We start from the raw sequence: 57,671 nt of genomic DNA on the forward strand, positions 1-57,671 counted from the left end.
GTGAACGCACCTGTACCCGATAGTCGAGGATCTTGGCGATCCGCTCGACGATGGCCAGGCCCAGGCCAACGCCCTTGCGATCGGCAGCGCGGCCGACATCGAGCTGGTTGAACTCCAGGAAAATCGACTCCAGGCAGTCCTCGGCAATGCCGCGGCCGGTGTCCCAGACTTCCAGTCGCAGGCAGTCGCCACGGCGTCTGGCCCCCAGCAATATGCTGCCCTGGGCGGTATAGCGGCAGGCGTTGCTGAGGAAGTTACGCAAGATCCGCGTGATCAAGCGCAGGTCGGTACGCAGGGCAAAATCGCCGATGCGCACCCGCAGGTTCAACCCCGCCGCCTCCGCCACCGTCTGGAACTCCGAGACCAGCGGGGCCAGTAACTCGTCGAGCCGGTACAGCGCCACGTCAGGCTTGATCGCGGCCTGGTCCAGTTTCGAGATATCGAGCAGATCGGCCAGCAGGTCTTCAGCGCCCTCCAGGGCCTGATGCGTGCGTTCCACCAGGACTTGCTCGGCATCGGGCAAGTCCCGCTCGCGCAGGGTGGATATCAGCAAGCGTGCGGCATTGAGGGGTTGCAGCAGGTCATGGCTGGCCGCTGCCAGGTATTTGTCCTTGCTGCGATTGGCGGCCTGGGCGGCATCGCGGGCATCGCGCAGGGCCTGCTCGACCTGTTCGCGCTGGGCTATCTGCTGCTGCAGGTTGCGGTTGGCTTCCAGCAATTCGTCGGTGCGGGCCATCACCCGTTGCTCGAGTTCGTCATTGAGCTGTTGCAGACGTAACTGGGCCAGCTTGCGCTCGGTGATATCCGAGACGAAGCCTTCGACCAACCCGTCCTGGTCGGGCTTGAGCAGCAGGTTCATCAGCACATCGAGGTGGCTGCCATCCTTGCGCCGCAGCCGGGTTTCGTAGCCGAGCAAGCTGCGTTCACGCTGCAGCACCTCACCAATGGCCTGCAACTCGACAGCGCCGCCGACGAACAGATTGCCGGCCAGGTCCGTCAGGGAAAACAACACGTCCTGAGGATCGTCGTAGCCGAGCATGCGCGCCAGCGCCGGGTTGGCTGCACGCAAACCCTCTTGCAGGTTGGCCTGGAAAATACCGTGAACGGCGTTTTCGAACAGCCATTTGTAGCGGTTGCGTTCTGTTTCCAGGTCGTCGAGACGAGCCGCCAGCTCCGGGTAGTGGCTCTTGCGCGCCGAATGGCTGCCCAGCCCCAGCAGCCCGGCCAGGGCTCGCTGCTGTTCTTCAGAGGGCTTCGCCATAGACGACCTCGACATCCCGCTGGCTCGACGCCCGCGGGTTGGTGAGAATGCACGGATCGTCCATCGCATGCTGCGAAAGGAAGGGAATATCCGCCGTGCTGACACCGTGCAGGCCGAGGGTTTCATGAAAGCCGATGGAGTGCTTGAGCGCGATCAGATGCTCCACCAGACGCCCGCAGATCTGCCGGTGGTTGAGGCCACGACAATCGATGCCGAAGGTCTCGGCAATCACCTTGAAGCGGTCGGGCGCCGAGTTGTAGTTGAACGCGACCACATGCTCGACCAACACCGCATTGCACAACCCGTGGGGCAAATCGAGGAACCCGCCCAGGCTGTGGGACATGGCGTGCACCGCGCCGAGAATCGCATTGGAGAACGCCAGCCCGGCCTGCATGCTGCCGAGCATGATCTTTTCGCGCAGCGCGATGTCGCCAGGGGTGGCGATCATCTGCACCAGGTTGCCATTGATCAGGCGCATCGCCTCCAGGGCATGGGGGTCGGTCAACGGGCCGTGACCGGTGGACACGAATGCTTCGATGGCGTGAACCAACGCATCGATACCGGTGCAGGCCGAGAGGAAGGGGTCCATGCTCAGGGTCGTTTCCGGGTCGATCAGCGAGACGTCCGGGACGACTGCCTTGCTGACGATGGAAAACTTCATCCGCTCCTGCTGGTTGGAAATGATCACGAACTGGGAAACGTCGGCCGAGGTACCGGCCGTGGTCGGGATCAGGATCAGCGGCGGGCTCGGCACCCGAATGGTGTCGACCCCCTCGAATTCAAGAATGCTGCGCCCGTGGGCGACGACTATGCCGATGCCTTTGCCGCAATCCATCGGGCTGCCGCCGCCGACGGCAACGATCACATCGCAATGGTTTTCTCTATAGATCTCGGCGCCGAGCATCACCTCTTCGACCCGAGGGTTGGGCGATACCCCGCTGTAGAGGCAGTAATCGATGTCCAGGGCCTGCAGGCTGGCCTCGACATCGGCGACCCAACCGGCGGCAATCACGCCGGGGTCGCTGACGACCAGGACCTTGCGCGCGCCGAAGGTCTTTGCGTAGTTGCCAACGTTATGCCGGCAACCGGCGCCGAAGATGATTTCCGGGGAAACGAATTTACGCAGCTGGCTGAGATTCTGGCTCATGGAAAGCCTGTTTTTATTGTTTTGAAAGATAAGACCAGCCTAAAGCATCCTGTTACAAATGCAATCAGACCAAAAGCGCAGAGACGGTATGAAGGCTCTGGCCAGTGCGTGGACTGGCCAGAGCCGGAACGATCAGCGGCTGGCGAAGTACATGGTCACTTCGAAGCCGATGCGCAGGTCGGTAAACGCGGGTTTAGTCCACATGGGTCAATCCTCTTATTGTGCCGGTCAATTCCGGTAGAGGCATTAATACACGGGGGCTGCGGCTGTCGAATGCTACTTTCGAAGGAAGTTGCGCGGTGCCTTGGTAGGGGGTGGTGCAGACCGTAGCGCTGCCGCGCCAGCGCTACGGTCATACGCGTCAGGCCTTAAAAGAAGCCCAGTGGGTTGGTGTCATAGCTGACCAACAGGTTTTTGGTCTGCTGGTAGTGGTCGAGCATCATCTTGTGGGTTTCACGACCCACGCCGGATTTCTTGTAACCGCCGAACGCGGCATGCGCCGGGTACAGGTGGTAGCAGTTGGTCCAGACGCGGCCGGCCTTGATCGCGCGGCCCATGCGATAGGCACGGTTGATGTCGCGGGTCCAGAGGCCGGCGCCGAGGCCGAACTCGGTGTCGTTGGCGATTGCCAGGGCTTCGGCTTCGTCCTTGAAGGTGGTGACGCCCACCACCGGGCCGAAGATCTCTTCCTGGAACACGCGCATCCTGTTGTGGCCCTTGAGCAGGGTCGGCTGGATGTAATAACCGCTGGACAGGTCGCCTTCGAGCCGCTCGGCCGCGCCACCGGCGAGCAGCTGGGCGCCCTCCTCCTGGGCGATGGTCAAGTAGGAAAGAATCTTGTCGTATTGCTGCTCGCTGGCCTGGGCACCGACCATGGTCTCGGTGTCCAGCGGGTTGCCACGCTTGATATTGGCGATCTTCTTCAGCACCTGGGCCATGAAGGGTTCGTAGATCGATTCCTGCACCAGCGCGCGCGACGGGCAGGTGCAGACTTCGCCCTGGTTGAAAAACGCCAGCACCAGCCCTTCGGCGGCCTTTTCGATGAACTGCGGCTCGGCCTGCATGATGTCTTCGAAGAATATGTTCGGCGATTTGCCGCCCAGCTCCACGGTGCTTGGAATGATGTTCTCGGCCGCGCAATGCATGATGTGCGCGCCCACCGGGGTGGAACCGGTGAAAGCGATCTTGGCGATGCGCTTGCTGGTGGCCAGGGCTTCACCGGCTTCGCGGCCGAAACCCTGGACGACGTTCAATACGCCGGCGGGCAACAGGTCGCCGACCAGCTCAACGAACAGCGTGATCGACAACGGCGTCTGCTCGGCTGGCTTGAGCACGATGCAGTTACCGGCAGCCAGCGCCGGCGCCAGTTTCCAGGCGGCCATCAGCAACGGGAAGTTCCAGGGGATGATCTGCCCGACCACGCCCAGTGGCTCGTGGAAATGGTAAGCGGTGGTCAGTTCGTTGATTTCGGCGGCGCCGCCTTCCTGGGCGCGTATGCACCCGGCGAAGTAGCGAAAATGGTCGGCCGCCAGCGGCACGTCGGCGTTCAGGGTTTCGCGGATGGCCTTGCCATTGTCCCAGGTCTCGGCGACCGCCAGCTGCTCCAGGTGTTGCTCGATGCGATCGGCGATTTTCAGCAGCACCCGCGAGCGCTCCTGGACCGAGGTCTTGCCCCAGGCATCGGCGGCGGCATGGGCCGCGTCCAGGGCTTTTTCGATGTCGGCCGCCGTGGAGCGTGGGAACTCGGCAATCACTTCGCCGTTGACCGGCGAGGTATTGCTGAAATACTGGCCTTCGACGGGAGCGACGAATTCACCGCCGATGAAGTTGCCATAACGCGGCTTGAACGAAACAACGGAACCGGGTGTACCGGGTTGTGCATAGATCATGGTGGGCCTCTGTCTGGGTCGATGCCTGTCGGGTGGACAGGCGATGGACCGATGGTAGAGAGCCCCGCGCGCCAGACGAATGCGCCGTTGGCAGGAGGGCTCTCGTCATTTGGTCGTAAGTGACGCAAGGATTACCGGCAGGTCACCGGCCTCAATGCTTGGCCACCAGGTCTTTAGGCAGCTTGAAAGTCCACAGCATGCCACCCTGGTTGAAGTCCTTCACCCGCTTGGCCACTTCCCCGCCCCACAGCGGCACCGCACCGCCCCAGCCGGACACCACCGAGACGTATTGCTCGCCATCCATTTCCCAGGTGACCGGTGAGCCCAATACGCCGGAGCCGGTCTGGAACTCCCAGACTTTCTCCCCGGTCCTGGCGTTGAAGGCCTGCAGGAAGCCTTCAGGCGTGCCGGTGAACACCAGGTTGCCGCGGGTGGTAAGCACCCCACCCCACAGCGGTGCGAAGTTCTTGTGGCGCCAGACTTCCTTGCCGGTTTTCGGATCGATCGCACGCAAGACGCCGATATAGTCTTCGTTCAACGGTTTGATGGTGAAGCCGGCGCCCAGGAAGGCCGCGCCTTTCTTGTAGGCAATGCCTTCATTCCAGATGTCCATGCCCCACTCGTTGGACGGGACATAGAACAGGCCGGTGTCCTGGTTGTAGGCCATGGGCATCCAGTTTTTCGCACCGAGGAAGGCGGGTGCGACAAACACCGAACTGCCCTTGGCTTCACTGCCCGGCGCGCCCGGGCGGCTGGCTTCGTCATAGATCGGCCGGCCGTTGGCGTCCAGGCCGGTGGCCCAGGTGATCTTGTCGACGAACGGGAAGCCACGGATGAACTTGCCGTTGGTACGGTCGAGCACATAGAAGAAGCCGTTACGGTCGGCGGTTGCCGCCGCCTTGATCTCCTTGCCGCCCTCCTTGTAGTTGAAGGACACCAGTTCGTTGACACCGTCATAATCCCAGCCATCGTGGGGCGTGCTCTGGAAGTGCCATTTGATCGTGCCGTCGTCCGGGTTCAGGGCCAGGCGCGAAGACGAGTAGAGGTTGTCGCCGGGACGCAGGTGCGAGTTCCACGGTGCCGGGTTGCCGGTGCCGAACAGCAGCAGGTTGGTTTCCGGGTCGTAGTAGCCACCCAGCCAGGGCGCCGCGCCGCCGGTTTTCCAGAGATCGCCCGGCCAGGTCTTGCCGGCTTCGCCACCGGAAATACCGTTCTCGATCGCCTTGCCGTCCTTGTAGACGTAGCCCATGTGACCTTCCACGGTCGGCCGCGACCAGAGCAGTTCACCATTTTTCGGGTCGTAAGCCTGGATTTTGCCGACAACGCCGAACTCGCCACCCGCGACGCCGGTAATCAGTTTGCCGTTGACCACCAGCGGCGCGGCGCTGATGGAATAGCCTTCCTTGTGATCGGCAACCTTCTTGCTCCAGACCACCTTGCCGGTGTCCTTGTTTAGCGCTACCAGCTTGGCATCGAGGGTGCCGAAGTAGACCAGGTCGCCATACAGCGCGACGCCGCGGTTGATCACGTCGCAGCACGGGCGAATGTCATCGGGCAGGCGCGCATCGTATTGCCAGAGCTTGCGGCCGGTGCGCGCATCCACGGCGAACACCCGCGAGTAAGACCCGGTCATGTACATCACGCCGTCCTTGACCAGCGGCTGGGCCTGCTGGCCGCGCTGCTTCTCACCACCGAAGGAAAACGCCCAGACCGGCCGCAGTTCCTTGACGTTATCAACATTGAGAATATCCAGCGGGCTGTAGCGCTGGCCCTGGACGCCCAGGCCGTTGGTCACGACCTGCTGCGGGTTCTTCGGGTCCTGGAGGATTTCCTGATCGGTGACGGCGGCCAGCGCCGCGCCGGACAGCAGCATGGCGCTGAACAGCAGGCTCACGGCGAAGGGTTGGCGACGAATGCGCAATGCGGGGTGGGTCATGGCGGCTACCTCTGCGTTTTTTGTTGTGTCCGGGAAATTTTCCCGGTCTGACGCAGATTCTTGGTCGCGGGCCCTCTGGCAACAATTGGCCGCAGTGGGGAGATTGCTAGTTCCTTAGTACAAGGTCGATTTTTTTTGGTTGACTGTGAGTGCCCTATCGCTGGCAAGCCAGCTCCCACAAGGTTTTGTGCCAGGCCAATTATCTAATGTGCACTGGTAATCCTTTGTGGGAGCTGGCTTGCCAGCGATAGGGCACTCACAAACGACAAACAATCAATTGCCATCCACCCGTTTCACCGCTCGCCCCTATTGGTACATCGGCGGGACTTCATAGCGCAGGCCATAGGCTGCGTAGATTCCTGCCAGCGTGCCGTCGCGTATCAGCCCTTCCAGTGCCTCTTCCAGGGCATAGGCCAACTGACGGTTGCTTTCGTGCACCGCCATGCCGATCTCCCAGCGTTGCCTGCCCATGTTCGGGTACGCGTTTTCTGCCAGTGCCCACTCGGGATCGCCGGCTTCGTGCAATTGCCAGTCGATCTCGCCGCGCATGGCCATCACCGCATCCACTTCGCCCGCTTTCATCCCGGCAAATGCCTGCTGCACGTTGGGGTAATGACGGGTTTTGCCACTGAGCATGCCGTTGAACACCGACGTCAGGTAAAACGACGGCACACTGTCCACTTCGACGCCGATCGGGTGCTGCTGGAACACCGCGACACTGGCGACCGACTCCAGGCGACGGCGGTCATGGGCAACCTGCCAGCATTCGAGCTGGTACGGGCCGAACATCACCACCCGTTCGTTTTGCAACTCGCCCAACTCGTTGCGCCGCTGCGCGTAGGCCTGGTCGTAGGGCACGCGCAGCATCAGGTCGGCCAATTGCTGGTTACGCAGCGGGTTGCTTCGCCAGATGTAATCGCGCAGGTCGTCGTCGAGCTTCTCCCCCGGCGGCGCCCAGATCAGTTCCAGGCGCACACCGAGGGCCTTGGCCAGGGCGCGGGCGAGCTCGACATCGACGCCCTTTTGCTGGCCATCGACTTCGAAGCTGTAAGGGGCGAAGTCTTTGTAGACGGCCACTTTCAGTTCGCCCGCGGCGATCATCTCATCGTAATTGCGCACCTCTGCGTGCACCTGACAGCACAGCAGCAAGCCGGTGAACAGCGCAATGAGCAGGCGCATGGCGGTCACTCCTCGACATGCACGCTGTCCAGATAGGTGCGCACCGCCCAGAGGGCTTCCTGGCTCAAATAGTCGGCCATTTTCGGCATGTACACCCGACCGTCGCGCACCGCGCCATTGCGCACCCGTTCGACAAACCACTCGTCTCCGGCCTCGCCGGCATCGAGCATGCGCAGATCCGGGGCGATGCCGCCGGATTTGGCTTCCAGCCCATGGCAGGCCGCGCAGTTCTGGTTGTACGCCGAGGCGCCGATTTCTACCGCCTTGTCGTGCTCGGGCGAGGTGCGATAAGGGTTCACGGCGGCCCAGCCATCGCCGTCGACAGTCACGCCGGCATCCTTGATCGGGGTCAGGCCCTGGGTTGTCACAGCCTGGGGAACCACGTTGCCGTGGGCCCATACCGAACCGCAGCCGATCAAACCGGCCAACAGCCCCATGGTGAGTACGACGTTGCGTTTTGTTGTCATTGTTCTGCCCTCGAGATTGCACGCAAGACCTCACTACAGAGGCTACGTCGCCATCTTAAGAAGCGCCCTGCAGGCACCCAATGCTGCTTTGGTGGCCGCCGGTTACTCCCTTGGTACTGGCCCACCGGTACTTTCTGCATATTTCCCCGGGCCCCGTCGCTTCCTATGCTGGCGCTACTGCAGTGGAGGGACTTATGCGCCAGCTTTTCGGTTACGCCCTGTTCTACCTGCTGGCCATTGCCAGCGCTGCGTTGCTGGCCACCCAGAGCCAGGCGGCGGAGCCGGCGTTGCAGGTGCGCATCGGTTATCTGGCCTATCGTCCCGATCCAGGGCCGCTGTTGTCCAATGTCATCCCCGAGCCAGTCGACGCCGGGTTGCGCGGTGCCGAACTGGCGATTGCCGACAGCAACAGTACCGGGCGCTTTCTCAACCACGGCTACAGCCTGCAAAGCGCCGGCGCCCAGAGCCCCCAAGCCTTGCTCGAAGCCGCCAAGGCTCAGCATGACCAGGGCGTGCGCCTGTTCGTGGTGAACGCGCCGGGCGAGAGCTTGCGCCAGCTCAGCGCCGCCCTGCCCGACAGCCTGTTGTTCAATGCCGGCAGTGCCGATGACACCCTGCGCAGCAGCGATTGCCTGGCCAATGTGCTGCACACGCTGCCGAGCCGGGCGATGCTCGCCGATGCCCTGGCGCAGTTTCTGGCCGTACGCAAATGGCAGCGCTGGCTGCTGATCGTCGGCCAGACTGCCGATGACCAGGCCTACGCGGCCGCCCTGCACCGCGCGGCGAAACGCTTCGGCCTGAAGATCGTCGCGGAAAAACCCTGGACGTTCGACAACGACCAGCGCCGCAGCGCCCAGGCCGACATGCCGCTGTTCACCCAGACCGCCGAATACGACGTGGTGCTGGTGGCCGACGAACGCGGTGATTTCGGTGAGTACGTGCCCTACCAGACCTGGTACCCGCGCCCAGTCGCCGGTACCCAGGGCCTTACCCCGGTGGGTTGGCACAAGACCGTGGAAACCTATGGCGCGGCGCAGTTGCAAAAACGCTTCGAAAGCCTGGCCGGGCGCTGGATGAGCGACCGCGATTTCGCCGCCTGGATCGCCGTGCGCAGTATCGCCAGCGCCGTCGGCAAACTGCGCCAGAGCGCGCCACAGGCGATCCGCCGGCTGGCACTGAGCGATCAATTGCCGCTGGATGGCTTCAAGGGCCGCAAGCTCAGCTATCGCCCCTGGAACGGCCAACTGCGCCAGCCGATTGCGCTCGTGCAACCGCGTGCGCTGGTCAGCACCTCGCCCCAGGATGGCTTTCTGCACCCTTCCAACGAAATGGACAGCCTTGGCTTCGACAAACCGGAAGTCACCTGCCGATTCCCTGACACACTGGAACAATAAGGAACCTGCCATGCGCCGCACCCTGTTTGCATCCGCATTACTGCTCGCCGCCGGGCCCGTATTGGCCAGCACCGCCTGGGTCTCCAACGAAAAGGACAACAGCCTGAGCCTGATCGACCTGCAGACCCTGGAAGTCACCGACACCTTGCCGGTAGGCCAGCGCCCTCGCGGGCTGCTGCTGTCCCATGACAATACGCTGCTGTACATCTGCGCCAGCGATTCGGACCGGGTCCAGGTAATGGACATCGCCACCCGTAAAATCATCAAGGAACTGCCCTCGGGCAAAGACCCCGAACAATTCGCCCTGCACCCCAACAATCGCTGGCTGTATGTGTCCAACGAAGACGATGCGCTGGTCACGGTGATCGACACCGAAACCTCCGAAGTGCTGGGCCAGATCAACGTCGGTGTCGAACCCGAAGGCATGGCGGTCAGCCCCGACGGCAAGTGGGCGGTCAATACCAGCGAAACCACCAACATGCTGCACTGGATCGACACCCGCACCCAGACCCTGGTCGACAATACCCTGGTGGATCAGCGCCCCCGCTTCGTCGAGTTCAACCGCGACAGTACACAACTCTGGGCCTCGGCCGAGATCGGCGGGACGGTGACGATCCTCGACGTGGCGACCCGCACGGTCCTGAAGACGCTGAACTTCCAGATCAAGGGCGTCCACCCCGACAAGGTGCAGCCGGTCGGCGTCAAGCTCAGTGCCGACGGCAAATACGCCTTCGTCGCGCTGGGCCCGGCCAACCATGTCGCGGTGATCGATGCCAAGACCTTCGAGGTGCTGGACTACCTGCTGGTCGGGCGCCGGGTCTGGCAGATGGCATTCACCCCTGACCAACGCCAACTGCTGGCCACCAATGGCGTCAGTGGCGATGTTTCGGTGATCGATGTGGACAGCCTCAAGGTGCTCAAGTCGGTGAAAGTCGGCCGCTACCCCTGGGGCGTGGTGGTGACGCCATGAATGCCCTGGAGGTCAATGCACTGAGCTTTGCCTATGGCCCGCGCGAGGCGTTGCGCCAGGTGACGTTCAGCCTTGCGCCGGGACGTTTCGCCGCGCTGCTGGGGCCCAACGGTGCCGGAAAATCGACGTTGATTGCCCTGCTGACGCGTCTCTATGACCTGCAGAACGGTGACATCAGGGTCGGCGGCCATTCGCTGCGCAGTGACCCGCGCCCGGCCTTGCGGCAACTGGGCGTGGTGTTTCAGCAAAGTACACTGGACCTGGACTTGAGCATCGAGCAGAACCTGCGCTATCACGCCGCCTTGCACGGGCTTGGCCGGCGCCAGGCCAATGCCCGGGTCGAGCAGGAGCTGGCGCGCCAGGCGCTGACCGAACGTCGCGGCGAACGGGTCCGCGAACTCAATGGTGGCCATCGGCGGCGCGTGGAAATTGCCCGCGCGTTGCTGCATGAACCCCGCCTGCTGCTGTTGGACGAAGCCAGCGTCGGCCTCGACCCGGCCAGCCGCCTGGGGCTCAACCAGCATATTCGCCGCCTGTGCCAGGACCACGGCATCAGCGTGCTCTGGACTACCCACCTGCTCGATGAAGTGCAAGGTTGCGATGACCTGCTGATCCTTCATCAGGGGCGGTTGGTCGCCAGTGGGGCGGCCGCTGCGCTAAGCCTGGAACACGGCGGCGACCTGACCTCGGTGTTCCAGCGCCTGACCACCTACCCGACCGCGGGAGCAATCGATCGATGAACGCCTATTGGCAGTGTTTGCGCGGCATTGTCCTGCGCGAATGGTTGCGCTTCATTTTGCAACGCACGCGTTTTCTCAGCGCCCTGGTGCGTCCGCTGCTGTGGCTGCTGGTGTTTGCCGCAGGCTTTCGTGCAGCGCTCGGCATCGCGATCATCGAGCCGTACGACACCTATATTCCGTACGAGGTCTACATCATCCCCGGCCTTGCCTGCATGATCCTGCTGTTCAATGGCATGCAAGGGTCGCTGTCGATGGTCTATGACCGGGAAATGGGCAGCATGCGGGTGTTGCTGACCAGCCCCCTGCCCCGGGCCTTCCTGCTCGGCAGCAAGCTGCTGGCGACCTCGTTGATTTCCCTGCTGCAGGTCTATGCCTTCCTCGCTGTCGCCTGGCTGTACGGCGTACAGCCACCGGCCTTCGGCCTGCTCGTCGCGTTGCCGGCGCTGCTGCTGGTGGCCCTGATGCTCAGCGCCCTGGGCCTGTTACTGTCCAATGCGATTCGCCAACTGGAGAATTTCGCCGGGGTAATGAATTTCGTGATCTTCCCGCTGTTTTTTCTGTCGTCGGCACTGTACCCCCTGTGGAAAATGCGCGAGGCCAGCGAGTGGCTGTATTGGTTGTGCGCCCTGAGCCCGTTCACCCATGCCGTCGAGTTGGTGCGCTTTGCCCTGTATGAGCGCTTCAACCCCATGGCGCTGGCAGTGTGCCTGGGCTTGACGCTGGTGTTTGCGCTATTGGCGGTACTGACGTTCAATCCGCAACATGCGGCGGGCCGGCGATCTCTGTAGGCGATTCGGCGGCCTCATCGCTGGCAGGCCAGCGATGGGGCCATCACAGCCCCCCACCTCTCGAAATCTACTACTTTCGTACTGGTTTCCCTGTCTATCGTCGCATTCACAAAGCACCGGCACTGGCATCTAATGCCCTATGGAAAGAAGGATCAACCCTATGCCGCGTGCCCCGTGCTGGCTTGCGTGCGCTAGCCACACCATAATTAAAACAACGAGGTGAAAGGCCATGTACAAAATTCTGATTGCCGACGATCACCCACTGTTTCGCGAAGCCATTCATAACGTCATCAGCGATGGCTTTCCCGGCAGTGAGGTCATGGAAACCGCCGACCTGGACAGCGCGCTGGAGCTCACACAGCAGCACGACGACCTGGACCTGATTCTGCTGGACCTGAACATGCCCGGCATGCACGGCCTCAATGGCCTGATCAACCTGCGCAACGAGGCGCCGACCATTCCGGTGGTGATCGTCTCCGCCGAACAGGACAAGCAGATCGTGCTGCAAGCCATCACCTACGGCGCGGTCGGTTTCATCACCAAATCGTCACCGCGCTCGCAGATGACCGACGCCATCGAGCAGATCCTCAACGGCAATGTCTACCTGCCCTCGGACATCATCCGCACGCAAAAGGCCGGCAGCGGGCGGCGCATGCATGAAGCGCCGAGCTTCCCGCCGGAGCTGTTGCAGGCCCTGACCCGCAAGCAACTGCTGGTGCTCGAACGCATGACCAAGGGCGAATCGAACAAGCAGATCGCCTACGCCCTGGAAATCGCCGAAACCACGGTCAAGGCGCATGTGTCGGCGATCCTGCGCAAACTCAATGTGCATAATCGCGTGCAGGCGATTCTCAGCGCCGGGGATATCGATTTCGCCGCGTACCTGCGTCGTTGAACCGGGCCCTAAGGCCGGCCCAGCAGATGACTGATGGCGGTTTTAAGCTTCATGGGCCGCACCGGCTTGTGCATCAAGGTATGGCCCAGGTCGCGCATCTGCAGCTTCAATTCGTTGCTGTAGTTGGCGGTGATCATCAGTGCCGGCAAGGCTGACCCGCGGCGGGCATTGATCGCGGCCACGGCATCGACACCATTTCTATCATCGTCCAGGTGATAGTCGGCGATCAGCAAGTCGGCCTCGGCATGAAAGTTGTCGACCTGGCGCGCCAGGTCTTCTTGCGACAACGCAGTTACTACCGCGCAGCCCCAACTTTCCAGGAGGGTGCGCATTCCGGCGCAAATCGCCGCATCATTGTCCAATACCCAGATCCGCGCCCCGCGCAGACGTTCGAGCATCGGCTCGCTGATGGACGGCGGTGCCAGCGCCTTGGGGGCACTGGTCGCCAGTGGCACTTCGATAGCAAACACCGAGCCACGCCCGGGCCAAGAGCGCACGCTGATGCGATGGCCGAGAATGCCGGCGATTTTTTCCACGATCGCCAGGCCCAGGCCAAGGCCGCGGTCCTGATGTGGGCGCTGTACATCGCCACGCTTGAATTCCTGAAAAATCTCCTCGAGCTTGTTCTCGGCGATACCCATGCCGGTGTCCCACACCTCGATAGACAGCCGCTGGCGCAAGCGCCGACAGCCGAGCACCACGCGGCCCCGGGAGGTATAGCGAATAGCGTTGCTCAGCAGGTTGCGCAGGATCCGCGCCAATAACTGGATATCGCTGCGCACCAGCGCCGAACACGGCACGAAGTGCAGGGCCAGGCCCTCGCTGCCGGCAACCTGGGCATATTCGGTGGCCAGGTTGTCGAGCAGTTCGCTCAAGGCAAAGGGTGCGATATCGGCCTTGATCACCCCGGCGTCGAGCTTGGAGATATCCACCAGCGTACCCAACAGATTTTCCACGTCCTCCAGGGAGTTGCTGACATTACGTACCAGCAGCGCATTGGCCGAGGGTTCGCAGCGCTCCAGCAATGCGCTGGTAAACAGCCGGGCAGCATTGAGCGGCTGCAGCAGGTCATGGCTGACGGCGGCGAGAAACTTGGTTTTTGACAGATTGGCCTGTTCGGCTTCCAGCTTGGCCTCGCGCAAACGCGATTCGACGCGACTGCGCTCGTCGATTTCGCGCAACAATTGGTGGTTGAGGTTGGTCAGTTCAGTGGTGCGTTCGCGTACGCGCAGTTCCAGGTGCTGATAGGCCTGGTGCAAGGCCTCGGCCGTGCGCCGGCGCTCGGTGATATCGCGAATCAGCACGAAAATCCCGACCACCTCGCCATTGGCCAGGCGGTTCGGCACATAGGAACGCAGCATATAGCGTTCCTGATCCTGGGTATTGGTTTCGGCAAACTCGAACGTCACGCTTTCCCCGGACAGGGCCCGTTGCACATAGGGCTCCAGGCGCTGGTAATGCTCTTCGCTGTGCACCTGGCGCAGGCTCTGCCCGAGCATCACGCCCCTGGGCCAGCTGTACCACTGCTCATAAACCTTGTTGGTGAATTCATAGACCAGGTCGGCGTTCAAGTAGGCAATCAGTGCCGGTACATGGTCAGTGATCAGGCGAATCCAGCGTTCGCTTTCGCTCAGGGCCTCGGCATAGCGATAACGTTCGGTGATGTCGGTAAAGGTGTTGACGAAGCCCCCGGTGGGCAATGGATGGGTACGAATTTCCAGCACCCGCCCATCGTACAGGCGCTGTTCGCACTCATGGATGTGTCGCCCGTTGCCATCGCGGCTGGCGGGTGTCAGCAAGTTCAACTCACTGTCGCCGATCACCTCGGCAAACAACCGGTGTGCCGCAATCGGCGCCAGGCCGCTCAGTTCCAGGAATCGACGATTCCACAGTTCCAGGATGCCGTCGGCGTTCACCATCGCTACCCCTTGGGAGAGGTTATCGACCGCCCGTTGCAACAGGTGCGACTTCTGCGCCACCGCCTGCTCGCGACGTGCTGTTTCGCTGAGTTTGACGTCGGTAATGTCGGTGAACAGGAACACCCGCCCACCTTCCTCGGTGGGCCGTTCGCTCACTTGCAGCCAGTGCCCGCTTTGCAGGCGATAGAGCAGATGCTCATCGGCGTGCCCTCTGGGCTCTTCGCAGAACAAACCGATAGCCGTCAGCAGGCGCTTGACCTCGGCCAGGCGCATGCCGGCACTGATGCGCACCCGGGTGTTGGCCCAGAACGCCTTGAAGCGGCTGTTGCACAGCACCATGCGCAAGTCCCTGTCGAACAACACAAAGGCATCGGAAATGCTCTCGATGGCATCGATCAGGTGTTGGTGAGCGGTTTCGGCGCGCAGGCGGGCATCGCCGAGTAAATGATTGCTGGCCTTGAGCTCGGCCATGGTCTGGTTCAGGGCATCGGTGCGCTCGCGAACCTGCTCGGCCAATACCACCGAATGCTCGAATGCCGCATAGGGGTCATTGCCCCGGGTAACGCCGGACTCGATCCGCTCGATCAGGGCCGCATTGATCCGCAGCAGTTTTTGATTCTCGCGCTGCACTCCGACGAGCTGCTCAAGCAACTCAGCGCTGGACGGCGGCACGGCTTCGGGCAATGGCAACGCCGGTGAAGGTCTGGTTGATGTGCATGCCATTGAACTGTTCTCCGTAGGTGTTGAAACCCATCACCCGATGCTCGCGCAGGAACGCGCCGATCTGCCCGACACTGCCGTTGGCGTCCAGCTCCAGGCGCCTGAGAAAACAGTCGCAGCCAATGGTCAGCAGCAAGGGGCCCAGGCGTGCGTGCAGCCCTTCGAACAAGGCTTGCAGATTTGGCAGCAGCGCCCCCGGCGCCATCGCCGTGAGCACGATGCCGTTCTCCACGGCGCAATAGAAGCTCAGGCTCAGGTCCGGATGAACCTGCTGAATGGCCCTGACGTAATACTGCTGGTTGATGCGCACGGCCAGCGGGTGGGCAGCGAATACCCTGTGATCAAGATCGGCCACCGGTACGCCGATCACCCGGGCATATTCCAGGGCGGCGGGCTCGGCATTGAGTTCGTGAACCCGGCGCAAGGTGCTGTCGGCGCGCGTAACCACCAGTTTCTCGGCCCGGGGCAATAGATGGTGGGTGGTGAACACCTCGAAATCGAGCCAGGTATTGACCAGCACTACCACGGCCGCACTGCCATGGAACTGGCCGTCGAAATAGACGTGGGTGTGGGTCAGGTGATTGTCATCGGCGGCCGAACCGCCGAAGTGCGGGATATCGCCCAATGCCGCGCTCAATGCGGTGAGGACCATTTCCTCACGGCTGGACAGACCGTCAAGCAGGGTCAACGCAAAACTGTGGCCTTTGATCGGGGCCAGGGTATTGCTGCGGCAATCGCCTGCCAGGCGTTCGACCATTTGCTGGGCATCGATGAGGCTGAACTGCTCCATCTCATCGATCAGCTCCATGGCGATGGAAAAGTGTCGATGGTCGAAACCCACCGCCGTCACGCCACCACGGCCATAGCCGTTGGGGGTGATCTCCCCGGCGCTGGTGCAGCCCACCAGGCGAATGCCGCCGAAGCTCTGTTGCAACGCCGTGCCCAGGGCCTGAAGATCATATTCGGCCGAACAGAAAAACAGGACGAAGCCCAGGTGCGGGTGCAACAGTTGGCTCGCCAACACTTGCGCGGCATCCTGGGGGGCGGTTGCCAGGGTCATGGCACTGACGACGCCATCGGTCTGCATCTCGTGCATTTTCGTCTCCGGCCAATGCGCTGTCTGATGACATGCCCTAGAGTGTACGAAGCCCGGCCTCGCCGCAGTATCCTACTTGGGTAGCGGGTAGCTGCTGCAATGGGATGAGTGGCGGCTACGCCCTTGCCGCGATGCGCACGGCAATGGCATGGCCGGCTCCGGGGTGTCCTGCCTACCAGGTCAGTACAGCGCCGACCGCGAAGGTATCGGTGTCTTCATTCTGGGCGACGGTGTCATGCCCGTTGATTTCAAACTGGTTGTACTCGGCCACCAGCTTGAGGTTGTCGTTGACGTCATGAAACAGCGCAACGCCCCGCGTCTCGTAATCCGCACCGCTGCCCACCACCCCGTTGCCATCGTCCTTGGTCTTGCCATAAGACAACGCCAGCCGGTTCTTGCCGACCTTGTAGGAGCCCTGCAGCAGATAGCCATCGCTGTCGACATCGCGCAGGGTCGGCTCACCGGCGTTGTTGGTGAAGAACGGATTGATACCCTTGGCCTGGAACCCCGAGCCGGTCAGGGACAGGCCGCCCATCTTCGCCTGCACCCCATAGCCGACACCTTTGGAGGTGACGGAATCGACCGTCGAATCGGTATTGTCCGAGGTCTGGTAGGTGCCGTTGACCCAGCTGTAAATCTGCGCCCCGGCCAGATCGAACTGGTAGGTGATCTCGCTCTCGGTGCGCGGGTTTTCCTGGTACGCCTTGCCCAGGGGGCTGCTGTCGTTGGTGTCGACCGGGTCCATGATCCCGACCGCCACCCGCAACCCGTCGATCACTGGCGTGCGATAGGTAATCTGCGACGTGGGGAACGGGTATGGATAGCCGGTGCCGATGTTGCCGAACGAGACCCCACCGCCATCCACCAGCCCCAGGGTGTCGCTGACCTGGCCGTACCCTGCCAGCAACTCGTCCAGCAATATGTTGGAGCGGGCAAACAGACCGAAATCCTTGCCGATCAGCACTTCGCCCCAGCCAGGGTTGGCAACGGTGCCGTAGAACTGGCGGACATCGATGGCCGTGTCAGTACCGTTGGTTTCACTGTCATTGATCGTCACCCAGAACGACGCCCGCGCGCCCAACTTCAGATCGTCAACCTGCTTGCCCATGTTGAAGCCGATATAGTTGGGCAAGAAGCCCATTTTCACCCGCGACTGACGACGGTCGAACTGCTCCCCCTCCCGGTCGACATCACTGTTGACGTAGAACGCGTTGATATAGCCATCGGTGGAAAACGTGGTCTGATCCTTGTCGTACAGCATGATCTCGGCCTGGGCCAAAGGGCTCAGCCCGAGGGCCGTCAGGCTGGCGACAAAAGCTGGCAAGAAAGGGTGTTGATGATTCTTATTGTTGTGCATGGCGCGCTCCGCAACCGGGGGACGAGATGTCGGAGGCGATTATCGAAAGTGGCGGCAGGCACTCATACGCTGCATTGGGGGGTATTGCCCGGTGCTTTGGATTGGCCACTACGGCGCGGCCAGGTCGGTGTAAGACCGTGCCGGGAAAGGTGCAGGACTTAGGGCGTAAGGCGGGAGGTACTCGAGGGTGCATCGGCAACCCTTGCCATGACATCTTCGGACATCATGGCAAGGGTCTTCACAGGCGCTTTCACACTTGCCTGGGTCTCAGTCGGCGGCAAAGCAGTACAGCAAGCCCGCCCCACCCGAGGCGGCCAGCGCTTCGGTGCTACAGCCACGCGAAGGGTGCGAGGAGTTCCACGAGCGAGACGGGGCATCGTCACGCAGCCCTATCCGGTCGGAATGACCGACCTGGGCCATGCCTTTGTCGCCGCTGGTCCAGTTGCTGCAGGTATGATCATCGCTGCCGGGAAACGCCGTTCCATCCTCCTGCGAGCCGGTGAGGATGTCGTGCATGTTCGGCGTGTCGCCGCGCCCTTTGACCACTGCGCCGCGCTCGTCCAGGGCGGTTTCCTTGGTCAGCTTATTGTCGCCATGCAGCTGCGCGACATCCTGAGCGATCACGACGCCCTTGGCGTTTTGCCAGGGGCCCTTGCCAATGCGATCACGCGCATTGACCGCCGGCAGACCGGCCGTGGCGTCGGCGCTCAGGTAAGCCTGCCAGGTGTGCTTGTCCGCCCCGACCGCAGCGGCCAGCGTCTGGCAGTGCTTGTCGGCCCCGGTCAGGCCGCCCAGATCGGCGCCCTTGCCCAGGCCGACGCTGGTGACGAAGAAGGTCATGCCCGTTTCCTGTGCGTGACTTGCGAAACTGCAGGTTACTGCCAAAAGGGCAGCCGGTAGGGCTAGAGTGAACGTGCTCTTGCGCATGTGCAGTCCTCCGTTGAAAACAGTCCTCGATGGAATGTGCCTGACAATCGAACCGGGACGCCACCTGCCCCTCACGCACAGCCCTGACCACGATTGATCGTGTATGAACCATAGCTGCCAGACTCTGGCGATGCCGACGCGGGTATCAATCCCGATGACCGTTCGGCGGATGCCGGGAACAGTCAGCCTACGGCTTCTTGCTTACTCGCGTAACCGCGACCCGCCCCTGGGCGGCGATTTAAGCCACGGATAGCCTTTCGCGCTGAGATCATAGGCGTAATCGAACAGACGCCTCATGTACTCGCCATCGAACTTCTGACCATGAGAACAGCTAAAGTCAGGACCGATGCAGGCAAGATTGAAATCCGCCCCATCCTGCAGCGCGATACGGTAAATGCGATCCAGGTCGCTGATCCCCTGGATCTGGATCACTGCACTGATGGCTCGACCGCCGATGCTCAACGTACGGCGCTTCGTTCCACACCATTCCGGCTCCAGTCTGACCCCAGATACGCGAACGGGGCGACCAGGGCGCCTGCGCTGATGCCCGTGACGAGCTTGAAGATGGGGCGAGTTCCATGGGCGGTCCATCCGGCAATGAGCCCCGCGGCGAATGTACCGGCGTCGCCGCCACCAGAAATGGCCAGCATCGGTGCCAGCGGCAGGATATCGTTCGGCTTCCCGGCCCTGGCCAGAAGCTCGCTCTCGCGTTTGTTGGCCTGAATGACATCCTCAACGAGCGGAGTCGGTTCGAGGTCCAACCAGTAACGAGCATTGGGGATGCCTGGAATGACCGCTTTTTCCGTCAAGGTTGGCGGCACGGCGTCACGGCGCGGCAGGTACCCGTGAAGTAATATGTCCAGCGTTGAGGCGCCAGGCCTGAGCGTGAATGGCTTCAAAACGCCCTCCTGCGGCTTCTTCAGTCGATCGTGATCGCGAACTCAGTAGCTCATCTTGCGCTCCTTCAGGCGATAAAAAAACTCGTTGGCGCACCCCCCTGATACACGTAGGTGAAATCACAGACCGCTTCGCCAATCGGCATTTTGCTTGGCTTCGATCTTGACCTTGCAGTTGCTGCTCCAGAATCCCCTGAGCGCCAAGGATGACTCCAGGCTGCTGACCAGCGTAGTAAAAATGGCAATTTCCACCATACTGGTTCGATACCGCAGCTAGGCTTGTCCAACGGCGCATCCGCTTCATTTACTTGCTTCAAAGGAGTTCACATGGCAGGTTGGTTTGAGTTGAGCTATAGCACCGATGGTCATGTAAGGTTTGTTCTCAAGGCTGGTAATGCCGAGACCGTCCTTACCAGCGAGCTGTACAAGTCCAAGAGCTCCGCCGAGAATGGAATCGCCTCCGTTCAAGCGAACTGCTCTTCAGATGATCGCTTCGAGAAGAAGGAGTCTTCCAACGGCAAGTTCTACTTCAACCTGAAGGCGACTAACCATCAGGTGATCGGCACAAGTCAGATGTATTCATCCTCGCAGTCTCGAGACGCAGGAATTTCCTCGGTCAAAGCGAATGGAACATCCAAGACAGTGAAGGACAACGTCTAATCAATTTGTCTAGCGGACGGCGAGCCCCACTCGTTGTCCGCTGGCACCCATCTCAAGTTATGTGGCTGACCGCCCACGCACCTTTTCACTTCTGAGAAGTCGCTGTTGGAATCGACTCGACCTCGTCGATTGCTCGCGATTTTCCCGCGGTCACGCTGCCGGCGCTGATCAGCATCGCGGCGACCGCGTGACCGCGGGAAACCCGCCAGCGCTCATCCTTGCCGGCACGCAATGTGAGGTCTGATCCCTCGGAGGCTCGAGGGGCGATAACGCCCCACTTGCGGCCAGGGCTAGTTGGGAGCAACTATGAAACCTGGCCCACTGGTGAGCTTGTACCTGAGGCTAGAGGACAGAAAGCCGAACATCTCTTGCTTGCAGGCATCAAGCGGAATGGCTTCGAGCGATAGAAGCCAAAGATCAAATCCTTGCCCCGTAATGAATCCTGGAAGCTGAACAAGTCCTGGGTCAGGCTCGGCAAATGCTTGCCACATCAGCGCGACACTATTGCCCGCTTGAGTCGCGGCCTTGAGTGCTGCCCAGGAATCTACCCAGCTACTGGTCCGGGCATCCTCCTTGAGGTTGCTGGTCATCCAGCTTGCCAGCATGCAGCCGCTCATGTCCTCAGACCATCCAACCCAGGCTGGGTGCTCTGAGCCCACACTGGGGCGATAGGTGCTCGCGGCACCATAAACCGCGAGTGACAATCTACCCAGGCAAAGCCCCGTCAAATACTCAGGCCTTGCCCTCAAGACGCCTAAGGCAATGTCGGCTTTACGCTGGGTCAGGGTGATTCCAGGGTCACGCACGCTTAAGACCTCAACGGTCACTTCGGCATGCTTATGTTGAAACCGCATGATCTCGGGGAGCAGGTCGCTGCCTAGTTCTGCTGCGACGGCAACGCGAACATGTCCTTCCAGTGCGTCTTGATGCTTAACGAGTGTCGTAGACAGCCGAGTGACATGCTTTTCGAGTTGCTTTGCACACTTTAAGACTTCAAGTCCTACTTCGGTTGGGTGGTATCCGGATGCCGATTGTTTGAAAAGTGGGCTACCGATGCGTTTTTCAAGTGCTTCGACCCGACGGCCTACGGTTGTTCGATTAACCCCTAAAACTTTTGCGGCCCCCAGGTAGGAGCCAGCTTCAACGGCGGCGAGAAAATAACGTAGATCATCCCAGTCCAGCATTATCGATTCTCCTTCCTTGTTCTAATGATTTTGGATCGTGCAGGGCTGCCATTGGCCTGGATAGCCTAAATCATTGATTGTATTTGTACTCTATCAGTATCTATTTTTTTGGGGGGGCTGAGACCGTGCATAAAAACACGTATGAGTGCACGGATCAACCACCTAGACAACCCAGAAATTCAGTGGATTCATGGAACGCAATCAGCACGGCGTGCGGTTGCGTTTAAGCAACATGGTTGCAGAGTGCAGGATTGCACTGTTGTGTGCAAATTTAAACCTTTACAACAACTTCGTGCCCTACTAGTTTTTCTTCAGATTGATCTGTGTAACACCCGGCTTGGGAAATGGATAGGTTTTAACAGGGGAAGTAAAAAATGGTGGATTTTGCACGAATAATCTCGAAACTACCTAGTCGTTATGCGCGTGGCTGGCACTGTTTTGGACTTGAACGAAATATCAAACGGGGGGAAGTAACCTCTCTTGAGGCCTTCGGGACAGAACTTGTGGCGTTCCGCGGCGAAGACGGGCAGATTCGGGTTTTCGATGCTTACTGCCCACATATGGGGGCAAACCTGGCAAACGGAACAGTCAAGGGGAATACGCTGGAGTGTCCGTTTCACTCATGGCAGTGGGGCGATGCTGGTTACTGTGAAAAGATTCCTTACTGCGACAAGATCCCACCTAAAGCAAGGATTCGGCAATGGGAAAGTATGGTCGAAAATGAGCTTCTGTTTATTTGGCACGATCATGAAGGAAAGAGGCCGATTGCCGAGCAGAAAATTCCGGCACACAGATGCTGCAGCGAAGATGGCTGGTCGGATTGGGCTGTAATCAGCAAGCCAGCCAATACCAACTGCCGGGAATTGATCGATAATCTTGCCGACGTGTATCACTTTGAGCCGGTACACGGTTCGCCGGTTAGTAGTTACCTTAATGTTTCAGAGGGGCATACGTACTGTCAGATGCTGACGGGCGGCAATCAGTTAATTGGTACGGGTGACTCACTGCGTAGTATTGCCTATTATTATGGGCCGTCCTACGTAATAGCGGACATGGAAGCCGAGATGTGGGGCTATAAGCTCGAATGCATAATGATGATTGGTAACGTACCGATTAATCATGATAGGTTCATGATGCACTTTGGGAATGAAAGTGAGGGCGCTGGAGTGCTTGTCTTTTTCGGAGAATCAAAAGCTCATTGCTGAATACATTGCCAACGGGCAGGAAACGTTCTTTCAGGATCTTCGTATCTGGGACAACAAAAAGCGCGTAGATAATCCAATTCTCTGTGGTGGGGATGGGCCGGTCTATCAGTTACGCGAGTGGTATGACCAATTTTATTTGGACCGTGAACAAGTGCCGGCCCAGTCCGTCGAAAAAAGAGTGTTTGTTTCTCGCGAAAGAGCGGATACGGCGCAATGGCTTTCGGATGTTCGGTTGTATCTCCTGGCTTTTCTTGTTTTTCAGCGAGCTACCCTATGCATCAGAATGGCGATTCCCCAAGGGATGGTTTGGTGTGCTCTTTTCAAGTGAGCTTGCCGTTGGGGAAATAAAGTCGTTCAAATACTTCAATCGAGATTACGTGGCCTTTCGTGGTGAAAACGAGGAAGTAGCAATACTTGATGCGCATTGCCCTCACCTTGGCGCCCACCTTGGGGGCGGCAGCTGCGTAGGAAATACCATTCGTTGCCCCTTTCACGGGTGGCAGTTCGATCAGGAGGGTAAGTGCACTTCCATACCTTACTCGGAACGTATTCCACCTAAGGCGAAGGAAGGTGCTCTAAAATGGCATCATGTACGAGAGCTCAACCAGATGATTCACCTGTGGTTTGACCCTGAGGGGGGCGAGCCGGAGTGGGAGGTTCCGCGGTCAGCCGAAATGAGCGCAGAGGAGGGCTGGACGCGTTGGTACTTCAAACGCTGGAGGATTAAAACCCAGGGGAAGGAGATCATAGAAAACCTGGTAGATACTCCGCACTTCGCCATTGTTCACCAGTCGCCGATAGATAAAATCACCGTTGAGTACGATAAGCATATCGCTCGGCAGATCTCCTTGATTGGTCAACACCCCACGCTCGGCAAACAACTCGAGACTGTTGCAACCTACTATGGGCCTGGCGTCATGCACGTTGAAATGCAGGGTACCCATGAAAGCCGGCAGGTTAACTTCCACACGCCGGTCGATCACGAAAGTCTCGACCTGTGCTATGGATTGAAGCTGCGTCATGATTCCGCGCTTGCAGATATCGATGCAATCGCTGAGGAGTACGCCGGGTTTGCCCATAAGGCGTTCTACGAGGACGTTGAAATCTGGGAGAATAAGGTCTATCGCGAGGCTCCACTGTTGTGTCAGGCTGACGGTCAGCTGTTCGAGTTGAGAAAGTGGTATCGACAGTTTTTCGTTGATGCACCACTTCAAACCAATATTGCTTGATAGCTGAGACGGCTCATAGGAAAAACCTGCCTTCTACGTCCCTAACAGCAACAGGGTGTGCGGGTCGCCCTGGCCGTCATAAAAGTTGGCGAGACCCTGCTGAAAAACCTGACGCTCAGGGGCGACGTGTAGTGGTCTAATGAAACCGGACACCCACTTAGGCGAGAATGCTCGCCAGATAAAGGTGTCTGATGACCAAGCAACGTCGCTCCTTTTCCGCTGAGTTCAAACGCGAGGCCGCACTCTTCAATCAATTACTGCTGACAGCTTGGCCTTGGGGTCACTCACCGCCTGGAACCTCTCAAGTTGCATGTAGCGCCGTTGCAGGCTCCACTCGTCGTTCTGTTCCAACAGCATCGCACCGACCAGGCGCACGGCGGCGTCGTTCGGGAGATGGAGGGTAATTGAAGTTCCGTGCCGAAAGTCTTAGAGATATTTATCCGTGACGGCGCCTTCCGAGGCACTGGACACGGTCTTGGCGTATTTGGCCAGTACGCCGCGCTTGTATTTGGACTCCGGCCGTACCCAGCGGAGCTTGCGTTCGGCCAGGACGGCGTCGGAGACATCGACCGTAATCTGACGGGTTTCGGCATCGATGGTGATCGTGTCGCCGTTTTCAACAAGCGCGATGGGGCCGCCTTCAAAGGCTTCGGGCGTGATATGCCCCACCACAAAACCGTGGGAGCCGCCGGAGAAGCGGCCGTCGGTGATGAGTGCGACGTCCTTGCCCAGCCCCTTGCCCATGACGGCAGAAGTCGGTGAGAGCATTTCGCGCATGCCCGGGCCGCCCTTGGGGCCCTCGTAGCGGATCACGATGACGTCGCCGGCTTTGACTTCGCCGTTGAGGATGCCTGCAAGTGCGTCTTCTTCGCCGTGGTAGACACGGGCCTTGCCTTCAAAGCGCAGACCTTCCTTGCCGGTGATCTTGGCCACGGCGCCCTTGGGCGAGAGGTTACCATTGAGCACCACCAGGTGGGAGTCCTTCTTGATGGGCTGGTCGAAGGGCAGGATCACGTCCTGGTCTGCGGGGTAGTCGATTACGCTTTCCAGATTTTCGGCCAGGGTCTTGCCGGTGACCGTGAGCACGTCGCCGTGCAACATGCCGGCGTCCAGCATGCGCTTCATAAGCGGCTGGATGCCGCCGATGGCGACCAGCTCGCTCATCATGTATTTGCCGCTGGGGCGCAGGTCGGCCACCACCGGAGTAACCTTGCCCAGGCGCACGAAATCGTCCAGCGTCAGTTCAACATCGACGGCATTGGCCATCGCCAGGAGATGCAGTACGGCATTGGTGGAGCCGGCCAGGGCGATCACGACCCGAATGGCATTTTCAAAGGCCTTTTTGGTCATGATGTCGCGTGGCTTGATGTCACGCTTGAGCAACTCCATGACCTGCTCCCCTGCACGGAAACAGTCCGAAGCCTTGTCGCTGCTGATGGCGTCTTGGGCGCTGGAGCCGGGCAGGCTCATACCCAGGGCCTCAATGGCCGAGGCCATGGTATTGGCCGTGTACATACCGCCGCAGGAGCCGGGGCCGGGAATGGCCACTTCCTCGATCTGCTTGACCTGGATCTCGCTGATATCACCGCGCGCGTGCTGGCCCACGGCCTCGAACACGGAAATGATGTCGGTGCGGCCGGCGCCCGGCTTGATGGTGCCGCCATAAACGAAGATGGAGGGGCGATTCAGGCGGGCCATGCCGATGAGGCAACCCGGCATATTCTTGTCGCAGCCGCCCACGGCCACGAGGCCGTCAAAGCCTTCGCAGCCTACGACCACTTCAATGGAGTCGGCGATGACTTCACGCGACACCAACGAATACTTCATGCCTTCGGTACCGTTGGCGATGCCGTCGGAAATGGTAATGGTGTTGAAAATGACGCCCTTGGCGCCGGCGGCATTGGCGCCTTTTTCGGCTTCGACAGCCAGCTTGTCGATATGCATGTTGCAGGGCGTGACCATGGCCCAGGTGGAGGCGATGCCGATTTGCGGCTTCTTGAAATCTTCATCCGTGAAGCCCACGGCGCGGAGCATGGCGCGGGCGGGTGCGGCCTCCACACCGTCCACCACTTGCGAGGAATATTTACGCAGATCGTCATTGTCGCTCATGACTTTTTCCTCTCCTCCAGACCATCGGCAGACCGTTTGTGGACCGCGCTTCCAGACGCAGGCGTTGCTCCATTTCTTCCAGGATGTCGGGGCCCCGCAGGGCTGATCTGGTTGAGTATAGCGGTGCTCGACTCCCCCCCTTTCAGGCTGACGTGTGGTAGATGACCGGTACGAGCATTATTCGTCAGGCCTTTGGGGTGAGCGTTGCAGTGTTCTTTCAATAGCCTCGTCCAGATAATCCACCAGTATTCCTTTGTAGACTGCATGTTGAATTCGGGCGTGCTGGGCCACGTGTATGTCGTCGGACCTGATGCTGGTGCGCCATTCTTCATGAATGCGGTCCAGCAGGTACAGTAGTTCTCGGGTGATTTCCAATGAGGCCATCGTTAAGCTCCATGATTGGCTTTGTGCAAAGCGTTTCTGCAGGGAGAGCAATTTCTACGCCACGCGAGAATCCGGACGCGAGGTAAAGGGTCGCCAGTGGCCCTGGGCCTTGCCCTGCGCGTTCGATGAAGATTTTCAAGATGAGGACGTCGCCCCCCGAATCTATCCATGTCAGGGGAAATCCCCCACATGTGGGGGGAGTATTTTCTATCCCTGCGCCAAGGCCCTGGCCAAAACGCCGCAAAACTTTGCAATAAATTTCGGCGCAAGAAAAAACCTCGCACACTGTAGGATTGCTTTCCCAAAGTAATATCAGGTCGATATGAACACCCTTCTGGAGCCTCCCTGTAGCTCTTTTGCGCAAAGCCCTCGCCTTCGTACAGATTCCGTTCGCCAGCGCACGCCCTGGCTGCCAATCCCCCTCAACGCCAAAACACAGTCGCTTGCTTTTCCGGCACGCCTCCTTGCGCATGCACGTCTGGTCGACGTAACTACTATTTCCTACACCCGAAAACCTCGAGAGACTGAATAATTTCCCATGGAATGGATAGCTGATCCGACGGCATGGCTTGGCCTGCTCACACTGATTGTGCTGGAGCTTGTGCTTGGCATCGACAACCTGGTTTTCATTGCCATTCTGGCGGACAAACTGCCGCCCGAGCAGCGAGACCGCGCACGCATCATCGGCCTTTCCCTTGCCTTGCTGATGCGCCTGGGGCTGCTGGCGAGCATCTCCTGGATGGTGACGCTGACCCAGCCTTTGTTCGAGGTGCTGGACAAGACCTTCTCCGGACGTGACTTGATCATGTTGTTCGGTGGTGTGTTCCTGCTGTTCAAGGCGACCATGGAGTTGCACGAGCGACTCGAAGGGCACGTCGCCGAACGCACGAGCAATGGAACCTACGCCCTGTTCTGGCCCATCGTGGCGCAGATCGTGGTGCTGGACGCGGTGTTCTCGCTCGATGCGGTCATTACCGCCGTGGGTATGGTTGAACACCTGTCTGTGATGATGATCGCCGTGGTGTTCTCGATCGGCCTCATGATCATCGCCAGCAAGCCGCTGACGAATTTCGTCAATGCTCACCCGACCGTGATCATGCTGTGCCTGGGTTTCCTGATGATGATCGGCTTCAGCCTCACGGCTGAAGGCCTGGGCTTCCACATACCGAAAGGTTACCTGTATGCGGCGATTGGTTTCTCTATCCTGATCGAGTTGTTCAACCAGATTGCCCGATCGCGTCGTAAAAAGACCCTGCAGGGCCATCGCCCGATGCGTGAGCGCACTGCGCACGCCGTCATGCGCCTGCTCGGTGGTCGACAGTTGGGGGCCGATGAGGTCGGTGAAGAAATCGCTGACATGCTCGGCGGCAGCCATACCGAGGCGGTGTTCGACCGCCGGGAACGGGTGATGATCAGCGGTGTGCTTCAGCTCGCCGAGCGCCCGATCCGTACGGTGATGACCCCGCGCACAGAGGTGGATTACATTGATCTGTCACACGACCCGGAAGAGATTCGCATGGAGCTCATGCATTCCTCTTACTCGCGGCTGCCACTGATCCGTGAGGGACGAGTCGACGAGCCTCTCGGGTTCATACACAAAAAAGAGCTGTTGAAGGTGATGCTCTCAGGCAACCAGCCGAACCTCGAAAACATGGCGCGCAAGGCCATCAACCTGTTGGAGAGCTTCACGATTCTCAATGCCCTGGAGCAGATGCGCAAAGAGTCGACCCACATCGCCTTTGTGGTGAACGAGTTCGGCGACTTCACGGGTATTCTCACCATGACGGACATTCTCGAATCCATTGCCGGCGAGCTGCCTGATGCCAGTGAAATCGAAGGTCCCGACATCATTGATGACAATGGTGGGTTCATCGTCAGTGGCGCACTGAACCTCAGCCAGCTCCGTGAACGAATCGGCTTTCTGGCGACTGCTACCGAGGACTACCAGACCTTGGCCGGCCTTGTCGTCAGCGTATTGGATCGCCTGCCGATGATCGGTGACGAAATCCAATGGCAGGGATGGAACCTGACCGTGGCCTCGGTCGAAGAGCGCCGGGTGACGAAGGTGCTGTTACGCAAGGAATGAGGGTAAACAAACGAGGTCGCATTGGCGGCCTCGTTTGTTTCCGGCGCTTTTTTTTCGCAGCACGCCAAGCGATACATCAACTGTCTCATTGCGAGACAACTGCCTCACTTCAACACAACACTCCAGCAAGTGATACAGACCTGCGGTAAGGCAAGACGCGGTTATCCCGTGCCTTGAACCCTATCCCCTGGCGCTGGCACAAGCGTTGCACCAGCCATCGGCCCGATACCAATAACAAGAGGCCTCCCTATGCATCCCCTATCCACCCTCCCGCAAACCCAAGCCTTCGTCCGTCGCAAACTGAAGATGCTGATCGGCGAACAATGGCTGGATGCCGCCAGCGGCAACACCATGAGCTTTCGCAACCCGGCCACCGGCGAAATCCTCGGCGAAGTGCCCTCGGCCGCCGCGGAGGATGTCGACCGCGCTGTACGGGCCGCCCGCCAGGCCTTCGATGATTCGCCCTGGAGCCGCATGCGTCCGCGTGAGCGGCAGAACCTGCTGTGGCGCCTGGCCGACCTGATGGAGCGCGACGCCCAGGAACTGGCCGAACTGGAATGCCTGAACAACGGCAAAAGCGCCGCCGTGGCCCGTGTGATGGATGTGCAACTGGCCATCGACTCCCTGCGTTACATGGCCGGCTGGGCCACCAAGATCGAAGGCGCGACCGTTGCCCCCTCCTTGCCGCTGATGCCGGACGGCCAGTTCCACGGCTTCATCCGCCGTGAAGCCGTAGGCGTGGTCGGCGCCATTGTCGCCTGGAACTTCCCGCTGCTGCTGGCCTGCTGGAAGCTCGGGCCGGCGCTCGCCACCGGCTGTACCCTGGTGCTCAAGCCCGCCGACGAAACCCCACTGACCGCCCTCAAGCTGGCCGAACTGGTGCTCGAAGCCGGCTACCCGGCCGGGGTGTTCAACGTGGTGACCGGCACCGGCCTGAACGCCGGCGGCGCCCTGACCCGCCACCCGGGCGTGGACAAGCTGACCTTCACCGGCTCCACCGAAGTCGGCAAGCAGATCGGCAAGGTCGCCATGGACAACATGACCCGCGTAACCCTGGAACTGGGTGGCAAATCGCCGACCATCGTGATGGCCGACGCCAACCTGCAGCAGGCCGCCGCCGGCGCCGCCAGCGCCATCTTCTTCAACCATGGCCAGGTGTGCTGCGCCGGCTCGCGCCTCTACGTTCATCGCAAGCACTTCGACAACGTGGTCGCCGACATCGCCGGCATCGCCAATGGCATGAAGCTGGGCAACGGCCTGGACCCGAGCGTGGACATGGGCCCGTTGATCTCCGCCAAGCAGCAGGACCGCGTCACCCACTACATCGAGCTCGGCCGCGAACTGGGCGCCACAATCGCCTGTGGTGGCGAGGGGTTCGGCCCCGGCTATTTCGTCAAGCCTACGGTGATCGTTGACGTCGACCAGAAGCACCGCCTGGTGCAAGAAGAAATCTTCGGCCCGGTACTGGTGGCCATGCCCTTCGACGATATCGACGAAGCCGTGCGCCTGGCCAACGACAACCCTTACGGCCTGGGTGCCAGCATCTGGTCCAATGACCTGTCGGCGGTGCACCGGATGATCCCGCGCATCAAGTCCGGCTCGGTCTGGGTCAACTGCCACAGCGCCCTGGACCCGGCCTTGCCGTTCGGCGGCTACAAGCTGTCGGGCGTTGGACGCGAGATGGGCGCGGCGGCGATCGAGCACTACACCGAGCTCAAGTCGGTATTGATCAAGCTTTGACGGCCAGGGGTGAACGGTCTTCCTTCACCCCTTCCCCCTTTCACTCCGGCGAAGCTCCCTGCTCGCCCATCTGCTTGAGCTTGCGGTAGAGCGTAGCGCGGCCGATACCCAGGGCGCGGGCGGCGGCGGAGAGGTTGCCTTGGCAGTCCTTGATGGCCGCGCGGATCGCCCGCTGCTCGGACGCCAGCAGGGTATCGCCACCTTCCCCCCGCGCCTGATCCGCACTTGATTGCGCCGCCTCGACGGGTGTCGGGGTGGCTTGCAGCAGCTCATCAGGCAGGTGCTGCAAGCCGATCCGGCCATCGTCTTCGGCCAGCGCTGCGGCAAGGCGCAAGGTCTGATGGAGCTGGCGAATGTTCCCCGGCCAGCGATAGGCCAGGAGGGCTTGCAAGGCCGTCTCTTCCAGAACCAATGGTGCATGGGAGGCCGTCTCGGCCTGTAGCAGGTGCTGGATCAACACCGCCAGGTCGGTGCGTTCGCGCAGAGCCGGCAAGGTCACTCGCAGGCCGTTGATCCGATAGTAGAGATCCTCTCGAAAACCCTGTTCTTGCGACAACTGCAGCAAGTCGCGGTGAGTCGCGCAGACCAGCGCACAATCCACCTTGACCGTCTGGGTACTGCCCAGGCGATTCAGGCTTCGTTCCTGCAGCACGCGTAGCAGCCGGCCCTGCAGTTCCAGCGGCATGTCGCCGATTTCATCGAGGAACAGGGTGCCCTTGTGGGCCTGCTCGATCTTGCCGATGGCGCCGCCCTTGCGGCTGCCGGTGAAGGCGCCTTCGACATGACCGAAGAGTTCGGATTCGATCAGGCTGGCCGGTATCGAAGAACAGTTGATCGCCACGAAAGGCCCGCCCGCGCGGGCGCTGCCCTCGTGCAGCAGGCGCGCGAACACCTCCTTGCCGGTACCGGTTTCGCCATTGATCAATACCGGAATATCCCGGGCGAAGGCCTTGCGCGCACGCTCCAGGGCCGCCTTTAGGGCCGGGTCCTCCAGGCAGGGCCCACCGGCTGCCAGTTGCGGCGGCTCGGCAGTAATGGCCGGACGCAGCGGCTGGGGCGCAGGCCGAGCGCTTCTGGCCGGCGCCGTGGTGAGGCAGACGTGCAGCTGGCTGCCCCAGTGGGTATGCATGCGCAAAGGCACGCTGAGGTCATAGCGGCGATAGCAGGCAGCATGGGCAAAGGGCATGTCGAACAGCTCGTTGAAGTCCATCCCCGGCTTGATGCCTTGAGGCGACATGAGCTGGATGGCAATGCGGTTGGCCCCTCTGAGCTTGCCCGCCGGGTCGAAGGCCAGCAGCCCTTCCAACGGCGTGCCGAGGATATCCAGCCGGTAATGCAGGTGCACCAGCAGTACGTCACCCAGTTGCATGAACATCCGCCGCTCGATGGCGCGAGCCGCAATCACCAGCGATTCGAGGGTGTAGAGCGAGGTGTTCGCACCTTTGCGGCTGGCATCCAGCACCCCGACGATCTCACCGTCCAGGCCGAAGATCGGCGTGGCCATGCAGGTGAAGGGCCTCGCTTCTTCCAGGTAGTGCTCGGCGCCACTGATGACCACCGTTTCCTTCTCCGCCAGCGCACAGCTGGGGCCGGTGGTGCCCACCAGGGTCTCGAGGAATTGCACGCCGGTGCGGAACACCCGGTTGAGCTCCTGGCTTGCGCTGTTGCCCTTGCCCACGGAGTTGAGCACTACCCCTTCCATGTCGATACAGGCCAGGACCCAGTCATTGGGCGCCAGGGAGGCGTGCAGCTGTTCCATTTCGGGCTTTGCCGCGCCGAGCAGCAATCCGCCGTGGTCCTGGATCTCATTGGGGCGCACCACGACCGGCGCGTCGAACAGCACCCGGTCGCAGGTGGACAAGCCGTAGTGGTGGGATCGCTCCCAGGAGCGCGCAATCAGCTGGGAGTCGAGGGTGCGATCCCCCAATGCGGCCAGGGCGCTGGCTCTGGCAGGGCGGGGGTCATCGGGCTTGTTCATGGCTCATGCCTCGAAACGGCTGTATCACACCGGTACAGCCCCGGCTGTCGCAACTGACTCAGAGTGAGACAGCGAGACAGGCGAACATTTCCGGAAGACGCCAACCATAAAAATTATTGTTATTTAAGCCATTGATTTTTAATCATTATTTCAAGCACAAAAAACATGGCACAGGTTCTGCTCAATCACTCTCGAGTCTCTGGTGCTTCTCGCAAGTAAAGGCCAGGACCCAGACCGATGATAAACAAAAACAATAAAAAGGTGATGTCATGACACGGAGCGGCACCGCTCGATTCGGCAGTCTGCGCAATGCGCGCAAAAAACATGCCCTGGCCAAGGGCCTGGCACTCGCTTCCCTGCTCGGCCTGACCGCCGGCATCGTTCCCGGCGCCCTGGCTGTGGACGTGGATGCGGGCGACTATACGGCTCTGCCCGAAGGCACTAACCTGGCCCTTGTCTACTACCAGCACGCCGAACGCAATGAAGTGTACGCCGACGGCCACAAGGTGCCAGTGGACGCCGGCCTGAATTCGGACGTGGGCATCCTCCGGGGCGTCCACTTCATGAAGCTGGGCGACTACATTGTCGACCCCCAGTTTCTCCTGCCCTTCGGCAACGTACGGGCCACCGACGATACCAAGGGACTGGGCCACGACAGCGGCACTGGCGACCTGATCCTTGCCGCCACCGTCTGGCTGCTCAACGACCCGGCCAAGCGTCAGTACTTCGGCATCACGCCTTTCCTGTACCTGCCCACCGGCAGCTACGACAATGATCGCGCAGTCAACCTGGGTGACAACCGGTGGAAATTCGCCCTCCAGGCCGGCTACATCACCGGGCTGACCGAAAAGCTCACCCTGGACCTTGTCGGCGACGTGACCTTCTTCGGTGAGAACGACGACTTCGGCCCGGCGGGCGCCTCCCTCAAGCAGCAGGAGCTGTTCCAGGGCCAGGCATTCCTGCGCTACAACTTCACCAATCGCTTCGACGTGCGCGCCGGGGTCTCGAAACTCTGGGGCGGCGAAAACGAGGTCAATGGCTTCGACCTGGACGACAGGCCCGACACCAGCAAGTTCACCGTGGGCGCCTCCTGGTTCGTCACTCCCAGCACTCAACTGCTGGTCAATTACGGGCAGGACATGTCCGTGGAAAACGGCTTCAAAGAGGACGACCGCATCAACCTGCGCCTGCTGCAGGTGTTCTGACACTTGGCCGCCATACCGCCCGATCCCCTCAGGTGTGCCAAACACTCCGACAATAACAAGCAACCAAGGAGTACTGCGTAAATGTTCAAGACGCAGCCTGCAACCCGTAACCGGTCCAGCCTCGCAGCATTGCTGGTCTTCGCCCTGCTCGTCCCGGCGGTCGATGCCGCACAGGTCGACCAGCCCGCCATCGTCGCCAGCGAAAAGGACGGCAGCCAGTGGCTCAGCCACGGCCGCACCTACGATGAACAACGTTTCAGCCCGCTGAAGCAGATCACCGCCGAGAACGTCGGCAAGCTTGGCCTGTCCTGGTTCATCGACCTGGACAACCATCGCGGCCTGGAAGCCACGCCGCTGTTCTCCGACGGCGTGCTCTACGCGTCGCTGTCCTGGAGCAGGGCCATCGCCGTGGATGTGAGCACCGGCAAGGTGCTCTGGACCTTCGACCCGCAGATCGAGCGCGGCAAGGCCCGCGACGCCTGCTGCGACGCGGTCAATCGCGGCGTCGCGCTGTGGAACGGCAAGGTCTATATCGGCACTCTTGATGGCCGGCTGATCGCCATCGACGCCAAGACCGGCAAACAGGTCTGGAGCCAGCAGACCACTGACAACAGCAAGCCCTACACCATCACCGGCGCCCCACGCGTGGTGAAGGGCAAGGTGATCATCGGCACCAGCGGCGCCGAATATGGCGTGCGCGGCTATTTCTCCGCCTACGACGCCGAGACCGGCGACATGGCCTGGCGCTTCTACACCGTGCCTGGCGACCCGAACAAGCCCTACGAGCATCCGGAACTGGCCGAAGCGGCCAAGACCTGGAAAGGCGACGAGTACTGGAAGTCCGGTGGTGGTGGTACCGTCTGGGACGGCATGGCCTACGACCCGGAACTGGACCTGCTCTATGTCGGGACCGGCAACGGCTCGCCCTGGAACCGCGAGCTGCGCAGCCCCGGTGGCGGCGATAACCTCTACCTGTCCTCGATCCTCGCCGTCCACCCCGACAGCGGCAAGCTGGCCTGGCACTACCAGGTGACCCCGGGCGACAGCTGGGACTTCACCGCCACCCAGCAAATCACCCTGGCCACCCTGGAAGTCGACGGCAAGCCGCGCAAAGTGCTGATGCAGGCCCCGAAAAACGGCTTCTTCTATGTACTGGACCGCGAAACCGGGAAGCTGCTCAGCGCCGAAAAATTCGGCAAGGTAACCTGGGCCGAGAAGATCGACCTGGCCACCGGCCGTCCGGTGGAGGCGCCCGGCGTGCGCTACGAGAAGGAGCCCATCGTGATGTGGCCCAGCCCCTTCGGCGCCCACAGCTGGCACTCGATGTCCTACAACCCGCAAACCGGCCTGGTCTACATCCCCTACCAGGAAATCCCGGGCGTCTATCGCAACGAAAGCAAGGACTTCGTTCAACGCAAGGGCTTCAACACCGGCGCAGGGTTCTCCGACGCGACCGAGATCCCCCGCGAGGCAGTCTCCGGCGCCCTGCTGGCCTGGGACCCGGTCAAACAGAAGGAAGCCTGGCGCGTTCCCTACCCTCACTACTGGAACGGCGGCACCTTGAGCACCGCGGGCAATCTGGTATTCCAGGGCACGGCGGCCGGCGACCTGCTGGCCTACTCGGCGGACAAGGGCGAGAAACTCTGGTCATTCCCGGCGCAGACCGGCATCGTCGCCGCCCCCATGACCTACAGCTACAAGGGTGAGCAATACGTCGCGATCATGGCCGGCTGGGGTGGCGTCGCGCCACTGATCGGCGGCGATGCGGCGCTTGCGCCGGGGGTCGGCAATGTCAGCCGCCTGCTGGTGTTCAAGCTCGGTGGCCAGGCAACCCTGCCGCCTCTGCCGCAGAAGAAGGTCGCAGCGCAAACCCGCATTCCCAAGCCCGTCGAAGCGCCAGCCACCACGCTCGCCGCCGGCCAACAGCTGTTCGGCAGCTACTGCTCCGTCTGCCACGGCGTGGGGGCGGTCAGCGGCGGCCTGGTGCCGGACTTGCGCAAATCCGATGAGGCGCACCGCAACCTGTTCCAACAGATCGTTCTCGACGGCGTGCTGCGCCCCCTGGGCATGCCCTCCTTCAAGGACACGCTGACGCCGGACGAGGTCGAGAAGATCAAGCTCTACGTGATGAGCCGCGAATATGCGGACTACGCCAAGGCGCAACAACAGACGGCCACCAAGGCCACGCCTTGAGGTCAAAGGCTTCTTCCATTGATGTACCCATCCGACGAACCAGAGGACGCAACCATGTGGACCAAACCGAGCTACACCGACCTGCGCATTGGCTTTGAAGTCACGATGTACTTCGCCAATCGCTGATGCTCCGCGAGACGCTGCGCCGGGCTCCATGGCGCAGCTTCGCTTGCTTGGCCCTGGTTCGCCAGGGTCCTTTTTTGACGCTGTTCCTCAAAGCCGGCCATCACCCCGCATGCATATCCTGATACTCGGCTCAGCCGCCGGCGGCGGTTTCCCCCAATGGAACTGCAACTGCCCCAATTGCCGTGGCGTACGCGACGGTACGATTCGCGCCAAGCCGCGCACCCAATCTTCCATCGCCCTGTCTGATGACGGGGTGAACTGGATTCTCTGCAACGCCTCGCCGGACATCCGCGCGCAACTGCAGGCCTTCGCCCCCCTGCAACCGGGCCGGGCCCTGCGCGATACCGCGCTGGCCACGATTATCCTGCTCGACAGTCAAATCGACCACGTCACCGGCCTGCTCAGCTTGCGCGAGGGGTGCCCGCACCCGGTCTGGTGCACTGACATGGTCCACCAGGACCTGACCAGCGGCTTTCCGCTCTTCAACATTCTCGAGCACTGGAATGGCGGCCTGCTGTGGAACCGCATCGACCTGCACGCCAGCTTCGTAATCCCGGCCTGCCCGGCCCTGCGCTTCACCCCGATACCCCTGCGCAGCGCGGCACCCCCCTATTCGCCTCATCGCCACGACCCGCACCCCGGCGACAACCTGGGGCTGATGGTCGAGGACCTGCGCAGCGGCGGCCGGCTGTTCTACGCACCAGGTCTCGGCCAGGTGGCGAACAGCTCCTGGCGTGGATGGCCGAAGCGGACTGCCTGTTGCTCGACGGCACCCTCTGGCGCGACGACGAAATGCAGCACCAGCGCGTCGGCACCCGCAGCGGCCGGGAAATGGGCCACCTGCCACAGAGTGGCCCCGGTGGGATGATCGATGTCCTGACCGGCTTGCCCCGGCAACGCAAGGTGCTGATTCACATCAACAACACCAACCCCATTCTGGACGAGGACTCTGCCGAGCGTGCCGAACTGGACCGCCACGGTATTGAAGTCGCCTGGGATGGCATGAGCATCGTGCTATGAGGAACCGGCCATGACCACGCCCATGAGCCCCATCGAATTCGAGCAGGCCCTGCGCGCGAAGGGCGCCTGCTACCACATCCACCACCCTTATCATCGGGCCATGTACGAGGGCCGGGCCACCCGCGCGCAGATCCAGGGCTGGGTGGCCAACCGTTTCTATTACCAGGTGAGCATTCCCCTGAAGGATGCTGCGATCCTTGCCAACTGCCCGGACCCTGATACTCGCCGCGAATGGATCCGGCGCATCCTCGACCACGACGGCGTGCCGGGCGAGGACGGCGGTATCGAGGCCTGGCTGTGCCTGGCCGAGGCCGTGGGCCTGGACCGTGAGCAGGTGCTTTCCCAGGAGCTGGTGCTGCCGGGCGTGCGCTTCGCAGTGGACGCCTACGTCAACTTTGCCCGTCGGGCCAGCTGGCAGGAGGCGGCCAGCAGCTCGCTGACCGAGCTGTTCGCCCCGCAGATCCACCAGTCACGGCTCGACAGCTGGCCGCAGCACTACCCCTGGATCGACCCGGTCGGCTATGACTACTTTCGCAAGCGCCTCACAGAAGCGCGCCGCGACGTGGAGCACGGCCTGCGCATCACCCTGGGACACTACTGCAGTTTCGAGGCCCAGCAACGCATGCTCCAGATCCTGCAATTCAAGCTGGACGTGCTCTGGAGCATGCTCGATGCCATGAGCATGGCCTACGAGCTTGACCGCCCGCCTTACCACACAGTGACCCTCGAGCGGGTCTGGCATCGAGGCATATGCTTATGAGCACCTTCGACCTGCAGCGCGTCCCCAGCCTGCGCCCCGGATATCGCCTGCAATGGGAGCCGGCCCAGCAAGGCCATGTACTGCTCTACCCGGAGGGCATGATCAAGCTCAACGAGAGTGCCGCCATCATCACAGCCCTGATCGATGGCCGCAGCGACGTGGCGTCCATCATCCAGCAGCTCAGCACCCGCTACCCGGACGCACTGGAGCTGGCCGAAGACGTCGTGTACTTCATGGAGATCGCCTGTGAACAATTCTGGATCCAACTCGCCTGAGCAGGCGGTCGGCCTGCCGCTGTGGCTGCTGGCCGAGCTTACCTACCGCTGCCCCCTGCAATGCCCCTATTGCTCCAACCCGCTGGATTTCGCCCGGCAGGGCGAGGAACTCAGCACAGCCGAGTGGATCGACGTGTTCCGCCAGGCCCGTGAGCTGGGCGCGGCGCAGTTGGGTTTCTCCGGTGGCGAACCACTGGTGCGCCAGGACCTGGAAGAGTTGATTCGCGCCGCCAGCGAGTTGGGCTACTACACCAACCTGATCACCTCCGGCATGGGCCTGGGCGAGGCGCGCATGGCCGCCTTCAAGGAGGCCGGGCTGGACCATATCCAGATCAGCTTCCAGGCTGCCGACGAAACCGTGAACAACCTGCTGGCCGGCTCGCGCAAGGCGTTCGCCCAGAAGCTGGCGATGGCGAGGGCGGTCAAGGCCCAGGGTTACCCCATGGTGCTCAACTTCGTCACCCACCGGCACAACATCGACCAGATCGAGCGCATCATCGAACTCTGCCTGGCCCTGGAGGCGGATTTCGTCGAGCTTGCCACCTGCCAGTTCTACGGCTGGGCCGAGCTGAACCGCGCCGGGCTATTGCCCACCCGCGAGCAACTGCAGCGTGCCGAACGCATCACCCATGAATATCGGGCCCGGCTTGCCGCCGAGAATCATCCCTGCAAACTGATCTTCGTCACCCCGGACTATTATGAAGAGCGACCCAAGGCCTGCATGAACGGTTGGGGCAACCTGTTCCTCGACATTACCCCGGATGGCACCGCGCTGCCTTGCCACAGTGCCCGGCAGCTGCCGGTGCAGTTCCCCAACGTGCGCGAGCAGAGCCTGCACCACATCTGGTACGAATCCTTCGGTTTCAACCGTTTCCGCGGCTACGACTGGATGCCCGACCCCTGCCGCTCCTGCGACGAGAAAGAGCGCGATTTCGGCGGCTGCCGTTGCCAGGCCTTCATGCTCACAGGCGACGCCAGCAATGCCGATCCGGTGTGCGCCAAGTCCCCGCAGCACGGCGTCATTCTTGCCGCCCGTGAAGAAGCCCGGCACAGCCTCAAACCAATCGAGCAGTTGACCTTTCGCAACGAGCGCAATGCCAGAATCATTGCCAAGAGCCGTTGAGGTGCCAGGCCTAACTTGGCAGATACGGAACAGGCTTGTGGTGACCGCAAAGCTGCCCAGGTCGTATTTGGCGCCGACCTCCAGTTGTTTGCTGCGATACGGCGCGAAGACCTCGTTGGGGTTATTGGCTGTGGTCGGGGCCGTTTCACCCTGGGTCGGGCCCTCCATGTAATTGCTGTACAGGGACAGCTGATCGGTATGCGTACTGATATCAAAGAAGTTCGGCTGCCCAGGACGCGGCACTTCAACAGACTCATAGAGATTGCTGGTGCTGCGGGCGTAGCGCTCACCGGCATTGTCGAAATCCATATCGAAGCGATTCAGGCTCAGGTTCACGGTATGGCCGACCGGCCCGGTGTTGAACCCGTTGCGCAAGCCGACAGTGGCGGTCTTGACGTCTTCATCGCGGCGGAAAGTGCGCGGCGTGAGGTTCAAGTCGCCGTTATCCCTGTTGACCTGCACTGCATGACGGAGAAAGTCGTAGTTGCCCTTGCGCGCCCCGGCGGCGGCATAGACCAGCGCAGGGCGCCGAAGGTGTCCCTGGTTTGAGAGTACGTCCAGGGTTGGGCGAAGTTGTGGTCGATGTCTTCAGCCTTGGGCATCTTCACCCCGGCCGCGACTTCGACACGTTCGAGCGGCGCATCCGCGCGCCGCTCCTGATACCCCAGGTCCATGGACAGGCGTACCCGTTCTTCGCGCAGGTCCAGGCCGATCACCCCGGTTTCACGCTCGATCTGCTGGTGATCCCATTCAGTGTCGCCGGGCAGGCGCACGCCATTGAAGCGCACGCCGAAGCGCTGGTCGTCCCCGAAGCGTCGGCCGACATCCACGGCACCGCCGACCTGCCCGGCAGACACATAGCTGCCGGTGATTTCGGTAATCGGTGCATTGCTTTCACGTTTGGGCTCGACGTTGATGCTGCCACCCACGCTGCCGCGAGGCGCGATACCCGCCAGTAATGCACCCGGCCCCATGAGAATATCCACGTGCTCGGCGATTTCGACATCGATCGCATAGGTCGGCAGGATCCCGTAGAGCCCACCGTAGGACACGTCACTGTTGAACAGGCTGAGCCCGCGAATGGAGTCGTGGCTGGAACAACGCTCGCGCCAGCGCTGCAGAGCGGCTCGGCCCTGTTCATTGGCGGCACCGGACTCCAGCAATGCCATCCATTGTGCAGCGGCCCGCGCTACCTGGCGGGCTTCGGTCGAGGGTGCCGGGCTGATCACAGTTCCACCAGCAGGCAATGCTCGTAGGCTTGCGCCATGTAGCGTTTGACGGTGCGCTCCGACACCCGCAAGCGCTCGGCGATCTGCTGATAACCCAGCCCTTCCAATTGGCTCCAAAGAAACGCCCGCTGTAATGCCGCCGGCAGCCCGTCGAGCAATTCATCCAGCGCTTGCAGGGTTTCGAGCAACAACCAGCGCTGCTCGGGTGACGGCACACAGTCTTCGGGCAGCGATGCCAGGGCATTGAGGTATGCCTGCTCCAGACTGCGACGCTTGTAAAAATTAGTCAGCAGCCGCTTGCCCATGCGTCGCCGCAGCCAGCTCTCCAGCCAGCTGCTGTGGTCGCGAAACAGGTCTTGGAGGGTTTGCTCCGCCAGCATCGCTGCACCACTCATATCAGGAGGTCCCGCATCAAAAACCAACTTAAATGAGACTCATTCATATTAATGTTTGATCGATAAACCAAGCCCTTTTATGCAGTGGTTCAGGAAGAATTTGAAAAACCGCCACCGGTGGTGATTCACACTGCTATAAAGGCAGAAACAGAGCGTGATAGGGACATCCCATGAGTGCAGCGTCGGTCTGGTCCAGGTATGTGAAGCCGCAACAGGCGACCCAAATTGCTCCCACCGAGCCGTTCAACCTGCTGCGGTGGTTTTCGCTGATCAGTTTCATCATCATCAGTGTTGTGGCCTTCGGGCTGGGCACCATTTCGACCCGCTTTCTGGTAAACGAAAGCCTCGAGCGCGATGCCATGCTGTCGGCGCAGTTCATCCAGTCGGTGGCACAGGGTGAAATTCGCCATCACGGGCTCACCGGAATGCAGATAGGCGATGTCCTCGCCGCCGCCCAGTACGCAATGCTGACCGACGAAACAACGCAGAACCGACATCGTGCGCGCTCGGAGTTTCTCGACCACCTCACCCACCTGCCCGACTCCCTCCTGACCACCATTTACTCACCCGCTCGGGTTGTCGTCTGGTCGACCAATCGGCAGCTTGTTGGAAAGCGGATTACCGACGATGAGGCGCTTGAAGAGGCATTCAACTCCAGGGGCCAGGTTTTCGCCAAATACAGCGAAGTCGAGGAAGGCCGTAGCGAGCAGCAATTCCTGCGCGCGCCCAGCATGTTCTTCATCGAGAACTACATCCCCCTGATGGATGATCAGGGCAATGTCCTGGCGATGGTCGAGATTTACAAGGAACCGGTCGACCTGATCGAAAGGGTCAATCGTGGCTACAGGATAATCTGGCTGGCCACCGCAATCGGCGGCTTTCTGATCTATTTCGCACTCTATTGGATCGTTCGCCGGGCCTCGGCCCTGCTGGCGTCTCAGCAGAATCAACTGGTTGCCAACAAAACCTATGTTGGCCTGGTCGAGATGTCCACCGCTGTAGCCCACAGCCTTCGTAACCCCCTGGCTTCCATCCGATCCAGCGCCGAGTTGGCCCAGGTAGTGCTAGGCCAGCCGGCACAGCAGTACAACGCCGATATCATTAGTCAGGTCGATCGGATGTCGGGGTGGGTGCGTGACCTGCTGTTGTGCCTGCGTCCCCTGCGCGGAGAGTCGGAACAGATAGAGCCAATGGCGGCCGTGCACGACGCCTTGAACGGCTTCGACCAGCAGCTAAGCAGATCGAACATCCAGGTCGAGGTCATCGACGAGCCAACACCACGGGTGGTCAGCCATCAGCTGTTGCTCGCCCAGGTACTCAACAGCGTGATTGCTAATGCCATCGAGGCCATGCCGGACGGCGGTCGTTTGGTGATCCAGGCCCAGTTGGACGAAAGTCGTCAATGGCTACAGCTCACCCTCGATGACACCGGTATGGGAATGTCACGGCAGCAGGAGATGATGGCCTTCAAATCGTTCTACACCACCAAGCACGGTGGGCTTGGAATTGGTTTGACCATGGTGAAGCAGATCATGGAACGTTTCGGCGGCACCGTCAGCCTGACCAGCCGCGAGCAGAAAGGAACCAGGGTGTGCCTGAGCTTCAAGGTCGTCGGGCAAGGGGATAACGCGACATAGCGCCTTCGACTGGACCCGACGCCCGGGCCCACTCTCTCGTTCCAACGCGCGTGGGAACGAGAACATGCAGGTGTAGTCGGAATCTACCTGAGCACTAAACTCTTCCCCTTCACCCGAATCGTTCCTGCAGAACGCGTTCGATACGCTCCCGGGCAGGACCGGTCAGGCGCTTCACGCCCAGCAAACGAGCAATCTCCAACGCCTGATCCCCCGCATCGACGAGGGCTGCCGCCACCCGCAGCTCTTCGGCGGCGATCTCCTCCACGGATCTCGCGTCATTGGCCGAGACCGGCACCCGGTAGGATGACCACGTCGCCACATCTTCCTGCGAGTGCCAGACAAACTGCTCGTCAGGGCCGGCTTTCTGCAGATGGTGGTTGCGCTCGGCCAGCTCCAGCACCCGATCGCGGATCAAGCGTCCCGAGCGCTGAAACCCATGGGCTCTGGCAATACGCTGAACCAACAGCGAGTCGAGTATGGGGGCTTCCTGCTGCAGCACGTAGTGGATTACCTCCATCAATACCGAGGTGTATTCCGGGAAATGAAACAGGTCGGCATTGATGCGCTCGCCAATGGCTGTCAGGTCGGCAACCCGATATTCACCCCGTACAGGCTTGGCAGTCGTACCCGCTCGGGCAACTCGCAGTTGCGGCTCTTCGATGTCAGCTGTCGTCGACGACTTCTCGACCGTTTCAACTTGAAACACCGTTTTGTCTTCTTGCATCTCGCCCTTGGTGAACGTCAGCGCGGGTGATGCCGCCGGCAACGCCGGCTCAACGGGCAACACCTCGGCACGCGAGCGCGCAAGCAACGCCTCAAGTGCCCCATGCAGGCGCTGGAGCGCGCCGGTCATGTCCACCCACCACTCGGTAGACCAGAGTCGATCCAGTTTCCAGCCAAGACCTTGTAGCATCGCGCTGCGGACCTTGTCCCGATCGCGGGCCGTGGCGGCGCTATGTTAAGTCGCACCATCGCACTCGACGCCAGCCAGGTAGTCGCCGGGCCTGTCCGGATGAACGATACCGAGGTCGATACGAAAACGGGATACGCCGAGCTGCGGGACGACCTGCCAGCCTTTGCGTCGCAAACCCTGCGCGACAGCTTCTTCGAACGGTGAGTCATAGCCGCCTACCGAGCCTTGTGTGGTAGATCTCAGCCAGGAACATGTTCAATGCCTGGACCCGTTGAATGCAGCCGCGCTCGACGATCTGCCGGCGGCCGCGAAAACTGAGTGCAACCTAGTGCTTTTCCCAGTAGCCGGGTGAGTTGTAGACCGACTTCAGATAATCAATGAAGTAACGTATTTTTGTCGGCAGAAAGCTTTGCTGGCGATAGACAGCTTGAATGTCGTAGTTAGGCATCGCGAACTCATCAAGCACCGTTACCAACTCCCCGCTCTTGAGCTCGTTATAGATTTCCCAGGTGGAGCGCCAGCCAATCCCGAGCCCTTGGCGCATCCAGGTGAACAGCAGTTCACCGTCATTGCAGGCGAGATTGCCGCTGACCTTCATTGCGACCTGCTTGCCGTCTCGCAGGAAGGTCCAGCCGCGCTGTTGGCCACCCTGCAGCGTGAATGCCAGGCAGTTGTGATCGGCCAGATCCTCAAGCGTCGAAGGCTTGCCGTGCCTGGCGAAATATTCTGGAGTGCCGCAGACCACCCGCCGATTGGGGAATAGCCGGACTGCCACATAATTTGGGTCAGTCACCTCACCGATGCGGATGCTCAAGTCATAGCCCTCGTTCACCAGGTCGATCACGCTGTCGGTCAGGTTGAATACCAGCTTGAGGTTGGGGAACTGCGCCTGGAAGCCAACGGCATGTGGGGCGACATGGTGCCTGCCGAAGGAGGCCGGCGCTGACACCAGCAGGTTCCCTTTCACCATGGAACCACGGCTGCTGATGTCCGCTTCCACGTCATCGAATTCGCGCAGCAGCTCTTTTGCTCTCTCCAGCAAATGCTCTCCCAGTTCGGTTAGTTGCAAACCGCGGGTCGACCGGTGCATCAGCTTGACGCCCAGGCGTTTTTCCAGTGCATCCAGGCGTCGACCGAGGATTGCCGCCGTCACTCCCTCGCTTAAAGCAGCAGCCGCGAAGCTACCTTTCTGGGCGACCTGGACGAAGCTACTCCACTCTGTGTAACGGCCCATTCGATACCTTTTATATCGACAGAATCTAATTTTTAGGGGTTCTACTGGGTTATAGGCTAATCCAGACTGGCATCCATTACAAAAATATCGACTGACTCAAAGGAGAACAAGATGGCCAGAATGAGAGCAATAGAAGCTGCCGTCCTGGTGATGCGCCGCGAAGGTGTAAATACCGCTTTTGGCATTCCCGGTGCAGCCATCAACCCGCTGTACTCTGCCCTCAAGAAAGTCGGCGGTATTGATCACGTCCTCGCTCGCCACGTTGAAGGCGCCTCGCACATGGCCGAGGGCTACACCCGCACCAAGGCCGGCAACATCGGTGTGTGCATCGGCACCTCCGGCCCTGCCGGCACCGACATGGTCACCGGCCTGTACAGCGCCTCTGCCGACTCCATCCCGATTCTCTGCATTACCGGCCAGGCACCCCGTGCACGGATGCACAAGGAAGACTTCCAGGCCGTCGACATCACCAGCATCGTCAAGCCGGTGACCAAGTGGGCGACCACTGTACTGGAACCCGGCCAGGTCCCTTACGCGTTCCAGAAAGCCTTCTACGAAATGCGCTCCGGCCGCCCAGGCCCGGTGCTGATCGACCTGCCGTTCGACGTGCAGATGGCCGAAATCGAATTCGACATCGAAGCCTACGAGCCGCTGCCGGTACAGAAGCCGGCCGCCAGCCGCATCCAGGTCGAAAAAGCCCTGGCCATGCTCGACACCGCTGAACGTCCGTTGCTGGTTGCCGGTGGTGGCATCATCAACGCCGATGCCAGCGACAAGCTGGTGGAATTCGCTGAACTGACCGGCATCCCGGTCATCCCGACCCTGATGGGCTGGGGCATTATTCCTGATGACCACCCGCTGATGGTCGGCATGGTCGGCCTGCAGACTTCGCACCGCTACGGCAACGCCACCCTGCTGAAATCCGACGTGGTTCTGGGTGTCGGCAACCGTTGGGCCAACCGTCACACCGGTTCGGTCGACGTCTACACCGAAGGCCGCCGCTTCATTCACGTCGACATCGAACCGACCCAGATTGGCCGCGTATTCACCCCGGACCTGGGCATCGTTTCCGATGCAGGTTTTGCCCTGGACATGTTCCTGGAAGTGGCACGCGAGTGGAAAGCCGCCGGCAAGCTCAAGGACCGCAGCGCCTGGCTGCAAGACTGCCAGCAGCGCAAAGGCAGCCTGCAGCGCAAGACCCACTTCGACAACGTGCCGGTCAAGCCGCAGCGTGTGTATGAAGAGATGAACCAGGTGTTCGGCAAGGACACCTGCTACGTCAGCACCATCGGTCTGTCGCAGATTGCCGGCGCGCAGTTCCTGCATGTGTACAAGCCACGCCACTGGATCAACTGCGGCCAGGCCGGCCCGCTCGGCTGGACCATTCCGGCAGCCCTGGGCGTGGTCAAGGCGGATCCCGCGCGCAAGGTCGTGGCCTTGTCCGGCGACTATGACTTCCAGTTCATGATCGAAGAACTGGCCGTGGGCGCGCAGTTCCACCTGCCATACATCCACGTCGTGGTGAACAACTCCTACCTGGGGTTGATTCGTCAGTCGCAACGCGGCTTCGACATGGACTACTGTGTACAACTGGCGTTCGAGAACCTCAACGCACCGGAACTCAATGGCTATGGCGTCGACCACGTCGCCGTCGCCGAAGGCCTGGGTTGCAAGGCCCTGCGCGTGTTCGAACCGGCCGAAATCCAGCCGGCGCTGCGCAAGGCCCAGGAATTGATGGCCCAGTTCAAGGTACCGGTCGTGGTCGAGATTATTCTGGAGCGGGTCACCAATATAGCCATGGGCACCGAGATCAATGCGGTCAACGAATTCGAAGACCTGGCCCTGGTCGGCAACGATGCACCTACTTCAATCATGCTGCTGGATTGAGATAGTTATGTTCCTGAAGACGAATAATTGAGTTAAGGAGACAACCATGCCGCGTTTCGCCGCCAACCTGTCCATGCTGTTCACCGAGCAGGACTTCCTCGCCCGTTTCAAGGCTGCCGCCGATGCCGGCTTCACCGGGGTCGAGTACCTGTTCCCGTACGATTTCACCTCGGCTGACATCAAGGCACAACTCGATGCCAACGGCCTGACCCAGGTGTTGTTCAACCTGCCTGCCGGCGACTGGGCCAAGGGTGAGCGCGGGATCGCCTGCCACCCGGACCGCGTCGAGGAGTTCCGCTCTGGCGTGGATCTGGCCATCGCCTACGCCCAGGTGCTGGGCAACACCCAGGTCAACTGCCTGGCCGGTATCCGTCCGCAAGGCCTTGAGTGCGCCGTGGTCGAAGAGACCTTCGTCGCCAACCTCAAGTACGCCGCCGACAAGCTGCAAGCGGCCGGCATCAAGCTGGTCATGGAAGCGATCAACACCCGCGACATTCCCGGCTTCTACCTGAACACCACCCGCCAGGCCCTGGCGATCCAGGAGAAGGTCGGCAGCGCCAACCTGTTCCTGCAATACGACATCTACCACATGCAAATCATGGAAGGTGACCTGGCGCGGACCATGGCCACGCACCTGCCGCAGATCAACCACATCCAGCTGGCCGACAACCCCGGCCGCAACGAGCCGGGCACGGGCGAGATCAACTACCGCTTCCTCTTCGAACACCTGGACCGCATCGGCTACCAGGGCTGGGTGGGCTGCGAATACAAGCCGCTGACCACCACCGAAGCCGGCCTGGGCTGGTTGAAAACCCATAACGTGATCTGAAACCAGGGCGCCGATTGGCCCCGACTGACTGAACACCTGTAGCCGCTGCCGCAGGCTGCGCTGGAGTCCCGCTGGGGCTCCCCGGCGATCTTGAGATCCTGCGCCTGCTGTGCAGGCGAGCGCAGCCTTCGGCAGCGGCTACATCGGCCCCCTTACAAGAAAAGAGGCAATTCTCATGGCTAAAATCGGCTTTATCGGCACCGGCATCATGGGCCACCCCATGGCACTCAATCTGCAGAAGGCAGGCCACAGCCTGTTCCTGTCCGCCCACCACGATCCAGCACCGGCTGACCTGATCGCCGCAGGCGCCGTGGCCCTGGCCAACCCGAAGGAAGTGGCCCAGGAAGCCGAATTCATCATCATCATGGTGCCCGATACCCCGCAGGTCGAAGACGTACTGTTCCGCGAAAACGGCATCGCCGACGGCCTGAGCCCGAACAAGATCGTCATCGACATGAGCTCGATCTCGCCATCCGCGACCAAAGGCTTCGCCGCCAAGGTCAACGCCAAGGGCGCGCAGTACCTCGACGCACCGGTTTCCGGTGGCGAAGTCGGCGCCAAGGCCGCGACCCTGAGCATCATGGTCGGTGGCGACGCCGATGCCTTCGAGCGCGCACTGCCGCTGTTCCAGAGCATGGGCAAGAACATCACCCTGGTCGGCGGCAACGGCGATGGCCAGACCGCCAAGGTGGCCAACCAGATCATCGTCGCCCTGAACATCCAGGCCGTCGCCGAGGCCCTGCTGTTCGCCGCCAAGAACGGCGCCGACCCGGCCAAGGTGCGTGAAGCGCTGATGGGTGGCTTCGCTTCGTCGAAGATCCTCGAAGTGCACGGCGAGCGCATGATCAAGGGCACCTTCGATCCGGGCTTCCGCATCAGCCTGCACCAGAAGGACCTGAACCTGGCCCTGCAGGGTGCGCGCGAGCTGTCGATCAACCTGCCCAACACCGCCAACGCGCAACAGGTGTTCAGCACCTGCGCGGCCATCGGTGGCAGCAACTGGGACCACTCGGCGCTGATCAAGGGGCTGGAGCACATGGCGAATTTCTCGATTCGCGATAAGTAAGTCATTTGTTTGGCCGGGATGATGGGGGCCTGTTCGGGCCTCATCGCTGGCAAGTCGAGTCGTCGCACCGCAGCTCCCACAAAGTACAGCTACGTACGCAATACCTCTGTGGGAGCTGGCTTGCCAGCGATGGCTACAACACCACTTTCCCGGCCACTTTTTACTTCCAGCCTTCCAGGCGCATGGTAGCCCGAACCAGTCGTTGCTCTTCCTGCTCGATTTCTCGCAAGTTGTCACGCACGCCGTGTATATGCTCGCGCGCTGCACGCTGAGCCTGTTCCGGCAGTTGCTCTATGACCGCATGGTAGAGGCGCGTGTGTTGCCGGTCTATCTGGCGTTTCTGTGCCGGCCTGTCGTAAAGGTTGTTCACGGAAGCAAACACCGTACTCAGCATCAGCTCGTTGAGTGATTGCAGGGTGTAAACCAGAACGGGGTTGTGGGCAGCCTCACTGATCGCCTGATGAAATGCATGATCACGTCGCGCATGTTCCCTCGGATCATGTGAATGCGGCCCTTCATGAGCCGCAATCATCTCCTCGTAACGCCGCTTTATCAGCAACCGATCAACGTCGGTGGCACGCAGGGCTGCCAAGCGCGCGGACTCGCCTTCAAGCAACGCGCGCACTTCCAACAAATCGAAGAGTGTGCGCGGTTGTGAGCTGAACAAATGCATCAATGGCGTCGTGTCCTCTACGCGACTCAAGTCCGCCACGAACGAGCCACGGCCCTGCTCCGTATCCACGATGCCGCGCCCACGCAACACGCGCAATCCCTCCCGCAGAGCCGACCGCGAACACCCCAGTTTCTCCACCAGCCGTCGCTCGGAGGGGAGTGCCTGACCGACCTTGAGAACGCCATCGACTATCAGCCGTTCTATGGACTCTGCCACCTGGTCAGCCACTCGCGGCCTGCCCTGCTTGCCCACACTGCCATTTGGCATTGACGCCCTCCTGAAACTGGTAGGACCAGTGAAAGAACTGGTTGAAATCATGACCAACAGTATCTCTATGGGCCCGTGCTTTCTATGGGTTCATGGATACTTTTCAAGAAAAACTGGTAGGACCAGTACTCAGGCACATCGACTCTGGCAATCGCTTGATTCAACCTTCAACAACAATAAAAACCACAACCTGTGAGCCTTATGAACATTCTCTACGACGAGCGCGTCGACGGCGCACTGCCCAGAGTTGACAAGGCGGCACTGCTTCGCGAGTTGCGCCAAGCCTTGCCTGACATGGAAATCCTGCACAGCCAGGAAGATCTGAAACCCTACGAATGCGATGGCCTGTCGGCCTATGTCACCGTGCCGATGCTGGTGCTCTTGCCTGAGCGGATCGAACAGCTGCAGACAGTGCTCAAGATGTGCCGGGCCCGCAACGTACCCGTGGTCGCCCGCGGTGCCGGCACCGGTTTGTCCGGGGGTGCACTGCCATTGGAGCAGGGCATTCTGTTGGTGATGGCGCGCTTCAATACCATCCTTGAAGTCAACCCCGAAGGCCGCTTCGCCCGCGTGCAACCGGGCGTGCGCAACCTGGCCATTTCTCAAGCGGCAGCGCCTCACGGCCTCTACTATGCGCCGGATCCTTCCTCGCAGATTGCCTGCTCCATCGGTGGCAACGTGGCCGAGAATGCTGGCGGAGTCCATTGCCTGAAATACGGCCTGACCGTACATAACCTGCTCAAGGTCGACATTCTCACCATTGAAGGCGAGCACCTGACACTCGGCAGCGACGCCCTCGACTCCCCTGGTTTCGATCTGTTGGCGCTGTTCACAGGCTCCGAAGGCATGCTCGGCATCGTGACTGAAGTCACGGTCAAGCTGCTGCCCAAACCCCAGGTGGCGCGTGTTCTGCTGGCCAGCTTTGACTCGGTGGAGAAAGCCGGTCGCGCTGTCGGCGACATTATCGCCGCCGGCATCATCCCCGGCGGCCTGGAGATGATGGACAACCTGTCCATCCGCGCCGCCGAAGATTTCATCCATGCAGGCTACCCGGTGGATGCCGCGGCCATACTGCTTTGCGAGCTCGATGGCGTCGAGGCTGACGTGCAGGACGATTGTGCGCGCGTCGAGGCCGTACTCAAGGCCGCCGGGGCCAGCGAAGTGCGCCTGGCACGGGATGAGGCCGAACGGGTCAAGTTCTGGGCCGGACGCAAGAATGCCTTTCCGGCGGTCGGACGTATCTCGCCCGATTACTACTGCATGGACGGCACCATCCCGCGCCGCGAACTTCCCCGGGTGCTGCGCGGTATCAGCCAATTGTCCGAAGAGTACGGCCTGCGCGTGGCCAACGTGTTCCACGCCGGTGACGGCAACATGCACCCGCTGATCCTGTTCGATGCAAACGTTCCCGGTGAACTGGAACGGGCCGAGGCCATCGGCGGCAAGATTCTGGAACTTTGTGTAGAGGTCGGCGGCAGCATCACGGGTGAACACGGCGTAGGCCGCGAAAAGATCAATCAGATGTGCGCGCAGTTCAACAGCGACGAGCTGACCCTGTTCCACGCGGTGAAGGCGTCCTTTGACCCTTGTGGCCTGCTCAATCCTGGCAAGAACATCCCGACCCTGCATCGCTGTGCCGAGTTCGGATCAATGCACATACACCACGGCAAACTGCCCTTCCCCGAACTGGAGCGTTTCTGATGCGACACGATCACGACGCCAGCGCGGCATTGCTGGAACAGGTCAACTACGCTCTCAACGAGCGCACCGCACTGCGCATCCAGGGCGGCAACAGCAAGTCCTTCATCGGCCGCCCAGTGACTGGCGAGGTACTCGACACTCGAAGCCATCGTGGCATCGTCAGCTACGATCCGACTGAACTGGTCCTGACCGCACGCGCCGGAACGCCGCTTACCGATATCGAGGCGGCTCTGGAAAGCGCAGGACAGCTGCTGCCGTGCGAGCCACCGCATCTGGGCCAAGGCGCGACGCTCGGCGGCATGGTTGCCACCGGGCTCTCCGGCCCCCGCCGCCCCTGGTCTGGTTCGGTGCGCGACTATGTGCTCGGCACACGGGTGATCACTGGCCACGGCAAGCATCTTCGATTCGGCGGCGAAGTCATGAAAAATGTCGCGGGCTACGATGTGTCGCGATTGCTGACCGCAAGCTTCGGTTGCCTGGGTGTCCTTACCGAAGTCTCACTGAAGGTGCTGCCCAAGCCGCGAGCGTGCATGAGCCTGAGCCTGGAGATGGAGGTGTCCCGGGCACTCGGCGCGCTCGCCCAATGGGGCAAGGAACCCATCCCGATCACAGCGGCCTGCTACGACAGCGGTGCATTGCATTTGCGCCTGGAGGGCGGCGAAGGCTCAGTGCAGGCTGCTCGGCTGCGCCTGGGTGGAGAGGAGATCGGTAGCGGCTACTGGCAGGACCTGCGCGAACAACGCCTTGCTTTCTTCACCCATCCCGCACCGCTGTGGCGCCTGTCCCTGCCGAACAACACGCCGCCGCTAGCCTTGCCCGGCGAACAACTGATCGACTGGGGTGGTGCCCAGCGCTGGCTCAAGTCGGGTGCCGACGCCAGTCTCATCCGCCACACCGTCGCGCAAGTCGGTGGTCACGCCACCTGCTACGGCAAAGTCGACGATCCCTTCCCGCCACTGAGCGCTCCGCTGCTGCGCTACCACCAGAACCTCAAGCGCCAGCTCGACCCCCAGGGGATTTTTAACCCCGGTCGCATGTATGCAGAAGTCTGAGATAAAACCATGAAAACCAATCTTAGCGAACAAGCCAAGCTTCTGCCCCGCGCCGAAGAGGCCGAAAGTATCCTGCGCTCCTGCGTGCACTGCGGATTCTGCACCGCCACTTGCCCGACCTATCAACTGCTGGGCGATGAGCTGGACAGCCCCCGGGGACGGATCTATCTCATCAAGCAGGTGCTCGAAGGCCAGGCAATCACTGCAAAGACCCAGATGCACCTGGATCGTTGCCTGACCTGCCGAAATTGCGAGACCACCTGTCCCTCCGGCGTGCAGTACCACAACCTGCTGGATATCGGTCGGGCGGTGGTCGAGGAAAAGGTGCCACGCTCATTTGGCCAGCGCGCCCTGCGTGAAGGACTTCGCGCTGTAGTACCGCGCCCGACACTGTTCAAGGTGCTGACAAAAACCGGTCAGGCCTTTCGCCCGCTGCTGCCGGCGGCACTTCAAGCAAAGCTGCCGCGCCAGCCGCAGCCAGCCATGCCACGTCCGCAGACCCGATATCTTCGCCAGGTGCTGATACTCGAAGGCTGCGTACAACCGACGCTGTCGCCCAATACCAACGCCGCCGCTGCCCGAGTGCTGGATCGCCTGGGCATCAGCATCACGGCAGCCCGCGAAGCCGGTTGCTGTGGCGCAGTGGATTACCACCTCAACGCCCAGGAAAAAGGGCTTGAGCGGGCCCGTCGCAATATCGATGCATGGTGGCCGGCCATCGAGGCCGGCGCCGAAGCCATTGTTCAAACGGCCAGTGGGTGCGGCGCCTTCGTGCGTGATTATGGCCATCTGCTTGAGAACGATCCTGCCTACGCAGCCAAAGCCAAACGGGTCAGCGAACTCGCCAAGGACCTGGTCGAAGTATTGCGTGACGAGCCATTGGAAAGCCTGGGGATCAATGGCGACAAGCGTCTGGCATTCCACTGCCCCTGCACCCTGCAACACGCACAGAAACTCGGTGGTGCAGTGGAAACCGTGCTCACTCGTCTGGGTTTCAATCTGACCAACGTGCCGGATAGCCATCTGTGCTGCGGTTCGGCTGGCACCTATTCACTGACCCAGCCGGAGCTGTCGCTGAAGCTGCGCGATAACAAAATGAACGCGCTGGAACGCGATAAACCCGAGGTCATCGTCACAGCCAACATCGGCTGCCAAACCCACCTGGGCGGCGCCGGGCGAACCCCCGTGCGCCATTGGATCGAGCTTGTGGAACAAGCCCTGTTTTCTTAGGAGTCAGACATGCAAAGCAAAGCCGTACTCAGTCACGCCGAAATCACCCGCATCCTCAGCAACGCTCGCGAAGAGGCCCAGCGCAACCAGTGGGCGGTTGCCATCGCAATAGTCGATGACGGGGGGCATCCCCTGGCGCTTGAACGCCTTGACGGCTGCGCGCCGATCAGCGCCTACATCGCGATTGAAAAGGCCCGAAGCGCGGCGCTTGGCCGGCGTGAAACCAAAGGCTACGAAGAGATGGTCAACAACGGTCGCACCGCCTTCCTCAGCGCTCCGCTGTTGACTTCACTCGAAGGCGGCGTTCCGGTCATGGTCGATGGCCAGGTGATCGGCGCGGTCGGGGTGTCGGGCGTCAAGGCCGAACAGGATGCCCAGGTCGCCAAAGCCGGAGCCACTGCGCTCCAGGCGTAAACAGTTTTAGCCCCAGCCGTGGGGGTAATCGAACAGGAGAAAAGAAAATGACCGAGCGCGTACACTGCCAGAGCCTGCAGGTATCCAGCCAATTCAAGCACTTCGTGGATGACGAGGTGTTGCCGGGCACGGGCATTTCATCCGAGGATTTCTGGAGCGGTTTTGACGACCTGGTAACAGATATGTCGCCAAAAAATCGCGCCCTGCTGGCTGAACGCGACCGCCTGCAAAACGAACTGGATGCCTGGCACCGCGCCCATCCTGGCCAGATCACCGACATGGCCGCCTACCAGGCTTTCCTTGAGTCTATCGGCTATCTTCAGCCACAACCCGGGCAAGTGCAGATCGGCACCCGCAATGTCGACGAGGAAATTGCCAACCAGGCCGGCCCTCAGTTGGTGGTGCCCGTCACCAATGCTCGTTTCGCGCTGAACGCCGCCAACGCACGCTGGGGCTCACTGTATGACGCCCTGTACGGAACCGACGCGATCGGCGACGAAAATGATGCCGGGAAGGGCAAGGGCTACAACCCGCGTCGTGGCGAGAAGGTAATTGCTTTTGCGCGCAACTTCCTCGATCAGGCCGCCCCACTGACTCGCGGCTCCCACTCCGATTCAACCGCGTATCGCATCGAGCTGGGCCAACTGCATGTGACGTTGGAGGACGGCAGCATCAGCGCCCTGGCACAGCCGGAAAAATTCATCGGCTATCAGGGCACTGCCAGTGCTCCCAACGCGGTACTGCTGAAGAACAACGGGCTGCATTTCGAGATCCAGATCGATCACTCCCACTTGATCGGTCAAACCGACAGTGCCGGCGTCAAGGATGTACTGCTGGAGTCCGCACTGAGCACGATACTCGACTGTGAAGACTCGGTCGCCGCCGTGGACGCCGAGGACAAGATCCTGGTCTACCGCAACCTGCTTGGCCTGATGAAGGGCGATCTGTCCGAGACGATCAGCAAGGGTGGGCAAACCTTTGTCCGGAGCATGAACCCGGACCGCCAGTACATTGCTGCAGGCGGGGAGCAACTGACACTGCCTGGCCGCTCGTTGCTGTTCGTGCGCAATGTCGGCCATCTCATGTGCACGCCCGTCATTCTCGACCGTGGCGGCAATGAGATTTTCGAGGGCATTCTCGATGCCGCAATCACCAGCCTGATTGCCCTGCACGACCTCCAGCGCCGCGAAAATTCCCGGGCCGGCAGCTTCTACATCGTAAAGCCCAAAATGCATGGCCCAGCCGAAGTCGAATTCGCCGACCAGTTGTTTGGACGTGTCGAAGACCTTCTCGGCCTGCCCCGCTACACACTGAAGATGGGGATCATGGACGAGGAACGGCGTACCAGCGTCAACCTCAAGGCATGCATCGCTGCCGCTGCCAATCGCATCGCCTTTATCAACACCGGCTTTCTCGATCGTACCGGCGACGAGATGCATACCGCCATGGAAGCCGGGGCCATGCTTCGCAAGGATGACATGAAGGGCACTTCCTGGATTTCGGCCTACGAACGCAACAACGTTCTGGTCGGGCTGGCCTGTGGCCTGCGTGGCTGCGCGCAGATAGGCAAAGGCATGTGGGCCATGCCGGACCTGATGCACGCCATGCTCGAGCAAAAGATCAACCATCCCAAGGCCGGGGCCACTACCGCCTGGGTGCCTTCCCCGACCGCCGCCACCCTTCACGTACTGCACTACCACCAAGTGGATGTGAAGAAGGTACAAGGCGAACTGGAGCACGTCGATCTCGACAGCCAGCGTGCCTCCTTGCTCCACGATCTGCTGACAGTGCCGGTGAGTGCAGCGCGTGACTGGAGCAAGATCGAGATCCAGGAGGAGCTCGATAACAATTGCCAGGGCATCCTCGGTTACGTCGTGCGTTGGGTGGAGCAAGGTATCGGCTGCTCGAAAGTGCCGGATATTCACAACGTCGGCCTCATGGAAGATCGTGCCACCTTGCGCATATCCAGCCAGCACATTGCCAACTGGCTGGCCCATGGCGTGGTCAATCACGAGCAGGTACTGGAGACCCTGAAGCGTATGTCCAGGGTGGTCGACGAGCAGAACGCTGGCGACGCCTCTTACCGCGCGATGGCCGGCAACGAACAATCCGCCGCGTTCCAGGCCGCCTCTGACCTGGTATTCAAAGGCCGCGAACAACCCAATGGCTACACCGAGCCGTTATTGCATGCCTGGCGCCAGCGCTTCAAACAACAGCACTGAGTCGCACGTCCCCGATCGATTCGCTGATTGGGGACGCTCTCGACGTTTCCAACGTTGTACACCGCTAGATAAAGCCCGTCGGAATAAATGGCGGCACGCACCACCGCGACCTGAACAATCACAATAAAAAGAGGTTCCTAGCATGCAAACCTGGCAACAGATATACACGCCCCTGGGCAGTCTGGGTCTATCGGCGCTTGTGGCGCTGATCCCCATCATATTCTTCTTCCTGGCGCTGGCCGTCTTTCGCATGAAAGGCTATATCGCCGGCACTATTACACTCGCGCTTTCAATCGCCATCGCAACATTGGTGTTCGACATGCCACTGGAGATGGCGTTTGCATCCGCAGGCTACGGCTTCGCCTACGGGCTTTGGCCAATCGCCTGGATCATCGTGGCTGCAGTATTTCTCTACAAACTGACGGTGAAGAGCGGGCAGTTCGAGATTATCCGAAGTTCCGTTCTTTCCATTACCGATGACCAACGTCTACAAGTGCTGTTGATCGGCTTCTCCTTCGGTGCCTTCCTCGAAGGCGCAGCCGGCTTCGGCGCACCCGTGGCGATTACCGGCGCCCTGCTCGTCGGACTTGGCTTCAACCCCTTGTACGCCGCTGGTCTTTGCCTGATCGCCAACACCGCCCCCGTGGCATTCGGTGCGCTCGGCGTGCCGATTATCGTCGCCGGCCAGGTGACTGGCATCGACGCGTTCAAAATCGGTGCAATGGCGGGCCGTCAACTGCCTTTGCTTTCGGTGATCGTGCCGTTCTGGCTTGTTGCAATAATGGACGGCTGGAAAGGCGTCAAGGAAACCTGGCCTGCTGCACTGGTCGCTGGCAGCAGTTTCGCCGTGACTCAGTACTACACGTCCAACTACATTGGCCCGGAACTCCCCGACATTACCTCGGCGCTGGTCAGTATCGTCTCGTTGACCCTGTTCCTCAAAGTCTGGCAGCCCAAGACGGCAAGAAGCACCGAGATCGTTGGCAGCGCAGGCGGTGCTGCTGTGCTGGGTGGTTTTGGCGGCATGCGCAACAGTGCCCCATCGCCCTACAGCATCGGAGAGATCATCAAGGCGTGGTCGCCGTTCTTGATCCTCACCGCGCTGGTCACTGTATGGACACTGAAACCCTTTAAAGCCATGTTTGCACCCGGCGGCGCGCTGGAGCACCTGGTGTTCAAATTGGCGATCCCCTATCTGGATCAACTGGTCATCAAAACCGCGCCGATCGTAGATGTACCTACGGCCATGCAAGCGGTTTACAAGTTGGACCTGATATCGGCGGGCGGCAGCGCGATTTTCCTTTCGGCATTGATCTCGATGTTCATCTTGCGCCTCAACGTGAGAACCGGGATTACCACCTTCAAAGAAACGCTGATCGAGTTGAAGTGGCCGATCCTGTCCATCGGCATGGTGTTGGCGTTCGCCTTCGTTACAAACTACTCAGGCATGTCATCCACCCTGGCACTGGTGCTTGCCGGGACGGGCGTGGCCTTCCCGTTCTTCTCGCCATTCCTCGGTTGGCTGGGCGTGTTCCTGACTGGTTCAGATACCTCCTCCAACGCGTTGTTCGGTTCATTGCAGGCTACTACTGCCCATCAGATCGGTGTCAATGACACGCTGCTGGTCGCTGCCAACACCAGTGGCGGGGTCACGGGCAAGATGATCTCTCCCCAATCGATCGCCGTCGCTTGCGCCGCAACGGGCCTGGTCGGCAAGGAGTCGGATCTGTTCCGTTTCACCCTGAAACACAGCCTGATGTTCGCGACCATCATCGGCCTGATCACGCTCGCCCAAGCTTATGTGTTCACCGGAATGCTGGTGCTATAGCCAAACGCTCGCGTCGGGGCAACCCCGGCGCAGCCGACAATGTGTCAACAATGCTATTGCTCTAACGAATTAAAACCATTAGATTCCGCACCACAAAGGGCCATGTGTCGACAATGCATCGACGCGAGACGCCACACCGAACAGGTTTCGTAGGAGCAGGCTCACTTTCTGGCAGTACGGGTGGTCACCCTCCATTGCTGAAAGTCTGCTCCTACTTTTTTACTTCGCGGCTTGCC

44 protein-coding genes and 6 pseudogenes (1 of these 50 running past the window's edge) are annotated in these 57,671 nt (G+C 60.8%); 28 read left to right on the forward strand and 22 right to left on the reverse strand.

Going from position 1 to position 57,671, the window contains the following annotated elements:
* From NVV94_RS15080 to pedF, 7 genes are all read right to left on the reverse strand, one after another.
* Positions 1 to 1,261, reverse strand: the 5' portion of a protein-coding gene (locus NVV94_RS15080; protein WP_258443196.1) for a NahK/ErcS family hybrid sensor histidine kinase/response regulator. 467 nt of this gene lie to the left of the window's left edge; only the first 1,261 of its 1,728 coding nucleotides appear in the window; it begins with the start codon at positions 1,259 to 1,261; its stop codon lies off the left edge, out of view.
* On the reverse strand, positions 1,245 to 2,408 hold the full coding sequence (gene ercA, locus NVV94_RS15085) for an alcohol dehydrogenase-like regulatory protein ErcA (protein ID WP_258443197.1): 1,164 nt from the start codon (positions 2,406 to 2,408) through the stop codon (positions 1,245 to 1,247). The genes NVV94_RS15080 and ercA overlap by 17 nt, the downstream gene beginning before the upstream one ends.
* Before the next feature lie 132 nt (positions 2,409 to 2,540).
* Entirely contained in the window at positions 2,541 to 2,612 is a 72-nt protein-coding gene (gene pqqA, locus NVV94_RS15090; protein ID WP_010209364.1) for a pyrroloquinoline quinone precursor peptide PqqA, read from the reverse strand.
* Between the two features lie 164 nt (positions 2,613 to 2,776).
* Positions 2,777 to 4,297, reverse strand: a complete 1,521-nt coding sequence (locus NVV94_RS15095) for an aldehyde dehydrogenase family protein (RefSeq protein ID WP_258443198.1) — start codon at positions 4,295 to 4,297, stop codon at positions 2,777 to 2,779.
* 151 nt (positions 4,298 to 4,448) lie between these two features.
* Positions 4,449 to 6,233, reverse strand: a complete 1,785-nt coding sequence (locus tag NVV94_RS15100) for a PQQ-dependent methanol/ethanol family dehydrogenase (RefSeq protein WP_258443199.1) — start codon at positions 6,231 to 6,233, stop codon at positions 4,449 to 4,451.
* A 306-nt stretch (positions 6,234 to 6,539) separates the two neighbouring features.
* Positions 6,540 to 7,412, reverse strand: coding sequence for an ABC transporter substrate-binding protein (locus NVV94_RS15105; protein WP_258443200.1), 873 nt, complete (start codon positions 7,410 to 7,412; stop codon positions 6,540 to 6,542).
* 5 nt (positions 7,413 to 7,417) lie between these two features.
* The gene (gene pedF / locus NVV94_RS15110) at positions 7,418 to 7,879 is read right to left on the reverse strand and encodes a cytochrome c-550 PedF (protein WP_258443201.1); all 462 of its coding nucleotides are present in this window, start codon (positions 7,877 to 7,879) and stop codon (positions 7,418 to 7,420) included.
* A gap of 194 nt (positions 7,880 to 8,073) precedes the next feature.
* Between pedF and NVV94_RS15115 the strand changes: the two genes are divergently transcribed.
* From NVV94_RS15115 to NVV94_RS15135, 5 genes are all read left to right on the forward strand, one after another.
* Complete coding sequence (locus NVV94_RS15115) at positions 8,074 to 9,273, forward strand: ABC transporter substrate-binding protein (RefSeq protein WP_258443202.1); 1,200 nt, start codon at positions 8,074 to 8,076, stop codon at positions 9,271 to 9,273.
* Positions 9,274 to 9,283: 10 nt separating this feature from the next.
* A complete protein-coding gene (locus NVV94_RS15120) occupies positions 9,284 to 10,243 on the forward strand; it encodes a YVTN family beta-propeller repeat protein (protein WP_258443204.1) in 960 nt (319 codons plus the stop codon).
* Entirely contained in the window at positions 10,240 to 10,983 is a 744-nt protein-coding gene (locus tag NVV94_RS15125) for an ABC transporter ATP-binding protein (RefSeq protein ID WP_258443205.1), read from the forward strand. The genes NVV94_RS15120 and NVV94_RS15125 overlap by 4 nt, the downstream gene beginning before the upstream one ends.
* Positions 10,980 to 11,771: an ABC transporter permease gene (locus NVV94_RS15130; RefSeq protein WP_258443206.1), complete on the forward strand. Its 792-nt coding sequence runs from the start codon at positions 10,980 to 10,982 to the stop codon at positions 11,769 to 11,771. Before NVV94_RS15125 ends, NVV94_RS15130 begins: the two co-directional genes overlap by 4 nt.
* 229 nt (positions 11,772 to 12,000) lie before the next feature.
* Entirely contained in the window at positions 12,001 to 12,666 is a 666-nt protein-coding gene (locus NVV94_RS15135; RefSeq protein WP_258443207.1) for a response regulator transcription factor, read from the forward strand.
* 8 nt (positions 12,667 to 12,674) lie between these two features.
* Here NVV94_RS15135 and nahK read toward each other — a convergent pair whose 3' ends face one another.
* The 5 genes and pseudogenes from nahK to NVV94_RS15160 form a co-directional block, all read right to left on the reverse strand.
* Positions 12,675 to 15,308: a hybrid sensor histidine kinase/response regulator NahK/ErcS' gene (nahK, locus tag NVV94_RS15140; RefSeq protein ID WP_408733406.1), complete on the reverse strand. Its 2,634-nt coding sequence runs from the start codon at positions 15,306 to 15,308 to the stop codon at positions 12,675 to 12,677.
* Entirely contained in the window at positions 15,238 to 16,401 is a 1,164-nt protein-coding gene (gene nosP, locus NVV94_RS15145) for a nitric oxide-sensing protein NosP (protein WP_258443209.1), read from the reverse strand. Before nosP ends, nahK begins: the two co-directional genes overlap by 71 nt.
* Positions 16,402 to 16,573: 172 nt before the next feature.
* Positions 16,574 to 17,758 carry a porin gene (locus NVV94_RS15150; protein ID WP_258443210.1) on the reverse strand — a complete coding sequence of 395 codons (1,185 nt, stop codon included), beginning with the start codon at positions 17,756 to 17,758 and terminating at the stop codon, positions 16,574 to 16,576.
* Positions 17,759 to 18,025: 267 nt separating this feature from the next.
* The gene (locus NVV94_RS15155; protein WP_258443211.1) at positions 18,026 to 18,598 is read right to left on the reverse strand and encodes a hypothetical protein; all 573 of its coding nucleotides are present in this window, start codon (positions 18,596 to 18,598) and stop codon (positions 18,026 to 18,028) included.
* Between the two features lie 288 nt (positions 18,599 to 18,886).
* Positions 18,887 to 19,584 (reverse strand): annotated as a pseudogene (locus NVV94_RS15160) (hypothetical protein).
* A 324-nt stretch (positions 19,585 to 19,908) separates the two neighbouring features.
* Between NVV94_RS15160 and NVV94_RS15165 the strand changes: the two are divergent.
* A complete protein-coding gene (locus NVV94_RS15165; RefSeq protein ID WP_258443212.1) occupies positions 19,909 to 20,241 on the forward strand; it encodes a YegP family protein in 333 nt (110 codons plus the stop codon).
* Between the two features lie 290 nt (positions 20,242 to 20,531).
* Here NVV94_RS15165 and NVV94_RS15170 read toward each other — a convergent pair whose 3' ends face one another.
* The gene (locus tag NVV94_RS15170; RefSeq protein ID WP_258443214.1) at positions 20,532 to 21,425 is read right to left on the reverse strand and encodes a LysR family transcriptional regulator; all 894 of its coding nucleotides are present in this window, start codon (positions 21,423 to 21,425) and stop codon (positions 20,532 to 20,534) included.
* A gap of 374 nt (positions 21,426 to 21,799) precedes the next feature.
* On the opposite strand from NVV94_RS15170, the gene NVV94_RS15175 reads away from it, so the two are divergent.
* The 3 genes and pseudogenes from NVV94_RS15175 (at position 21,800) to NVV94_RS15180 (ending at position 23,859) form a co-directional block, all read left to right on the forward strand.
* Positions 21,800 to 22,630 carry a Rieske 2Fe-2S domain-containing protein gene (locus tag NVV94_RS15175; protein ID WP_258443216.1) on the forward strand — a complete coding sequence of 277 codons (831 nt, stop codon included), beginning with the start codon at positions 21,800 to 21,802 and terminating at the stop codon, positions 22,628 to 22,630.
* Positions 22,572 to 22,706, forward strand: a pseudogene (locus tag NVV94_RS26925) (hypothetical protein); the annotation flags it as partial. The gene NVV94_RS15175 and the pseudogene NVV94_RS26925, both read left to right, overlap by 59 nt.
* 46 nt (positions 22,707 to 22,752) lie before the next feature.
* Entirely contained in the window at positions 22,753 to 23,859 is a 1,107-nt protein-coding gene (locus NVV94_RS15180; RefSeq protein ID WP_258443217.1) for a Rieske 2Fe-2S domain-containing protein, read from the forward strand.
* 246 nt (positions 23,860 to 24,105) lie between these two features.
* Here the strand turns inward: NVV94_RS15180 and NVV94_RS15185 are convergent.
* From NVV94_RS15185 to NVV94_RS15195, 3 genes and pseudogenes are all read right to left on the reverse strand, one after another.
* Positions 24,106 to 24,249: pseudogene (locus tag NVV94_RS15185) on the reverse strand (IS256 family transposase); the annotation flags it as partial.
* Between the two features lie 36 nt (positions 24,250 to 24,285).
* Positions 24,286 to 25,968 carry a dihydroxy-acid dehydratase gene (gene ilvD, locus NVV94_RS15190; protein WP_258443218.1) on the reverse strand — a complete coding sequence of 561 codons (1,683 nt, stop codon included), beginning with the start codon at positions 25,966 to 25,968 and terminating at the stop codon, positions 24,286 to 24,288.
* Positions 25,969 to 26,145: 177 nt separating this feature from the next.
* Positions 26,146 to 26,352 (reverse strand): hypothetical protein, encoded by a 207-nt coding sequence (locus NVV94_RS15195; protein ID WP_258443219.1) that lies wholly within the window; start codon positions 26,350 to 26,352, stop codon positions 26,146 to 26,148.
* Positions 26,353 to 26,890: 538 nt separating this feature from the next.
* Here NVV94_RS15195 and NVV94_RS15200 point away from each other — a divergent pair.
* Entirely contained in the window at positions 26,891 to 28,438 is a 1,548-nt protein-coding gene (locus NVV94_RS15200; protein ID WP_258443220.1) for a TerC family protein, read from the forward strand.
* A gap of 249 nt (positions 28,439 to 28,687) precedes the next feature.
* Positions 28,688 to 30,178 carry an aldehyde dehydrogenase gene (locus NVV94_RS15205; RefSeq protein WP_258443221.1) on the forward strand — a complete coding sequence of 497 codons (1,491 nt, stop codon included), beginning with the start codon at positions 28,688 to 28,690 and terminating at the stop codon, positions 30,176 to 30,178.
* A 40-nt stretch (positions 30,179 to 30,218) separates the two neighbouring features.
* On the opposite strand, the gene NVV94_RS15210 is transcribed toward NVV94_RS15205, so the two are convergent.
* Entirely contained in the window at positions 30,219 to 32,156 is a 1,938-nt protein-coding gene (locus NVV94_RS15210) for a sigma-54-dependent Fis family transcriptional regulator (RefSeq protein ID WP_258443222.1), read from the reverse strand.
* A 269-nt stretch (positions 32,157 to 32,425) separates the two neighbouring features.
* On the opposite strand from NVV94_RS15210, the gene NVV94_RS15215 reads away from it, so the two are divergent.
* The 7 genes and pseudogenes from NVV94_RS15215 to pqqE all read left to right on the forward strand — a co-directional run bounded on the left by NVV94_RS15215 (position 32,426) and on the right by pqqE (position 38,858).
* A complete protein-coding gene (locus NVV94_RS15215) occupies positions 32,426 to 33,361 on the forward strand; it encodes a transporter (protein ID WP_258443223.1) in 936 nt (311 codons plus the stop codon).
* 81 nt (positions 33,362 to 33,442) lie between these two features.
* Positions 33,443 to 35,554, forward strand: coding sequence for a PQQ-dependent dehydrogenase, methanol/ethanol family (locus tag NVV94_RS15220; protein WP_258443224.1), 2,112 nt, complete (start codon positions 33,443 to 33,445; stop codon positions 35,552 to 35,554).
* 54 nt (positions 35,555 to 35,608) lie between these two features.
* Positions 35,609 to 35,680 carry a pyrroloquinoline quinone precursor peptide PqqA gene (pqqA, locus tag NVV94_RS15225; RefSeq protein ID WP_063607997.1) on the forward strand — a complete coding sequence of 24 codons (72 nt, stop codon included), beginning with the start codon at positions 35,609 to 35,611 and terminating at the stop codon, positions 35,678 to 35,680.
* A gap of 109 nt (positions 35,681 to 35,789) precedes the next feature.
* Positions 35,790 to 36,700 (forward strand): annotated as a pseudogene (pqqB, locus tag NVV94_RS15230) (pyrroloquinoline quinone biosynthesis protein PqqB).
* Positions 36,701 to 36,710: 10 nt separating this feature from the next.
* Complete coding sequence (gene pqqC, locus NVV94_RS15235) at positions 36,711 to 37,460, forward strand: pyrroloquinoline-quinone synthase PqqC (protein ID WP_258443225.1); 750 nt, start codon at positions 36,711 to 36,713, stop codon at positions 37,458 to 37,460.
* Complete coding sequence (gene pqqD, locus NVV94_RS15240) at positions 37,457 to 37,735, forward strand: pyrroloquinoline quinone biosynthesis peptide chaperone PqqD (protein WP_258443226.1); 279 nt, start codon at positions 37,457 to 37,459, stop codon at positions 37,733 to 37,735. The genes pqqC and pqqD overlap by 4 nt, the downstream gene beginning before the upstream one ends.
* Entirely contained in the window at positions 37,707 to 38,858 is a 1,152-nt protein-coding gene (gene pqqE / locus NVV94_RS15245; protein ID WP_258443227.1) for a pyrroloquinoline quinone biosynthesis protein PqqE, read from the forward strand. Before pqqD ends, pqqE begins: the two co-directional genes overlap by 29 nt.
* A gap of 15 nt (positions 38,859 to 38,873) precedes the next feature.
* Here the strand turns inward: pqqE and NVV94_RS15250 are convergent.
* Positions 38,874 to 39,943, reverse strand: a pseudogene (locus NVV94_RS15250) (TonB-dependent receptor domain-containing protein); the annotation flags it as partial.
* Between the two features lie 140 nt (positions 39,944 to 40,083).
* Complete coding sequence (locus NVV94_RS15255) at positions 40,084 to 40,482, reverse strand: sigma-70 family RNA polymerase sigma factor (RefSeq protein WP_258443228.1); 399 nt, start codon at positions 40,480 to 40,482, stop codon at positions 40,084 to 40,086.
* Between the two features lie 170 nt (positions 40,483 to 40,652).
* Between NVV94_RS15255 and NVV94_RS15260 the strand changes: the two genes are divergently transcribed.
* Entirely contained in the window at positions 40,653 to 42,119 is a 1,467-nt protein-coding gene (locus tag NVV94_RS15260) for a HAMP domain-containing sensor histidine kinase (protein WP_258443230.1), read from the forward strand.
* Between the two features lie 109 nt (positions 42,120 to 42,228).
* On the opposite strand, the pseudogene NVV94_RS15265 reads toward NVV94_RS15260, so the two are convergent.
* Both NVV94_RS15265 and NVV94_RS15270 read right to left on the reverse strand, forming a co-directional pair.
* Positions 42,229 to 43,275, reverse strand: a pseudogene (locus NVV94_RS15265) (DUF3320 domain-containing protein); the annotation flags it as partial.
* Positions 43,276 to 43,357: 82 nt separating this feature from the next.
* Positions 43,358 to 44,266 carry a LysR family transcriptional regulator gene (locus NVV94_RS15270; protein WP_258443231.1) on the reverse strand — a complete coding sequence of 303 codons (909 nt, stop codon included), beginning with the start codon at positions 44,264 to 44,266 and terminating at the stop codon, positions 43,358 to 43,360.
* A gap of 111 nt (positions 44,267 to 44,377) precedes the next feature.
* On the opposite strand from NVV94_RS15270, the gene gcl reads away from it, so the two are divergent.
* The 3 genes from gcl (at position 44,378) to NVV94_RS15285 (ending at position 48,048) form a co-directional block, all read left to right on the forward strand.
* Positions 44,378 to 46,153: a glyoxylate carboligase gene (gene gcl, locus NVV94_RS15275; protein ID WP_258443232.1), complete on the forward strand. Its 1,776-nt coding sequence runs from the start codon at positions 44,378 to 44,380 to the stop codon at positions 46,151 to 46,153.
* 46 nt (positions 46,154 to 46,199) lie between these two features.
* The gene (hyi, locus tag NVV94_RS15280) at positions 46,200 to 46,982 is read left to right on the forward strand and encodes a hydroxypyruvate isomerase (protein WP_258443233.1); all 783 of its coding nucleotides are present in this window, start codon (positions 46,200 to 46,202) and stop codon (positions 46,980 to 46,982) included.
* A gap of 175 nt (positions 46,983 to 47,157) precedes the next feature.
* Entirely contained in the window at positions 47,158 to 48,048 is an 891-nt protein-coding gene (locus NVV94_RS15285) for a 2-hydroxy-3-oxopropionate reductase (protein WP_258443234.1), read from the forward strand.
* Positions 48,049 to 48,208: 160 nt separating this feature from the next.
* Here NVV94_RS15285 and glcC read toward each other — a convergent pair whose 3' ends face one another.
* Positions 48,209 to 48,988: a transcriptional regulator GlcC gene (glcC, locus tag NVV94_RS15290; RefSeq protein ID WP_258443235.1), complete on the reverse strand. Its 780-nt coding sequence runs from the start codon at positions 48,986 to 48,988 to the stop codon at positions 48,209 to 48,211.
* 201 nt (positions 48,989 to 49,189) lie between these two features.
* Here glcC and glcD point away from each other — a divergent pair, with 201 nt between their 5' ends.
* The 6 genes from glcD (at position 49,190) to NVV94_RS15320 (ending at position 57,435) form a co-directional block, all read left to right on the forward strand.
* Positions 49,190 to 50,689, forward strand: coding sequence for a glycolate oxidase subunit GlcD (gene glcD, locus NVV94_RS15295; RefSeq protein WP_258443236.1), 1,500 nt, complete (start codon positions 49,190 to 49,192; stop codon positions 50,687 to 50,689).
* Positions 50,689 to 51,741 (forward strand): glycolate oxidase subunit GlcE, encoded by a 1,053-nt coding sequence (gene glcE / locus NVV94_RS15300; RefSeq protein WP_258443237.1) that lies wholly within the window; start codon positions 50,689 to 50,691, stop codon positions 51,739 to 51,741. The genes glcD and glcE overlap by 1 nt, the downstream gene beginning before the upstream one ends.
* A gap of 9 nt (positions 51,742 to 51,750) precedes the next feature.
* The gene (gene glcF, locus NVV94_RS15305) at positions 51,751 to 52,971 is read left to right on the forward strand and encodes a glycolate oxidase subunit GlcF (protein WP_258443238.1); all 1,221 of its coding nucleotides are present in this window, start codon (positions 51,751 to 51,753) and stop codon (positions 52,969 to 52,971) included.
* Positions 52,972 to 52,980: 9 nt separating this feature from the next.
* Entirely contained in the window at positions 52,981 to 53,385 is a 405-nt protein-coding gene (locus NVV94_RS15310; protein ID WP_258443239.1) for a heme-binding protein, read from the forward strand.
* Between the two features lie 47 nt (positions 53,386 to 53,432).
* Entirely contained in the window at positions 53,433 to 55,607 is a 2,175-nt protein-coding gene (locus NVV94_RS15315) for a malate synthase G (protein ID WP_258443240.1), read from the forward strand.
* Between the two features lie 142 nt (positions 55,608 to 55,749).
* A complete protein-coding gene (locus NVV94_RS15320; RefSeq protein WP_258443241.1) occupies positions 55,750 to 57,435 on the forward strand; it encodes a lactate permease LctP family transporter in 1,686 nt (561 codons plus the stop codon).
* Positions 57,436 to 57,671 lie beyond the last annotated feature (236 nt).

The organism is Pseudomonas sp. LS1212, assembly GCF_024741815.1.
GTDB lineage: Bacteria > Pseudomonadota > Gammaproteobacteria > Pseudomonadales > Pseudomonadaceae > Aquipseudomonas.

Coding starts and splice junctions, on each gene's coding strand:
- ercA (WP_258443197.1), bottom strand. CDS start 2,408: ATGAGCCAGAATCTCAGCCAGCTGCGTAAATTCGTTTCCCCGGAAATC.
- NVV94_RS15095 (WP_258443198.1), bottom strand. CDS start 4,297: ATGATCTATGCACAACCCGGTACACCCGGTTCCGTTGTTTCGTTCAAG.
- NVV94_RS15100 (WP_258443199.1), bottom strand. CDS start 6,233: ATGACCCACCCCGCATTGCGCATTCGTCGCCAACCCTTCGCCGTGAGC.
- NVV94_RS15105 (WP_258443200.1), bottom strand. CDS start 7,412: ATGCGCCTGCTCATTGCGCTGTTCACCGGCTTGCTGCTGTGCTGTCAG.
- pedF (WP_258443201.1), bottom strand. CDS start 7,879: ATGACAACAAAACGCAACGTCGTACTCACCATGGGGCTGTTGGCCGGT.
- NVV94_RS15115 (WP_258443202.1), top strand. CDS start 8,074: ATGCGCCAGCTTTTCGGTTACGCCCTGTTCTACCTGCTGGCCATTGCC.
- NVV94_RS15120 (WP_258443204.1), top strand. CDS start 9,284: ATGCGCCGCACCCTGTTTGCATCCGCATTACTGCTCGCCGCCGGGCCC.
- NVV94_RS15125 (WP_258443205.1), top strand. CDS start 10,240: ATGAATGCCCTGGAGGTCAATGCACTGAGCTTTGCCTATGGCCCGCGC.
- NVV94_RS15130 (WP_258443206.1), top strand. CDS start 10,980: ATGAACGCCTATTGGCAGTGTTTGCGCGGCATTGTCCTGCGCGAATGG.
- NVV94_RS15135 (WP_258443207.1), top strand. CDS start 12,001: ATGTACAAAATTCTGATTGCCGACGATCACCCACTGTTTCGCGAAGCC.
- nahK (WP_408733406.1), bottom strand. CDS start 15,308: ATGGCATGCACATCAACCAGACCTTCACCGGCGTTGCCATTGCCCGAA.
- nosP (WP_258443209.1), bottom strand. CDS start 16,401: ATGCACGAGATGCAGACCGATGGCGTCGTCAGTGCCATGACCCTGGCA.
- NVV94_RS15150 (WP_258443210.1), bottom strand. CDS start 17,758: ATGCACAACAATAAGAATCATCAACACCCTTTCTTGCCAGCTTTTGTC.
- NVV94_RS15155 (WP_258443211.1), bottom strand. CDS start 18,598: ATGACCTTCTTCGTCACCAGCGTCGGCCTGGGCAAGGGCGCCGATCTG.
- NVV94_RS15165 (WP_258443212.1), top strand. CDS start 19,909: ATGGCAGGTTGGTTTGAGTTGAGCTATAGCACCGATGGTCATGTAAGG.
- NVV94_RS15170 (WP_258443214.1), bottom strand. CDS start 21,425: ATGCTGGACTGGGATGATCTACGTTATTTTCTCGCCGCCGTTGAAGCT.
- NVV94_RS15175 (WP_258443216.1), top strand. CDS start 21,800: ATGGTGGATTTTGCACGAATAATCTCGAAACTACCTAGTCGTTATGCG.
- NVV94_RS15180 (WP_258443217.1), top strand. CDS start 22,753: ATGACCAATTTTATTTGGACCGTGAACAAGTGCCGGCCCAGTCCGTCG.
- ilvD (WP_258443218.1), bottom strand. CDS start 25,968: ATGAGCGACAATGACGATCTGCGTAAATATTCCTCGCAAGTGGTGGAC.
- NVV94_RS15195 (WP_258443219.1), bottom strand. CDS start 26,352: ATGGCCTCATTGGAAATCACCCGAGAACTACTGTACCTGCTGGACCGC.
- NVV94_RS15200 (WP_258443220.1), top strand. CDS start 26,891: ATGGAATGGATAGCTGATCCGACGGCATGGCTTGGCCTGCTCACACTG.
- NVV94_RS15205 (WP_258443221.1), top strand. CDS start 28,688: ATGCATCCCCTATCCACCCTCCCGCAAACCCAAGCCTTCGTCCGTCGC.
- NVV94_RS15210 (WP_258443222.1), bottom strand. CDS start 32,156: ATGAACAAGCCCGATGACCCCCGCCCTGCCAGAGCCAGCGCCCTGGCC.
- NVV94_RS15215 (WP_258443223.1), top strand. CDS start 32,426: ATGACACGGAGCGGCACCGCTCGATTCGGCAGTCTGCGCAATGCGCGC.
- NVV94_RS15220 (WP_258443224.1), top strand. CDS start 33,443: ATGTTCAAGACGCAGCCTGCAACCCGTAACCGGTCCAGCCTCGCAGCA.
- pqqC (WP_258443225.1), top strand. CDS start 36,711: ATGACCACGCCCATGAGCCCCATCGAATTCGAGCAGGCCCTGCGCGCG.
- pqqD (WP_258443226.1), top strand. CDS start 37,457: ATGAGCACCTTCGACCTGCAGCGCGTCCCCAGCCTGCGCCCCGGATAT.
- NVV94_RS15255 (WP_258443228.1), bottom strand. CDS start 40,482: ATGAGTGGTGCAGCGATGCTGGCGGAGCAAACCCTCCAAGACCTGTTT.
- NVV94_RS15260 (WP_258443230.1), top strand. CDS start 40,653: ATGAGTGCAGCGTCGGTCTGGTCCAGGTATGTGAAGCCGCAACAGGCG.
- NVV94_RS15270 (WP_258443231.1), bottom strand. CDS start 44,266: ATGGGCCGTTACACAGAGTGGAGTAGCTTCGTCCAGGTCGCCCAGAAA.
- gcl (WP_258443232.1), top strand. CDS start 44,378: ATGGCCAGAATGAGAGCAATAGAAGCTGCCGTCCTGGTGATGCGCCGC.
- hyi (WP_258443233.1), top strand. CDS start 46,200: ATGCCGCGTTTCGCCGCCAACCTGTCCATGCTGTTCACCGAGCAGGAC.
- NVV94_RS15285 (WP_258443234.1), top strand. CDS start 47,158: ATGGCTAAAATCGGCTTTATCGGCACCGGCATCATGGGCCACCCCATG.
- glcC (WP_258443235.1), bottom strand. CDS start 48,988: ATGCCAAATGGCAGTGTGGGCAAGCAGGGCAGGCCGCGAGTGGCTGAC.
- glcD (WP_258443236.1), top strand. CDS start 49,190: ATGAACATTCTCTACGACGAGCGCGTCGACGGCGCACTGCCCAGAGTT.
- glcE (WP_258443237.1), top strand. CDS start 50,689: ATGCGACACGATCACGACGCCAGCGCGGCATTGCTGGAACAGGTCAAC.
- glcF (WP_258443238.1), top strand. CDS start 51,751: ATGAAAACCAATCTTAGCGAACAAGCCAAGCTTCTGCCCCGCGCCGAA.
- NVV94_RS15310 (WP_258443239.1), top strand. CDS start 52,981: ATGCAAAGCAAAGCCGTACTCAGTCACGCCGAAATCACCCGCATCCTC.
- NVV94_RS15315 (WP_258443240.1), top strand. CDS start 53,433: ATGACCGAGCGCGTACACTGCCAGAGCCTGCAGGTATCCAGCCAATTC.
- NVV94_RS15320 (WP_258443241.1), top strand. CDS start 55,750: ATGCAAACCTGGCAACAGATATACACGCCCCTGGGCAGTCTGGGTCTA.